The following is a 57,671-nucleotide window of genomic DNA, read 5'->3' as shown; positions in this document are numbered from 1 at the left end:
TAGATATCTTACCTGGTGATACCGTTATCATTGCGGCAACGCCAGTTCCTGGTAATGAGAAATTTGTAGGTCGTACCATTGATGAATTATTCAAACTTGGTGCTGACGTGATTTATAGTGGTTCCAATCCTGGAGTTCACGTTTCTGGTCATGGTAGTCAGGAAGAATTGAAATTAATGCTTAACCTGATGAAACCGAAATTTTTCATTCCGATTCATGGTGAATTCCGTATGCAACGTCGTCATGCATTGTTAGCTGAATCTGTAGGCATTGATTCCGATAATATCTTTATTACGGAGCTTGGAGAAATCGTTGAAATCGTGAATGGTTCAGCTCGTAAAGCTGGAAAAGTAACGGCAGGAAATGTATTGATTGATGGATTGGGTGTTGGAGACGTTGGTAATATCGTACTTCGTGATCGTAAACTACTTTCACAAGATGGTATACTAGTTGTCGTTGTTACACTAAGTAAACAGGATGGTAGTATTATGTCAGGACCTGACATTATCTCAAGAGGATTCGTTTATGTACGTGAATCTGAAGGACTTCTGGATGAAGCTAATCGTATTGTTTCTAGTACGCTTCAGAAGCTGATGAGTGAAAAGGTTAATGAATGGGCATCCCTGAAGACTGGTGTTAAAGATGCGCTAGGACGTTTCTTGTACGAACAAACTCGTCGCAGACCTATGATCCTTCCTATCATAATGGAAGTATAATTTTCAAATAAATAGACGACTAAATTAATTGTAAGCACACAGTCGCCCCTATTCCGCAGGCAATATTGGACGGTTCCCTGCGGAATAGGGGCATTTTATGCTTTTTTGAGAAGTTGTGAATTACCTTGAATTTAAAGTGTTAATACATAGTATAAATGTAGTGTCTTTTCTCCCATACTAGCTAGGCATGGTTACGACTCGTATGATGAAAGGAAGATGATAATAATATGGCGAAGCCATCCAATGATGAGAAGACTGGACAAATCCCGAAAGAACATTCTGAGACTGAACCACCTGATCAGCAACATGGTGCTACTACCGATGCCCAAGTGGTCAATACGATAGAGCATTTAGGACAAACAGCAGTACCCGATACTGAATCTAACATATTTTGCATGACGATTATTGGTCAAATTGAAGGACATGTCATACTACCTCCACAAAATAAAACAACTAAATATGAACACATCATCCCTCAACTTGTAGCGGCGGAACAAAGTAAGGAAGTGAAGGGTCTAGTTATTGTTCTTAATACGGTTGGTGGAGATGTAGAAGCTGGACTTGCTATTGCGGAGATGATCGCATCCCTTACGAAGCCAACGGTGACAGTCGTGATTGGTGGAGGACATAGTATTGGTGTACCCATTGCCGTTGCCTCGAGTTACTCTATTATCGCTGAAAGTGCAACGATGACAATACATCCAATCCGCCTTAATGGTCTAGTCATTGGTGTTCCACAGACGTTTGAATATATGGAGAAAATGCAGGAAAGAGTCGTTCAATTTGTAACTTCACATTCAAGAATTACTGCAGACAAATTTAAAGAACTCATGTTCAGAACAGGTGAATTGAATAGGGATATAGGAACAGCTGTTGGAGGAATAGATGCCGTTAAATATGGACTGATGGATGAAGTAGGAGGCATTGGGCTGGCTTTAGCTAAATTAAATGTACTCATTAGTGAGATGCAAGAAGTACAACAGCAAGGGAGGCTTCAATAATGACTTTATATACGATCATGCCCATGGATGTCATTTGGGAAGGTAGTTTCAAAGAGACTGAAGCAACCGTTGAGGTCATTGTTGAAAGTATTCTAATGCAGGTTATGCCAATGGATCAAGGTAATGCACAGATTGTGAGACTTTTGAATTGTTCTTTAAATGACTATTTGAATCCTTTGTATGCACCTGGACAAATGATTCGATATATTCCTTCTTTGTAAAAATGATCCTTTGGACTGATAAACAGAACATAGGTACCCACGGTTAATTATGGTATAATATTGTACCGGGGGTGACTTTTTTGGCCAAGAGACGAAAAAAGAAGAAGGCAATATTAAGTAGTATACTTAAATATGAAATTTATGGGATTATTCTCATTACACTATCTGTCATTGCATTATCTGGTGAAGCCACGGTCGGTTGGTCCCTATCCAAAATATTTGGACTCCTTTTAGGTAGCTTTTATTTTGTAGTTCCTCTTATAGGGGTTTATTATGGACTAATGGTCATGATTAATAGGAAGTGGCCGAACCGTTGGAACACGCGCAAAAGTGGGCTATTACTTGTTGTGCTCGCTTTAACTCTAATGAGTAGTATTTCCAGTATAGAAAGGAAATTAGCTCCTATATCGGATTTGAGTTCCAGTAGGATATTTGCTCAGGCACAATCTGACTTACACGGAGGATTGTTGACTTCAACAGATCAGATTGAACACTCCATGATGGATAAAGATATTGGTGGCGGATATGTCGGGGCTATACAGTATACTGCACTTTTTTGGTTGTTTGGAAATACGGGTGCTAAGTTATTAATGATCGTTATGTTCATTATTAGTTTTATGTTGGTCACGAACTTATCCTATATTGACTTGATGCGGATTGTCCGATCTAGGGTAGTGAAAGTCGTTTCATTCGTACATAAGCAATTCAGTATGCGTCAGACAGTAGGGAAGAAGACTTCTTCACCTGCAAGAGGGTTAGCGGAAAGAAACAGAAGGCTTCTTCCTGGTGACGAGGACGAGGACGATTTTGATGAAGTGGTCTTACCTAAAGTTAAGCGTAACCCACCTATATTCTTTCAATTGTTTGGTGGGAAAAGTGCCAAGTCTGAAAATTCTTATGCAGAAGAAGATGATGATTCTGATGACATCTCAGAAATCATTGAAATGGTCGAACCTGTTCAGCGCAAAGTGAAAAGGGGAAGAGTTGAAAAACCCTTACCAGCAGATGATTCATCCGCTCCAACGGATACATTTGTCGGAGAGGATGATCTTTCGCAGCACAAATCACCAGCAACGGTTCCGATTATACGTGATTTCTTCGAACATGTGAAGGCTGAAGGACTTGCTGATGAAGATGATTTGGAAGAGGCTTTTACAGGTCGGGAAGTTGCGGATCTTAAAGAATCAATTATGAAGAATCACGGTGAGATTTCTGGTGAACCGTCATTAGCTTTTGGACAAGCTTCAGAAGGAAATGTCATAGGGCAAGCCAATGCTGAGGGAATGAATGAGAATGGGGAAGAAGTTTCACTTGAGATTATTGCTCCAGTACCTCCTCCTAAACCTTATGTATTACCTCCCTTCCGTCTACTTGGCAAACCTAGTAATGCTGGGAAGGCCGGAGATCAGAATGATTACATGCAAACAGCCCGTAAACTTGAGGCTACGCTTGAGAGTTTCGGTGTACGCGCAAAAGTCATAGAAGTAGTACGTGGGCCTGCGGTTACTCGGTATGAGATCCAACCAGATATAGGGGTTAAGGTGAGCCGAATTGTCAACTTAACTGACGATATTGCATTGGCGCTTGCTGCTAAAGATATCCGGATGGAGGCTCCCATTCCTGGGAAATCTGCTATAGGAATTGAAGTTCCGAATAATGAAGTGTCTATCGTTACGATGCGTGAAGTGATGGAGACTGCATTATTCCAAGAGGCAGAGTCTAAGTTATCGGTTGCATTCGGTAGGGATATTTCAGGGCAAACCATTATTGGTAATCTTGCGAAGATGCCGCATCTTCTTGTAGCAGGTGCTACAGGTTCGGGTAAATCGGTCTGTATTAACGGAATTATAACGAGTATTCTTTATAAGGCGAAGCCTGATGAAGTGAAATTCCTAATGGTTGACCCTAAGATGGTCGAGCTGAACGTTTATAATGGCATCCCCCATCTTCTAGCGCCTGTTGTGACTGATCCCAAGCGGGCATCCTTGGCACTCAAAAAAATTGTGGTTGAGATGGAGAAACGCTATGAGTTGTTCTCTAAATCAGGTACTCGCAATATTGAGGGATACAATAAATTAATGCAAGAAAATTTACCAGCGGTACTACCTTACATTGTTGTCATCGTGGACGAGCTTGCAGATTTAATGATGGTTGCAGCTAATGATGTGGAGGAGGCGATCACTCGTCTCGCTCAAATGGCCCGTGCAGCAGGGATACACCTGATCATCGCGACCCAACGCCCTTCAGTAGATGTTATAACAGGGGTCATAAAGGCGAATATTCCTTCGAGAATTGCATTTGGAGTTTCTTCTAATGTGGATTCAAGAACAATACTTGATATGGCAGGTGCTGAGAAACTTCTAGGTCGTGGAGATATGTTATTCCTGCCGATGGGTTCATCAAAGCCGATTCGTGTACAAGGCGCGTATCTAACAGATCAGGAAGTAGAGAATATCGTGGATTATGTCCGTGATCAAGGTCAGGCTGTTTACGATGAATCTCTTGTTCCAGAGATTGAGGAGTCGTCTTCAGATCCAGAAGAGAAGCTTGATGAACTCTATGATCAAGCAGTACAAATTATACTTGAGGCGAAACAGGCTTCGGTATCACTCTTACAACGTAGAATGCGAGTAGGCTATACGCGTGCAGCACGTCTGATTGATTCCATGGAAGCACGAGGAATTATCGGACCCTACGAAGGAAGCAAGCCAAGGGAAGTGCTTTTATCGATGGAGCAATATCAACAGAATAGAATGAGTTCTTAAAGTGAAAAGAGTTTCCCATGGTCAGTAAGGGAAGCTCTTTTTTTCGTTCACATCTCCTATTTCTCAAGTAGATTCAAGTCCGTATGCAACATAAGGGGTTACCTAATTTAAGAACGTTTCTACTTACTTGTTGTGTAACATGCATAGGAAGCTAATGGTCAAGTCATAATACCTTTATGCATCTTGTAAAAACACAACAGAAAGGTAGAGCTAAACTGATGAACAAAACGAAAGGCTGGATCTCTATAGGATTGGTGCTTCTGTTGTCCATGTCTGTGTTCGGATTTATGAATGACACATCTCAAGCAGCTGTGGAGCCTATGAATGAGTTGTACGCTCCTTCGCAACCGGTATTTAGCACGAATGTATTTAAAGTTGGAACCTCAGGTACAGATGTATCTGAGTTGCAAGGACGACTGAAGTATTTGGGTTTTTATACAGGCAAGATTGACAGTACCTTTGGTTCTGGCACTTTGAAGTCTGTTAAATGGTTTCAATCTGAGTTCGGTATGAAGGTAGATGGCATAGTAGGAGCTAAGACCCAGTTGAAGCTTTACAATGCTACGAAAGATTGGAAGCCTTCGGCAGCGAACAATGCAGGAAATACTGCAACCGCCCCAAAAAAGGAAACGTCAGATAAGAAGACACCGATGGGATCTGCCAATTCGATGGGACTATCTGAGAATGATCTGAAGATCATGGCCAATGCTGTGTATGGTGAAGCGCGTGGTGAACCATTTGAAGGGCAGGTAGCAGTTGCAGCGGTTATTTTGAATCGAGTGAAGTCATCTGAATTCCCCAATTCACCTTCAGGCGTTATATTTCAGCCAAGAGCGTTCACAGCGGTAGCCGATGGTCAAATATATTTGGAACCTAACGAACAGGCGCGAAAGGCAGTACAGCAAGCTCTGAATGGATGGGATCCTTCAGGAGGATGCTTGTATTACTTTAATCCGAAGACAGCTACATCTCCGTGGATATGGACCCGTCCTCAAGTGAAAACGATTGGTGCACATATTTTCTGTATGTAACAAGAAAAGGGGCAATCGAAGGCTTGCCTTCGGTTGCTTCTTCACTTTGAGGTGGGTTAGAATGGATATTATTACGTTGTCAGAGTACTTTAACAATCTATGATATAAAGGAGATTGGGACCTTGAATAAGACAAGATTTGAACACGGTAGTGCAGGTCGACTGCGCATTCACGTATTACCTACCACGCGCTTCAAAACGTTCGCTATTTCTTTATATGTGGGAATCCCGCTTTCTGAGGAGACAGTGACTGCTACAGCGCTAACGCCATTTGTACTACGTCGGGGAACAGAGTCCTATCCTGAGACGACACAATTCCGTGAACGGTTGGAACAGTTGTATGGAGCAGGATTTGGGTTCGATGTATATAAAAGAGGCGATAACCAAATTGTTCAGTTTCGTATGGATACGATTAACGATACGTTTGTACAGAGTCAAGAGAGTCTTCTTGAATCATCCTTCGCATTTTTAGGCGAAGTCGTAACACGTCCTGTATTAGAAGATGGACATTTCAAGAACGCATATGTACAGGCTGAGAAAGAGAATGTACGTAAAAAAATGGAGTCGATTGTCAATGACAAGATTCGGTATGCTGCTGAGCGTTGCTTAGAAGAGATGTGCCGCAATGAGCCATATCGCTTACATCCGCTTGGACAACGGAAGGATCTAGATCATATTACTGCGGAGTCGCTTTATAAGTCATATCTGAATTGGCTGAACGAATCCAGTATGGATCTTTATGTTGTAGGAGACACCACACTTGCGGAAGTGAAGAAGTTGGTAGAAGAACACTTTGATTTAGATGCTACAAAACCTGTAGGTTATGTAAAGAATCAGTCTGCTCCTGCAGTGAGTGAAGTTCGAACCATCGTAGAGAAACTGGATGTCAATCAAGGGAAATTGAACTTAGGTCTTCGTACTACGATAACGTATGGAGATGAAGATTACGCAGCTGCACTGATGTATAACGGAATACTCGGTGGATATCCGCACTCTAAGTTGTTCTTGAATGTTCGAGAAAAGGAGAGCTTAGCTTATTATGCTTCTTCACGTTACGATGGTCATAAAGGACTCGGGACCATTCAATCAGGGATAGAGGTTCAAAATTATGATAAAGCTGTTGAGATTATTCGCAATCAGCTGGAGGAAATGCGAACCGGTGAAATCACAGAATTAGAGATGTCACAGACGAAGGCTATGATTCGCAACTTGTTGCGTGAAATGGATGACTCTGCATTTGAAATGATATCTTTTGACTTCAATGGCCAATTATCTGGAAAAGAGCGTACAGTAGATCAACTTGTTGAACAGATCGAGGCTATTTCAGTGGAGGATGTTCGTAAGGCAGCCGCTACATTTGAATTGGATACGATCTATTTCTTAAGAGGGCAGAAGGAGGAATAGCAGATGCAAAGTATACAATACGATAATTTACAAGAAACACTGTATTACGAAGTCATGGATAATGGCCTCCATGTGTATGTTCTTCCGAAACCGGGATTCAACAAGACATATGCGACTTTTGCTACGAAATATGGATCTGTTGATAACCATTTCCGTGTAGAGGGTCAGGATGAGGTAAAAGTACCTGATGGGATTGCTCATTTCTTGGAGCATAAAATGTTTGAGGAACCTCAGGGAGATATCTTTGCCACGTTTGCTTCCCAAGGAGCTTCGGCAAATGCATTTACGAGCTTTGATCAGACGGTGTATCTCTTCTCTGCTACAGAGAATATTGAAGATAATTTGGAGACGTTGATCAATTTTGTGCAAAATCCTTATTTCACAGATCAGAATGTAGATAAAGAAAAAGGAATTATCGGTCAGGAAATTGGAATGTATGAGGATAATGCAGACTGGCGTGTTTATTTCGGTCTAATTGAAGCCATGTACAAAGTTCATCCTGTTCATATTGATATTGCGGGTACAGTAGAGTCGATTAGCACTATTACGAAAGAGACATTGTATTCTTGCTATAATGCTTTTTACCACCCGAGTAATATGCTTTTATTTGTAGTGGGTGGGGTTAAGCCTGAGGAAGTATTTGAACTGGTAAGAAATAACCAAGCGAAGAAATCATATGAGCCGCAAGGCACAATTGAACGTTTCTTTGATCAAGAACAAGTAGAAGTGGCAGAGAAGAAACGTATAAAGAAACTAACGGTCTCAATGCCTAAGTGTTTATTTGGTTTTAAAGAGAAGCGAGTGGGATTTGTTGGTGATGCTCTATTGAAGCGGGATCTTACGACCAAAATTATGCTTGATTTACTGTTTGGTTCGAGTACGCCATTATATCAAAAGCTTTATGATGAAGATCTCATTTCGGACAGCTTTGGATATGAATATAACAGTTCTCCACAATATGCGTTTTCTATCATTGGTGGTGACACAAGAGATCCCGATGTGCTACTTCAAAGAATTCGGGAAGAAGTGGATGTTATGGTTAAGGTAGGCTTTAAGGAATCTAATTTCGAACGTTCTCGCAAAAAGAAAATGGGCGGATATTTACGGATGTTGAATTCTCCCGAGAATATCGCACATGAGTTTACTAAGTATCAATTTCGTGGTAGCGATTTCTTCTCCGTCTTACAAGTGTATGAGTCCATTACATTAAATGATGTAAATGATTGCTTGCAAGAGCACATTGACTGGAACCAGGTTGCGGTATCGGTCGTGGTTAATCCTTGAACAATGAGGTGGGGAGAGATTGGACTAAGCCAATTGGAGAAACGACGGTTCTGATTACAGGGGCCAGTAGGGGCATTGGAGCTGCTATTGCTGAGCGTTTTGCATTAGTGGGTATGAATGTCGTTATTCATTATGGAAAGTCCCATGAAGAGGCAAATGACGTGGCGCGTCGGTGTATGTCCCATGGTGCGACTGTTCTAACAGTAACGGCAGATTTGAAGGATCGAGAACAGATATGTCGTATGCGTGACAAACTTCAAAGTCATGGCTTGATGCCGGATATCCTGGTGAATAATGCAGGGATATCGCATTACGGGATGCTTTCAGATGTAACAGAGGACATATGGGATGATGTAATGTCTACTAATCTTAAAGGCATGTTTCTTTGTACGCAGGTCTTTATGCCGCATATGGTTTCCCAACGTTATGGACGGATTATTAACATATCATCCGTATGGGGGATTTCAGGTGCTTCCTGTGAAGTTCTTTACTCTACAAGCAAAGGGGGCGTTAATGCTTTCACGAAAGCCTTAGCGAAAGAACTTGCCCCTTCCGGAATCACAGTTAATGCTGTAGCTCCTGGTGCAGTGGATACATCGATGATGGATCACTTACATGATGAAGAGATTAAAATGCTTGAAGAAGAAATACCTGCCGGGAGATTGGCTCGGCCGGATGAAATATCTTCTCTTGTATATTTTCTCGCGCTCTCGGAATCGGGCTATATTAACGGACAAGTGATTAGTCCTAACGGTGGTTGGATCACTTAAGTAAATTATTCCAGTTCTAAACTGAATAATAAAGGTTAAACGAGGTCATATTACAACTGTTGATTTTAAATCTCATGCGTCACAGCTAAGGAGGATTTAATATGTCATCAACAGTGCTTAGAAATTTTGACACATGGAAAAAGTTCTTGGGTGAACGCGTAGTTCAAGCTGAGAAACTGGGGATGAGTGAAGATACCATCTCTAAATTAGCTTACGAAATCGGCGATTTCTTAGATGAAAAAGTCGATCCGCAGAATCCTTCCAACCGAGCACTTAAGGAATTGTGGGAAGTTGGAAACAAAGAAGAACGGCAGACTGTTGCACGATTAATGGTGAAATTAGCCAAAAAAAATGCATAATTCCATGAGAAAAGCTCCCATATGGGGGCTTTTCTACAATCATTACAGAGATGACCTTGCCTTTCATATTTATTTTATATATCATTAACATGACCCATGAATAGGTCGATATAAATATAGCCTCTTCCAAGTTTGGGATTGGGGTCTGTTTTGTCGAAAATATGGGAAACGTGTTAGGTGAGGTGTTAAAAATGGAGTCGAAACAGTCGAATCAGTGGTATATGGAATATAAGATACATAAAAACAGGCCAGGATTACTGGGAGACATTGCTTCTTTACTTGGGATGCTGGAAGTCAATATACTTACAATCAATGGAGTAGAGGGCGAAACTCGAGGCATGCTTCTTGAAACCGATGATGAAGAGAAGATCCAACTTATGGGAGCTATGCTGAAAAAGGTGGATAATATAACTGTTTCTGCATTACGACCTCCAAAACTTGTCGATAGATTGGCGGTACGTCATGGAAGGTATATAGACCGAGATTCAGACGATCATAAAACGTTCCGGTTCACCCGAGATGAACTGGGTTTACTTGTTGATTTTCTTGGTGAAATATTTAAAAGGGAAGGTAACCATGTCGTTGGGTTAAGAGGGATGCCACGTGTAGGTAAAACGGAGTCTATTATAGCCGGTAGTGTTTGTGCGATGAAACGGTGGACGTTTGTATCTTCAACATTGCTTCGTCAAACGATTCGAAGTCAGCTGTCTGAGGATGAAATGAATCCAAACCATGTTTTTATTATTGATGGGATTGTAAGTACAATAAGGTCCAGTGAGAAACACTATAATTTATTACAGGATATTATGAGTATGCCTAGTACCAAAGTGATTGAACATCCAGATATTTTTGTTCAAGAGTCTGAGTATTCCTTTGATGATTTTGATATCATTATTGAACTTAGAAACACGCCAGATGAAGAAATTGTATATGATTCATTTACGAATGCTTATACGGAAGATTTATGAACGAACTCTAATCCCATAAAATCATAAGAATTAGGAGGTGATGGTATGTCTGAACTAGGTCAGCAGTTAAGGGAAGCCAGACTCGAAAAGGGAATGAGCCTTGATGATGTACAGGAAATGACGAAAATTCGAAAGAGATATTTAGAGGCCATCGAGGCAGGTGACTATAAAGTTCTTCCAGGAAATTTCTATGTTCGAGCATTTATCAAGACTTATGCCGAGACGGTAGGTCTTAATCCTGATGAATTACTAGAAGGACACAAGGAAGTGTCATTATCTCAGCCTGAAGCGACAATGGAACCGGTTATTCAGAAACGTTCAAGTAATCGACCTCCAACGGAACGTAATGTGAAATGGTTGTCTACCGTGCTAATGTGGACTTTTCCTATCTTGATCATTGTTGTTATTTATTTATATGTTTCTTCCTTAGATGAGAAGCCAAGTGATAAAACCGTGGATTCTGGTCAAAAGATAACGGGAGACATACAGGATCCAAAGGATGAGCCGGTAAAAGAGCCTACGGGCAATGGTGGAGATGCAATTACCCCTCCGGATACCAATGGCCAGACGGGAACAGACCTACCGGTAGAACCTCCAGTAGAAGAACCTCCAGTAGAACAGCCAATTACTGTGACTGAAGCGGGGAAAAAAGGTAAAGATACTATTTTTAACGTCTCAGGATCAGATACGACGCAAATCCCAGTTGTGATCAAAGCAACAGGCGAGAGTTGGGTTGAGATTTATAGAGGAAGCAATTCTAAAGGTGAGAAACTTTACTTTGGTAAGACCAAAGACGGAGAGGTTTTAAATCTTGAAATGGACAATCAAGGAATGTATATTAAGTCAGGATATTCCCCAGCTACCGAAATTATGGTTGCAGGACAGATTGTAAAGGATGGAAAAAGCACATCGAGAATTCTACTTAAGCGTGAGACTACAAGTCAGGGGTCTGACACAACTACAGATGCAACTACAGACACAACTACAGACACAACTACAGATGCAACTACAGATGCAACTACAGAAATAACACCGTAGAAAGTCTAATGTAGGTTCAGGCGAATAAGGATCACTTTTATCGGAAATAATAAGGCTGAAATTGGTGTTTGAGTCTTTTTACTTCCAAGATGAGTGAGGCGTTGTATATGACAGTAAGCTGGATTGTGACAGGGTTGGGCATTATAGTTAGTCTTCTTGGCTATTATTTAACGCCGAGTTCATGGGGCTACGGTATATTAGGTTTTGGTGTCGCACATATTGTATTAGGGGTGTTGGACATGTTCCGACAACCATCTAGATCCCGATAACTTGGATGCTTCAAAAAAGGTATTCCTGTCTATGAGGTGTTTTCTCAAAAGGAGTACCTTTTTTGTTGGACATGGACTTCATTGCAAGAATCATATATTATGACAGATAGTCAGTAGAGAGGACGTGGAATAATGAGTTCAGAAAGTTCTTTTGATATCGTATCCAAATTTGATTTAAATGAAATGAATAATGTCATCACCCAAGCAGAAAAAGAGATTGAAACTAGATTTGACTTCAAAGGGAGTAAGAGTAGTCTAAAGTTAGATAAAGATGCTCTTGTCATTATTTCGGATGATGAATTCAAGCTGAATGCAGTTATTGATATTTTACAGTCAAAGATGGTCAAACGAGGATTAACACTTAAAAATGTAGAATACGGTAAAATTGAACCAGCTTCTCTGGGAACCGTAAGACAGAAATTGACCCTGAAACAAGGGATTGACCAAGATAATGCTAAAAAAATCAATGTACTGATACGTGATTCTAAACTAAAAGTGAAGAGTCAGATTCAAGGTGATCAAATTCGCGTGACTGGTAAAAGTAAAAATGATTTGCAAGCGATTATGCAGCTCTTACGCAAAGCGGAACTCTCTTTGGATCTTCAATTTACGAACGCCAAATAGTAGATGTTAATATGGCAGATTGTCAAGATAACATATGATAGCTCTTGACAATCCGTCATGTAAATAATTATTTGGATATGTTTATTGGTGGGCAAGAGTGCCTTTTTGACACTGTTTAACCCATATATTATACTTATAAAGATTATTAGGGAATAATGGGTTATATCATTGGGGGAGCATGGAGAATGACAGAGAGAGTCCAGATAATGATGTTAAGTTGCGAGAAACTTTTGGTGGATTCAAAGTTTATACACAGGGAGGTTATCCTGTGAATCTACCCAATCGTATTACGATAGCTAGGATATTTCTAATTCCTGTTATGATGGTGTTTTTGTTGGTTGATTTTAACTTTTATCCTAACCCTATCGTGTGGCATTCCTATCAATTACCCTACAACCAACTGATCGCTGTAATTATTTTTATTATTGCGGCTAGTACGGATGGAATTGATGGTTATCTTGCACGTAAGAATAATATGGTAACCAATCTAGGGAAGTTACTTGATCCCTTAGCGGACAAATTATTGGTAGCTGCCATTCTTATTTCTCTTGTAGAGATGGGGAAATGCGACAGCTGGATTGCAATTATTATTATTAGTCGTGAGTTCGCTGTCACAGGGCTTCGACAGATTGCTTTACTCGATGGTAAGGTAGTTGCTGCAAGCAGTTGGGGAAAAGCCAAAACCGTTATACAGATCGTTGCGATAATCGTTATGCTTATTAACAACTTCCCGTTTGTTTTCCTTAATATTCCATTTGATATTATAGCGACTTGGGCTGCGGGCTTAATCACGTTATACTCTGGGATCGATTATTTTGTTAAGAATAAGACATTGTTGAATTTGTCTAGAAATTAGCATTTGGATATAATACGTGATTTAAATGGGGCAGTAGGATATTTTCCTATTGTCTTTTCTTTCGAAACAGTGAGCACCTCAAGAGTAGGCATAACTATTTTCGGTACGTAAACATGTCGTCCTTCGCTAAGAGTCGAGTAAGCTTTACTTGCTTTAATATGAAGAGGAGGTTCTTAAGTATGAAGGCAGAGATCATTGCAGTAGGTACAGAATTACTATTGGGACAAATCGTGAATACAAATGCTCAATTCTTGTCAGTAGAATTAGCAACGCTTGGAATTGATGTTTATTTCCAAACCGTCGTTGGTGATAATATGACCAGGCTTCAGGAGTCCATCCAATTGGCAAGTCAGCGCGCGGATATCATTCTATTAACAGGTGGTATTGGGCCTACACAAGATGATTTAACTAAGGATGCTCTTGCAGCTTTTTTAAGAAGGGAATTACATATTGATCGTCTTGCCATGGATCATGTGGCACAATTCTTTACAAAGCGCGACGTGCATATGACGGAGAATAATCGGCGTCAAGCCTTGGTGATTGATGGGAGTACCCCTCTTCCCAACGCGACAGGTCTTGCAGTAGGTAACGCTCTTTCACATGAAGGGAAATACTATATTATTCTTCCTGGCCCTCCGAAAGAAATGGCTCCTATGTTCCATGAACAGGCTAAGCCATGGTTGCTGCAGCATGCACTTACAGATGAAATGCCAATTTATTCTTCGATGTTAAAGTTTGCTGGTATTGGAGAATCTTTACTTGAGGACCGACTGTTAGATTTAATTCAGAATCAAAGTGACCCAACTATTGCGCCTTACGCTAAAGAGGGCGAAGTCACGGTTCGGATATCAACAAAGGCTACTAGTGAACAAGAAGCGATGATTAAGCTCAATGCGTTAGAGAAACAGATTCAGTCATTACTTCCTGAACATATGTATGCTAGTGGAGATATACCTATAGAGAAGGCTATTGTTGATCTAATGACTGATCAGGGGAAAACTTTAAGTGCAGCGGAAAGTTGTACCGGAGGTCTATTGATGGAAAGAATTACATCAGTACCAGGTAGCGCGACGGTCTTCTTAGGCGGGATTGTATGCTATTCTAATCAGATGAAAGAAAAGTTACTAAACGTACCTCACGATTTACTTGAAGGAGAAGATGCTCCAGGAGCTGTAAGTGCGGAAGTTGCACAAGTGCTTGCAGAACAAGTAAGAATGATTACGGATACGGATTATGGATTGGCAATTACTGGTGTTGCGGGTCCAGCTTATTCCGAGCGCAAGCCAGTAGGACTTGTATATATTGCCATTGCCGAGCGGGACAAGAAAACGGAAGTGTACGAGCTGAATTTAATAGGTAACCGAGAGACCATCAGGGTTCGTACAGTTAAAAGTCTGCTGTACCGTTTATGGCGAATAATCGTAAACTGATAAGCTTTAAACACGATAGTTGAAGGATCAATATCAATCGTAGTATACTAATAATCATACGGAAGAACCGTAGCAAAATAGATATTTTGCTACGGTTCTTTTTCTATCCTATAGACCCGTAACAAAAGGGGAAGGGGAATAGATCGCTCAAAAAAACGAATGTATGTTCGAAAAAATGCTTGGCAAACGTTTAGAAACAAGGTATCATTATATTATAAATATTGAAGGATGTGAGTCTATTGTCAGATCGTCGTGCAGCGCTGGATGTAGCGCTTCGTCAAATAGAGAAACAATTTGGTAAAGGTTCCATTATGAAGTTAGGTGAGTCAACACACATGCAGGTGGAAGTTACTTCCAGTGGGTCTTTGGCATTGGATATTGCATTGGGTGTAGGTGGATTTCCAAGAGGTCGTATCATTGAAGTATATGGTCCTGAATCATCGGGTAAGACAACTGTAGCTCTACATGCAATCGCTGAAGCTCAGAAGGCTGGCGGAACAGCTGCTTTCATTGATGCTGAGCATGCATTGGATCCTAAATATGCTAGTAATTTGGGCGTTAATATTGATGAATTACTTCTGTCACAGCCTGATACTGGTGAACAAGCATTAGAGATCGCTGAAGCATTGGTTCGTAGTGGAGCAGTTGATATTATTGTTATTGACTCAGTTGCTGCTTTGGTACCTAAGGCAGAAATTGAAGGTGAGATGGGTGACTCCCACATGGGTCTACAAGCTCGTCTGATGTCTCAAGCTCTACGGAAGCTATCAGGTGTTATTAGTAAATCTAAGACCACTGCGATTTTCATCAACCAGCTTCGTGAGAAGATTGGGGTTATGTTTGGTAATCCTGAGACAACGCCAGGTGGACGGGCCTTGAAGTTCTATGCCACGATGCGTTTGGATGTACGTAGAGTAGAGAGTATTAAGAACGGGAACGACATTGTAGGTAATCGTACGAAGATTAAAGTTGTAAAGAACAAAGTAGCGCCACCTTTCAAACAGGCTGACGTTGATATAATGTATGGTCTAGGTATTTCCAAAGAAGGCGGCATTGTTGATATTGGTACAGATATGGATATTATTAACAAGAGCGGTGCTTGGTACTCTTATGAAGGTGAACGTTTAGGCCAGGGTAGAGAGAATACAAAGCAATACCTGAAGGATCATCCTGCAGTCTCAGAAACCATTGAGAATAAAATTCGGGAAGCTAGCAATTTAACGAATACCTTTACTCCTCCAAGCGATTCAGAGAAAGAAAAAGATGAGTTGGAAGAGCAAGAATTGTTGGAAATGGAATAGATCTTATAACTATTGTGAATTGAATTTTCATTATATGAAGGACGCCCATATACGAATCACAATGGGCGTCCTTTGTCTTGTACATATTCTCTTGGAATAAGGAAGGAAAGATGACTATGATAGAATTGAATGATGATCTTCAAGAACAGGAAAGTAGCGTTATTTCCCAATTGCCCGAGGATCAAGAGTTAATTATTACAGGCGTAGAACGTGAACCCAAACAAAAATATAGGTATCTAATATCTTTTGGACAACATGTTCTGTCGATTCATGAGGATATCATGATTAAATACAGAATGATTAAGGGGAATACTTTTTGGAAACAGGAGTTAGAAGAAATTGTACTATCTAATGAGAAACAACTGGGATATGTTCAGGCTCTTAAATACTTAGAGAGAAAGGCGCGTACCTCTAAGGAGATACAGATTAGACTGAAAGAGAAAGAGACCTCGCAGGAGGTCATTGAGGACGTGCTAGCGCGTCTGACTCGTGAAGGTCTAGTTAATGATGCGATATATGCTCAGCAGTGGGCAGAACAGCGAATCACGAGCCAACGTAAGGGTAAAGCTTGGGTCAGGCAAGAACTGAGACAAAAGGGTGTAGATAAATTACTGATTGCAGAAGCACTTGATGGGGTGAGTCCGGATCAGGAATACCAGAGTGCGCTTCTTATGGGTAGAAAGAAGTGGAATCAGACAAAAGGTGAGTTGTTAGATAAGAAAAGAAAGACAGGTTCTTACCTAATGCGACGTGGTTTCTCTGGTGAACAAGTTAGACGGGTACTGAACCAACTTATTCAAGAAGATGAACTACAGGATATAGATGATGACAATTTTGAGGATGAATAGTAAGAAAACATGAGATTAAGAGTGATTCCCTTGACAATATCTTTTCACAAATACTAAAATGAAATAGAATCTATATTCGTATGAAGAATCTTTTTCCTTCCAAAAGAGGTTCTTACTTATGAAAGATTTTGTCGAGCTATTCCCATGAATGAATTTATTGCCAGTGGTTGGCGGACAGTACACATCTGAATGTGTACAAATTATCTGTACTGATAACTGATTTGTAGTATGATGAGTAAGTAAGTAAGTAATGAATAACAACTGTAGAAGATTCCAAGGATTTCTTGGAGGAACAAACGAGGAGGTGAAGAGGATGTTGAATACCTTGATTTGGGTCTTGATCGTTCTCTTCGTAGCCGTGATCTTTGGGTTCGCCGGTTATTTTATTCGCAAATCTATTGCAGAAGCTAAGATTTCCAGTGCTGAAGAAGCTGCCGTTCAAATCGTGGAGAGCGCGAAGAAGGAAGCAGAAGCAGTGAAGAAAGAAACGGTACTAGAAGCTAAGGATGAAGTCCATAGAATTCGGTCCGAAGCTGAAAAAGACACTCGTGAACGCCGGAATGAAATTCAACGGCAAGAACGTAGATTGCTGCAAAAAGAAGAGTCGCTGGATAAAAAAATGGAAGCATTAGAACGTAAAGAAGAACAAGTGGCTAACAAAGAGAAACGAATTGAAGAAACCCAGCAACAAATTGATACGATTTATAAGAGCCAATTAACTGAGTTAGAACGAATTTCGAATTTGTCTACTGAGGATGCAAAAAGTATTATCTTAACCAATGTAGAACAAGAAGTTCGTCACGAAACTGCGCAAATGATTAAAGACATTGAGCAACAAGCGAAGGAAGAAGCAGATAAGAAATCACGTGAAATTATTACATTGGCTATTCAACGCTGTGCAGCCGATCACGTTGCTGAAACGACAGTATCTGTCGTGACACTTCCAAATGAGGAAATGAAAGGACGAATTATCGGACGAGAAGGTCGGAATATTCGTGCTCTTGAAACCCTTACAGGAATTGACCTTATTATCGATGATACGCCGGAAGCTGTTATTCTGTCAGGATTTGATCCGATTCGCCGAGAAATCGCTCGTACGGCCCTAGAGAAATTAGTAGCTGATGGTCGAATTCACCCAGCGCGTATTGAGGAAATGGTCGAGAAGTCCCGTAAAGAAGTAGACGAACGGATCCGTGAGTACGGTGAGCAAGCTACCTTCGAGGTAGGTGTACATGGATTACATCCTGATCTAATTAAAATTATGGGTCGCTTGAAATTCCGTACAAGCTATGGTCAGAACGTTCTGAAGCACTCTATGGAGGTCGCTTATCTAACAGGATTGATGGCAGGAGAGCTTGGGGAAGACATAGTACTGGCTAAACGTGCAGGACTATTGCATGACATCGGTAAAGCGCTGGATCATGAAGTGGAAGGATCACACGTTGAAATTGGCGTGGAACTAGCGAAGAAATACAAGGAACATCCAGTAGTTCTTAACAGTATTGCTTCTCACCATGGAGATGTCGAAGCAACTTCGGTCATTGCTATGTTGGTGGGCGCAGCAGATGCTTTGTCAGCTGCTAGACCCGGAGCACGTAGAGAGACATTGGAGACTTACATTAAGCGCCTCGAGAAGTTGGAAGCGATCGCTGAATCATTTGAAGGTGTGGAGAAATCCTTTGCCATCCAAGCAGGACGTGAAGTTCGCGTAATGGTACATCCAGAGAAGATTGATGATGTTGAATCGTTCCGTCTAGCACGTGACATTACGAAGATGATCGAGAATGAATTGGATTATCCAGGACATATTAAAGTAACTGTCATCCGAGAAACTCGTGCGGTTGAGTACGCTAAATAATGTTAAATATGAAAAGTGGCCACATTGGGGCCACTTTTCATATTGTTTATATTGAAGGAGGAGAACGGAAATTAACGTTTTATTTATTGGAGATATTGTTGGAGAAGTTGGAAGAAAAGCACTTAAAGCTATGTTGCCCGTTTTGAAATCTAAATATAACCCACACATCATAATTGCGAATGGTGAGAATTCAGCTGCTGGACGAGGAATTACAGAGTCCATTGCAAATGATTTCTATAATTGGGGTGTCCATGGGATTACCATGGGTAATCATACGTGGGATAATAAAGATATATTTGAATTTATAGATGATGAACCACGAATGATTCGTCCGGCTAACTTTCCACCGGGGACGCCTGGACTTGGACATACCGTTATTAAAGCGAATGGTAAAGAACTTGCGATCGTTAATTTACAAGGGCGTACTTTTCTCCCTCCAAGTGACTGTCCGTTTCGTAAAAGTGATGAAATTGTTGAAGAATTACGCAAGAAACATAAGTGCATCTTGGTTGATTTCCATGCCGAAGCGACTTCTGAGAAGATATGCATGGGTTGGCATTTAGATGGACGAGTATCTCTTGTTGTGGGAACCCACACGCATGTTCAGAGTAACGATGATCGAATCTTGCCGGGTGGTACGGCATATTTAACGGATGCGGGTATGGTTGGACCTAGAGACGGAGCTTTAGGTATGGAAAGAGAAGCGGTCATTCATAAGTTTGAGACCCAATTGCCGGTACGCTTCGTAGTAGATACAGGGAAATGGCACTTCCATGGTGTATTTGTACAAATTGATGAGGCAACAGGTAAGGCTACAAAAATAGAGAAGATTCGCTTGGAAGAAGATCAGTGGATTATGGAATAACAAAAAGAAGGTATTTTTTCTCCTCCTCGGAAATAACATCTAGTATGTGGATGTGAACCATCATCATTCCCAGGGGAGGATCAACCTATGGATGTATTAAAAGTTTCAGCTAAGTCCAATCCTAATTCGGTTGCTGGTGCGCTTGCTGGTGTTCTGCGTGAACGCGGCGTTGCTGAATTACAAGCGATTGGAGCCGGTGCTTTGAATCAAGCAGTAAAAGCAGTAGCTATTGCCCGGGGATTTGTTGCACCTAGCGGAGTCGATTTAATCTGTATTCCAGCATTTACGGACATTGTGATTGATGGGGAAGATCGTACGGCAATTAAATTAATTGTTGAGCCTAGATGATAAGCGTGACTCATATGTTGTGAACCTGTTTACTTTTACAAAAGGTTGAACTTACCCATAGGGTGAAGTTTTATCTTTGACCAAGGTAACAGGTTTTTTTGGAATATAAGGAAGGGTACGGTTGGATACGTTACTCTTATATTTCTGAAGTGACGGCGCCCCCGCCCTTAAGGGATGGTGCAGCCGTTTCTTCTTGCATAGCTATAACATGCTAAGGGAGTTGAAGCATACATGGCAGGTGTGGTGGATTTTCATTGTGATGTACTCTCTAAAATGACAGAAAATACGACGATGACTTTTTTAAATGATAATAGACTAGATGTTACATATGAACGATTACAACAAGGTGAGGTTATGCTTCAGTGTTTCGCTATTTATTTGTCAGAGAAGTGGGGGCGACCTCGATTTGAATATATATTGAACGGCATTGACGTCTTTCGTAATCGGGTCATCCCAGTGGGAAATGGTGTAGAATGGCTCCGTTGGAAGGAAGAAGTGAATCAGATTGGTAATGGGAAACCTTGGGGTATGCTGTCGATCGAAGGTGCGGATGGGCTGGAGGGTAATATGTTTAATGTGAAGACGGCGTATGAGTTAGGCGTACGATTTCTTGGATTAACGTGGAATTATGCGAATTGGGCTGCGGATGGTGTACTTGAACCAAGGAATGGAGGGTTTACAAGAAAAGGAAGACAACTTGTTGAATTGTGCAATGATATAGGGATGTTGTTAGATGTATCCCATTTGTCTCAAGGAGGGTTCTGGGAATTAGTATCAATGACCAAGAGGCCGTTTATTGCATCTCATTCGAATGCTTATGCTATATGTTCACATGCTCGAAATTTGAGTGATACACAAATTCAAGCAATTGTAGAAATAGATGGCAGAATTGGCCTAACTTTTGTACCAATGTTTGTTAAGGAAGGTGTGAGCGTAGTAACTCCTCGGGATCTAATACCTCACATTGAACATATGTGTGAGCTTGGAGCAGAGAAACACTTAATGTTCGGTTCTGATTTCGATGGGATTGATTCTTGGATTGAAGGGTTAGAGCATCCAGGGAAGTACCCAAAATTGGCTGAACTATTACTACAATATTATTCGGAGAAGCAAGTGAATTCTTGGTTGTTTGGTAATGCATTAACTTATTTGGAGACAAATCTACCAAGGAAGTTAGCAAATGACTAATTAAAGGATTGAATAAATTGAATTTATAAGTAAACAATATGGCAATCATGTAACAGAACTCAAATAATGTCGAAAGAGGTAGCCTAATATTGTGGGATGCCTTTTTATTTTGAACAAAAAGGTTGTATAATGGATGTTGATGTTGGCATATAGAGAATATTAGAGAAAACTAAGGAGTGGATTGTTATGAGTAAATCTGTACCTGTAGGCGTTTCGGCTAGACATATTCATCTTACACAAGAACACATTGAGGTTTTATTTGGACAAGGTTATCAGTTAACTGAATTTAAACCATTGTCACAACCAGGACAATTTGCGGCTAACGAGACGGTAGCTGTGATTGGTACAAAAGGCCAATTTGATAAAGTGAGAATTCTGGGACCTGCACGTCCAGCCTCACAATTAGAAATATCGCGTACAGATTCCTTTGCTATCGGTGTTAAGGCTCCTGTTCGTGAGTCAGGAAATATTGAAGGAACACCGGGCATTACGATTAAGGGTCCTGCTGGTGAAGTTACAATTGAGACAGGCGTAATCGTGGCTGCTCGTCATATTCACTTTCATACTTCTGATGCGTTAGCTTGGGGTATTGAAGACAAACAACTGTTGAAAGTTCGTCTTGGTGGAGAGCGTGGATTAGTTCTTGAACATGTTGTAGCTCGCGTATCTGATTCCTTTGCGTTGGACATGCATATCGATACCGATGAAGCTAATGCTTCAGGTGCCAAAACGGGAGATACTGCTGAAATTATTGACTAGTTAAATACTATTAATCTGAGCTCTAAATAGATGAGCAAATGGAAGTAGGAGATTTTTAATCTCCTGCTTTTTTTTATATGATGGAAGGTCCACCCTGACAATAAATGAATTCACAATAATGAAAATGAAGTCAGGAATGTATCTATAGGATATAATGGAAATACGTCTTTGGTTCAAGGATTTGGTTCAATGGATTAGGTGTGAACGTTGTGGTATAATTTTTAATTGATATGTTCAAAAGAATACAAATAAATGAATGTAAATATTAAAGATAAACGTAAGGGACGTGAAACTATTGACTAAGGATAATCCAAACTCAACGGACTTAAAATCCGGAAAGGGTTCGAAAGATTACTCCAAATATTTCGATTTCTCTGATGCTAAGGTTCTATCAGAAGATGAATTTGGAAAGAGAATTCGGATTAAGGGCCGTGAAATCAATATTATGTCGGAACCTAATCATAGACAAGAAAAACAACGGGGTAAAGAAGATGTTCAGGTGTTGTACGGGAATGTCGTCCCAGACGAACTGAGAACTATCGGAGAAGGCAAACACTATATCATCTATACGTTTGGTTGCCAAATGAATGAACACGATACAGAGACGATTAAAGGGCTATTAGAACAGATGGGGTACCGTAGTACGGAAGATCGTAAGGTAGCAGACATTATTCTACTGAACACATGTGCTATTCGAGAGAATGCCGAAGACAGGGTATTCGGTGAACTTGGACATCTTATGCATTTGAAGACGGAGAAACCAGATCTCTTGCTCGGCGTGTGCGGATGTATGGCTCAAGAAGAAAATGTGGTTAATCGTATTTTGCAAAAGCATGGTTTCGTCGATATGATCTTCGGTACACATAATATCCATAGGTTACCCTTCTTAGTAAAGGAAGCTCTCTTCAGTAAAGAGTTGGTTGTTGATGTGTGGTCCAAAGAGGGCGACATCATTGAGAATCTTCCCAAGAAGCGCGAAGGTATGAAAGCATGGGTAAATATTATGTATGGTTGTGATAAGTTCTGTACATATTGCATTGTTCCATTCACCCGTGGAAAAGAACGTAGTCGTCGTCCAGAAGATGTTATTGCAGAAGTTCGGGATCTTGCACGTCAAGGATTCAAAGAAGTTACATTGCTTGGACAGAATGTGAACGCTTATGGTAAGGATTTCACGGATATTACCTACAGCTTCGGCGATTTAATGGATGATATGCGTCTTATTGATATTCCGCGTGTGCGGTTTACAACTTCACATCCAAGGGATTTCGATGACCAGTTGATAGGTGTACTTGCTAAGGGTGGTAATCTGGTAGAGCATGTTCATTTGCCTGTCCAATCAGGAAGCACGGAAGTTCTTAAGAAAATGAGTCGTAAATATTCACGTGATCGATATCTTGAATTGGCTCATAAGATTAAAGCAGCAATCCCGAATGTAGGTTTAACGACCGATATTATTGTTGGTTTCCCTGGAGAAACGGATGAACAGTTTGAAGATACGATGACTCTCGTAAATGAAATAGGCTACGATTCAGCGTTTACCTTTATCTACTCCCCGCGTGGGGGAACACCTGCAGCAATCATGGAAGATAATGTTCCTATGGAAGTGAAGAAGGAACGTTTACAGCGTCTAAATAAAGCGATTGAAGATAACAGTCGAAAGAATAATGAGAAGATGCAAGGTAAGATTGTGGAAGTGCTCGTTGAAGGAGAAAGTAAGAACAACGAGATGGTTCTAGCTGGCAGAACGCGTAGTAATAAACTCGTACATTTTGTAGGAAGTAAAGATTTAGTAGGTAGCTTAGTAAATGTTGAAATTAGTGAAGTCAAGACATGGTATATTAAAGGTGAGATTGTAGCAGAATCTGTAGCAGTAAATTCATAAGATGAGGGGTGATCACTGTGACACAAGGTCAAGGGCAATTGAATAAGTATGAGATGATGTCATATGATTCGCGTGAGTTGGTTATTCAAGAGGACGTTATGGCCAAAGCGAAAGAATTAGCGGACTTGATATCAAGTAGTGAGGAAGTACAACAATTTCAACAAGCGGAAGAAAAGATACGCAACCATGAGCGTGTACAAGATCTAATCACTGTTATTAAAAAGAAGCAAAAAGAGGTTGTCGCTTTCGAATCATTTAGAAATAAAGATATGGTTGCGAAGATTGAAGCAGAGATTGAAGTCTTGCAAGATGAGATTGATGGTATACCCGTGGTAGTCGAATTTCAACAGAGCCAAAGTGATATTAACTATCTGTTACAACTTGTAATTTCTGTTATCCGAGATACGGTATCTGAAAAGGTAAATGTAGAAGTGGGAACAGATTCACCACCATCCAGTTGCGGTTAATAATATAGATGAGGTTGCGGATCATTATCCGCGCCTTTTTGCTGGGATAAAGTGAAAGCTAAGGTTTTTGGCATAATGATGTATCAATTCAATATTATTTCTCTAAAGTGAAACGGATACCCTCCAATACAGGATGGGAATGCCGTTTCTTCTCGTGTTCTTTGGAGTTTAAAATACTCTGGAGGATAATAGTATAAGAAACTTGAAAAAATAAGATGATAGACACACATAGGGGGAGCATACAATGGAGGGTTTGGACAGCATGATCTCAAAAGGTAAGGATACTTTTTGGGGATTTCTAGGGTGTGAATTTATTTCGGGTAATGGACAAGAGGTAAAGATTGCATTAGAAGCTAAGGCACAACACACTAATTCTCTAGGAATTATTCATGGCGGGGTTCTAACTTCACTGATGGATCAGGCCATGGGCATGGTCGCTACTGCAGCTAAAAACGTAGATGCATGTGTTACGACAAATATGAATGTACACTTTGTATCCCCAATGAAGCAGGGACGGCTTGTGGTGACTGCGATAGTTATTCATGAAGCGGGTCGGAGCTTAACGACTGAAGCCCGTATTCATGACAGTGCTGGAACATTAGGTTGTATATCCACAGCTAGCTTCCGAGTAGTAAATAGCAAATAATAACGGAAGACTATGGTCATACACTTGACAAATATTTTTAATGGATCATAATGAAAATATCAAATAGAATGTTATGTGGTGATGATAAAATGAATGAAGAAGAGAAAGAACAAGAAAATTATAATGCTAAAAAATATCGTACGCCTGATGGTGTGCCTGCCGACATTGTCATGTTAACCCTGACGAAACGGGAACGTAAGACGGTGACGAAGACATTACCTATTCGTGAACTTAAGGTTATGCTGATCCGTCGGAAGTCTTGGCCATATGCAGGGATGTGGGCTTTGCCGGGAGGATTTTGCCAAGAGAGTGAATCCATATATGGTGCTGCCAAGAGAGAATTGAAAGAAGAAACGGGCGTAGACGGAGGGCATCTTGAGTACTTAGGTGTCTACAGTACGCCGGGCAGAGACCCTCGTGGATGGATTATCAGTAATGCATTCTTTGCGTTAGTGGAAGAATCGACGTTAGAGCAACGACAAGCCGCGGATGATGCAGAAGAAGTGGGTATGTTTGGAATTCACGAGGCACTAGATCAATTAGAGTTAGCATTCGATCATCGTGAGATTATCCGAGATGCTTATGTTAGAATCCAACAGAAGATGTTGCAGACGACAATCGCCAAACAGTTTCTTCCGAAACATTTTACACTTAGTGAGTTGTATCAAGTCATTCAGACGGTTGTGCCAGAGTTCAAGGAACCTAACTTCATCCGTAAGATCACTTCTACTCGTAGTAGACAAGGAATTCTTGAAGAAGTGAGAGATGAAATGGGTAAAAAACTTAGCTCGAATCAATATTCACAACGTTCCGCTCAATTATATATGTTTACGGACGAAATACCATTATTATCGATTTATACTTAATTTAGACTTAACTTGGTTTAATGATCTAATAATTGAGGAGTGAGCATGATGAAAGCACTAATCGTCATTGATTTTACCAATGATTTCGTGAATGGTAGTCTACCCGTGGGACAGCCTGCACTGGACATTCAAGAGACGGTTGCGACCATCACTCAGACGTATGTGGATCAAGGTGATTTTGTCGTTATGGCAGTCGATCTTCATGAGGCAAATGATCCATATCATCCAGAGACGAACCTGTTTCCTCCACATAATATCCGTGGTACGCAAGGAAGGGAATTATATGGTGATTTAGCGGATGTTTTTCACAGGAATCAGAATTCAATTTATTGGATGGATAAGACGAGATATAGTGCTTTCTGTGGGACGAATCTGGACATTATGCTCAAGGAACGCGGGATTACAGAAGTCCATTTAATAGGCGTGTGTACAGATATTTGTGTACTTCATACAGCTATAGATGCATACAACAAGGGATATCGTATCACAGTGTTTGAAGACGCTGTGGCTAGCTTTAATCCCGGAGGACATGAATGGGCGTTGCAACATTTTATAGGGAGTCTAGGTGCTCAGGTAATAAGCTCACATTGACGCTACTCGTTGTCACCTAATACAACAAAGAACCGCATAAAAAGAGGGGGGAGAACGTCATGCAAACAGAAGATCTTGCGCTACACACAGATAAATATCAGATTAATATGATGTATGCACACTGGCACCTTGGTACACATGAACGTAAGGCCGTATTTGAGGCCTATTTCCGAAAGCTTCCTTTCGGAAATGGTTATGCAGTATTTGCAGGACTAGAGCGAATCGTTCATTACATTTCGAATCTTCGGTTTACAGAAGAGGATATCCAATATCTTTCAGAGCAAGAAGAAAATTATGATCCTGGTTTTCTAGAAGAATTACGTCAGTTCAAATTCCAGGGAACGATTCATGCCATGAAAGAAGGGGCATTAGTATTTCCAAGTGAGCCATTGATCCGAGTAGAGGCTAGGATGATGGAAGCACAATTAGTGGAGACGGCAATCCTAAATTTCATGAATTTCCAGACACTTATTGCGACCAAAGCTTCACGAATTAAACAGATCGCGGGTCAAGATATGTTACTAGAATTTGGTACACGTCGTGCACAAGAGGCAGATGCAGCAGTATGGGGAGCACGTGCAGCTTATATATCGGGATTCCATGCTACATCTAATATGCTTGCTGGCAAGAAATTTGGTATTCCAACGAAAGGTACACATGCACATTCTTGGGTACAGAGTTTTAAAAGCGAACAAGAATCGTTTGATGCCTACGCGAAGGTCCTTCCGGATCAAGTGTCATTATTAGTAGATACATTTGATACACTCGAAAGCGGTATGCCTCATGCCATTCAGACTGCAAAATATCTAACATCTATCGGGAAACAATTGTCTGCGATTCGCTTGGATAGTGGTGACTTGGCTTATCTTTCTATTGAGGCTCGTAGAATGTTGGATGAAGCAGGTTTACCTAACGTTAAGATTGTCGCATCTAACGATCTGGATGAGAATACCATCCTCAATCTAAAGACGCAGGGGGCCAGAATTGATACATGGGGAGTTGGAACGCAGCTTATCACTGCGGCAGATCAACCGTCTCTAGGCGGTGTATACAAACTCGTAGAGCGGGATGTGGATGGTGAGATGAAACCAACCATCAAAATTTCCGGTAATCCCGAGAAAGTATCCACGCCAGGGAAGAAAGATGTGTATCGAATTATTGATCAGACTAACGGAAAAGCAGTGGCAGATTATATTTGTTTCCCTGATGAGGAACAACCTCGTGCAGGTGGGCCAATTAAATTATTCAATCCGCAACATTCCTATTTACAAAAGACGATTCGTAACTACGAAGCCATTGCTATGTTAGAACCGATCTTCGTGGATGGCGTTCAAGTATATGAACTACCCACACTAGATGGTATTCGTGACTATCATAAGGAACAGCTAAGTCTCTTCAGACCGCAGTATCTTCGGAAGCTGAATCCGGAGATATATCAGACGAATATTAGTGAGAAAGTATGGGATTTAAAGAAATCCATGATGGCTGAATACATGCAAGAAGAAGATATATAAGATAAAAGCTAAGCACGTCAAAGATCCAATAGGATCAGTGACGTGCTTTTTTTGTGTATTTACTACAACACATAATATCTTCATCTACCCAGAATTATTTCTCGGGAAAGCGCAGGAGTTGGCAAATTGGGTGAGAGTTCGACATTTAACACTCGAATGCCTAGAATGATGCTTTATCAAGGAACACGTATGATTAATATCATATCTAAAATTTGTAACATTTCGTTAAATAAAAGCATCTACACTACAGAAAATATCCATAAAGGGGTTATGTCGGTGGTACATCTTCCAAAAGTGAATGAACTGGGTTTCTTTGAAATTCGATTAGAGTCAATTGGAGGTCTAGGGGCAAATCTTGCTGGTAAAATGCTAGCTGAAGCGGGTGTTGAAGGAGCAGGACTAAATGGCGTGAGTTTCTCATCGTATGGTTCAGAGAAGAAGGGTTCCCCTGTTAAAGCACACATTCGTTTTTGTGAGTTAAATACGCCCATTCGTGATACATCTCCAGTAGAACGTCCGCATGTTGTTAGTATTTTTCATGAAGCTCTGGCCAAGACAGTAAACGTAGTTAGTGGGATTTATGCAGACAGTATAGTCCTGATTAATTCTCGGAAATCACCTGAACAATTAAAGGGTGTTATGCATATGCTCGGTGGTACAATTGCAGTTATTGATGCTACGGGGATTGCTTTGGATGAGAAGAATCGTGTCAATATGGCTATGATAGGGGCGATGTTCCGATTGTGTCCTTTTCTGGACCCAGACACCATGAAAGATGTTATTCGCAAATCACTTGGAACGAAATACCCGCGAAGTGTTGCTTCGGCACTAAATACGTTCGAGCGTGGTTACAACGAAGTTACGATACAGGAGTTCTCATTGGTCGAAGGAATGTCGATGCCACAATTCATACGTGCAGATACACCCGTTCTAGGATATGAGACACAAGCGATGGGAGGGATCATTACCAATCCTGGTAATAGCTTCTTAAAGGATCTAAGTATTTCAAGGTCAGGTATGATGCCTCATTTTGAAGTTGAGAAATGCATTCATTGTGCTCAATGTGACACGGTCTGTCCGGATTTTTGTTTTGTATGGGTAGAACAGCTAGATAAAAAAGGAAGACCGCAAATGTTCCTGAAGGGGATTGACTTCCAGTATTGCAAAGGTTGTCTGAAGTGCATAGAGGCATGTCCGACAGATGCACTTGCTAAAGTACTAGAAGTTGAGGGTGTAGCAGATACACAGTCCGTTAAGCAAGTCTTTGATTATGTATAGATCAATGGGGAAAGGTGGCTTACGTTAGTGGCTGTTAATGATGAAAAAGAACTTGTAGAGCAGTTAACTGTATATGAATCAGGCAATGAAATGGCTGCTTATGCAGCACACCAGATTAATTATCATGTCATGGGTTATTTTCCAATCTCCCCCTCAACGGAGGTAGCTCAATATTTAGACCTCATGAAAGCGAGTGGACAACATGATATAAAGTTGATTCCATCAGACGGGGAACATAGTTCGGCAGGAATATGTTATGGAGCATCTACTGCGGGTGGTCGTGTATTTAATGCAACTAGTGCCAACGGATATATGTTTATGCTAGAACAAATGCCGGTGCAGTCTGGGACTCGGTTCCCGATGGTATTGAATCTTGTCTGTCGTTCGGTATCAGGACCTCTCAATATTCATGGAGATCACTCTGACTTGTATTTCGCATTGAACACAGGATGGCCCATCTTGATGTGTCGTGATCCCCAATCTGTTTATGATATGAATCTGATTGCACTGAAGCTTGCTGAGCATCCAGAAGTTCGACTTCCTGTGATGGTGGCTTCAGATGGATACTTCACATCGCATCAGAAACGTCGTGTTCAAGCTTTCGCCCATCGCGAGGATGTTCTTAAGTTCGTAGGTGAAAATCCTCCAGAAGGCTTTCCTAATACGTTAGATAGAGAGAATCCAATAACAGTTGGTCCTTACATGAATGAACCGGATTATATTAATAACAAATACCAGCAGTCACAAGCAATGTATCAAGCGGGAGATGTGTTTGAAGCTATTTCGAACGAATATAAACAACTAACAGGTCGACATTATGAAATGCTAGATATGTACTGTATGGAGGATGCTGAGGTGGCTGTATTCCTCATGAACTCAGCGTCTGAGATCATCAAAGATGTGGTAGATCAGCTTCGCAGTCAAGGGATTAAGGCCGGTTCAATCGCTCCTAATATGATCCGCCCATTCCCACAGCAACAAATAGCTGAGGCACTTCAACATGTCAAAGCTATAACGGTTGGGGATCGAGCCGATTCTTATGGCGCTTATGGTGGAAATATGGTTAATGAGATTAAAGCTGCTCTCTTTACATATGGGAATACTACGACTCAAGTCATTAGTCGGATTTATGGACTCGGGGGAAAGGAATTCTACGCTGAAGATGGTCATCATTTATTCAAATTAGCGATTGAAGCGGTATCGAAGGGGAAGGTTGAAGTTCCTTTTGACTATTATGGTCATACCGTGGGTGATGCAGATAAGGCTCCTAAGCGAATACTTAAGCCCATGAAGTTTGAAGATCTAAAGACAGGTCTAATCACAATTAAGAAAGATGAAGTGACAGGTAAGTTAAATGTACGCATTCCGCCTCTACGTTCATTAACGAAGAAGCCAAAGAGATTATCCCCTGGACATGGCGCTTGTCCTGGTTGCGGGATATTCTCAGGACTCGAGACATTCTTCAAAGGAATTGAAGGAGATATTATTGCACTGTATCATACAGGTTGTGCAATGGTCGTGACGACGGGCTTCCCATATTCCTCGCATAAAGCAACGTACATCCATAATCTATTCCAGAATGGGGCTGCGACATTATCAGGTGTAGTAGAAATGTTCTGGGAGCGCAAACGTCGAGGAGAGCTGGAACATTTGGTTTTGCAAGATGACTTCACATTCGTGATGGTAACGGGTGATGGAGGAATGGATATTGGGATGGGTCCTGCCATTGGGGCAGCTCTTCGAAATCATAAGATGATCATTATTGAATATGATAATGAGGGATATATGAATACGGGGGCGCAACAGTCCTATTCAACACCTATTGGAAATCGCACTTCTACTTCGAATATAGGGAAAGAACAACAAGGAAAGACGACGCATCATAAAGATACCGCTCAGATTATGGCAGCAACGAATATTCCTTATGTGTTTACTGGGTCGGAAGCATTTCCACAAGATTTGGTGAAGAAAGCAGCTAAAGCTCAGTATTATGCTCAGGAAGGATTAGTATATGGGAAGATCCTTATTGCATGTCCTTTAAATTGGCTATCTAATGATCATGAGGGAACTCAAATTGTGAATGAAGCGGTAGAATCTTGTTTCTTTCCACTTTATGAGGTAGAAAATGGTTGTACGAATATCACATACAATCCTGAAGATAAGAACAAGAAGGTTGAACTACGTGAATGGTTGAAATGGATGGGCAAAACACGTCATTTACTTAAACCAGAGAACGAAGAGGCCTACGAGAACTTCCAAGGTGAGGTAAATCGGCGCTGGAATGTATTAAAGGCCAAACATGAGAATCCATATTTGTAAGCTAATTTAAACATGAAGAAGGTTCTTTCCTTGATGAAGGTGGAAGGGGTCTTTTTTTTCTAATCAGGGATAGGTGTATACTAAGTAAGAAGTAATAGGATAAGTATTTAAGCTTGTTAAGAAGGGGATTGGTGATCTTATATGGACAATTTCGAAGCATTTATGATACGTAAAGACGAACAGGGATTTCGCAGTGGTGTAGAGACTTTAAACATAGAGCAGTTACCTGAGGCAGACGTTGTCGTCAAGGTTCATTATTCCGGTGTGAACTATAAGGATGGATTAGCGAATTCACCTGAGGGAAGAATCGTAAGCTCATATCCCTTTGTACCGGGAATCGATATGGCAGGATCGGTTGTAGAATCGAGTGATCCCCGTTTTAAAGCAGGAGATGCTGTATTGTGTACGGGATATGGACTTGGCGTATCACATTTCGGAGGATATAGTGGCTACGTAAGGTTGAATGGCGATTGGTTAGTGTCTATTCCTTATGGACTTAATTTCAAAGAAGCGATGGGCATAGGGACAGCTGGGTTTACGGCAGGATTATCCGTGGATAGCCTCATTCATAATGGACTCTCTCCAGACCAGGGACCTGTGTTAGTAACTGGGGCAACCGGCGGTGTGGGTAGTATCGCAATCGATATATTGGCTACGCTAGGATATGAAGTCATTGCAAGTACGGGGAAAAGTGAATTTCAGAAAGATTGGTTATACCAACTGGGAGCAAGCTCTGTTGTTAGCCGTGAAGATATAATAGCTCCTGCTAAAGGCATTCTAGCCAAAGAGAGATGGGCAGCTATTATTGACCCTGTGGGAGGCTCTAATCTTAACGGATTATTAAAGAGTATTCAGTACGGTGGGAGTGTAGCGCTATCTGGACTAACGGGTGGTGGCGAATTTGAGAGCACGGTATATCCATTTATTCTTCGGGGGGTGCAATTGCTAGGAATTGATTCTGTATATTGCCCGATGGAACGAAGACAGGCAGTGTGGAGCAAATTAAGTGCAGAGTGGAAGCCTGTTAAGATGTTAGAGCAAGGGATAACAGAGATTTCATTACATGAATTACCTAACGTGTTAGAGAATATATTACAAGGTGGAGCCGTTGGACGTACGGTAGTGAAGTTTGATTAGGCATGGATCATGATCCATCGATTAGTAAGAGCAATAGAAAAGTATAATATATATAGCTGAGTGCGAACAAGAAATAGTTATGCACTCAGTTTTTTATTTTTTCTGATTAAGTGGAACATTATTGGTGTAATAAACGTTTAAAAGGGTAAGAGATGGAGGGGAGACTTCATGAAAAAGGTAATATCTACGGTAGTCATACTCAGCATGCTAAGCGTTGGCTCTATAGCAAATGCTGCTAAGCCAATATCCATATTCGTAGAAGATAAAGAGATTCAAAGTGCTGTTGCGCCAATCCTTGAACAAGGACGCGTTCTTGTGCCTATTCGTGTTGTTGCAGAATCTTTAGGCGCTAAGGTAACATGGGATCAGAAAATGAACACCGTAACCATACGTAAATGGTCCGAAAGCGTCATTTTGACATTGGGTAAAAAGACGGTGTCACGCGATGGTAAACCGAATGAATCAGGAGTTATGGATTTAGATGTTTCTGTGCAAAAAGAAAATAATCGAATTTATGTTCCTTTACGGTTTCTGTCTCAGCAGTACGGATACATAGTAGATTGGAATGGTAAGTCGATCACCATTAAATCGCCTCTAAGCTCGAAGGAGCGTATGACGCTCTATGAAGGTTCATTGAAGGAAGCTCGTACGCTAGTTAAGAAAATGACACACTCTTCAAATGTTCATTATCAGAATAAGCCCTTGGAAGTCTCTTACGATACAGAAGATTATACGCAAACATTTATATTTCCTGAGGGAGAGGCACTTCGCTATTATGTTCTTCAAGGGGATACAGTATCACAATATGAGTTCATAGATGATTTTCCCATCGTGATATGGCAAGCGCATCTTCAAAAAGGAGAGCAGTTACGGAATTTCTTAGATAATAAATTTATGGATCAGAAGGGAACCCAAACTCAAATCAATAACAAGTTTCTCTACTATGCAACTGGAGGGATGGGAGACAGCTATTTGGAAAATAGCGGTCAAATCGATATTAAGAAAGTCGTTACCCCAATAGGTTACAAGTATAGTGTAGGTGGAGATGTTGCTACGAGCGATGGGAAGATTTCGCTTGTATTACCAGATGAGGTTCGAAAAGAAGTGAATAGAGATTATAGAGATTAATAAGAAGGAAAAGAAAAAGGCCGATAGCTCTGTTCTGCAGAGTCAATATCGGCTTTTTTTGTGAAAAGAGACCTGCTGAGAATAAGTGAATATAGCTGCTCGGTTCTTCTAATCTCACGGGGAGCTTATGACTTTTTATGTATTTCTCTGATAACATGCCGTAACTCCGGTATGATAATGCGTTCCAGAGCCAATTTGACTGCCCCTTTGGATCCTGGCATTGAGAACACAGCCGTAGTCCCTACAGTCCCTGCGGTAGCTCTACTCAGAATAGCAGCGGATCCAATATCTTCAGTGAAACTCAAAAAGCGGAAAATCTCTCCAAATCCAAGTAATTCGCGGTCCAATATAGAGGATACGGCTTCATAAGTGGTATCTCGAGGGGAAATGCCAGTTCCGCCGCTCAGAAGGACAGCTTGAATGTCCTTATTCATAGAGGCTTTGTAAATTAATTCTCGTACATCGTCGTAATCATCTTTGACAATAACATATTGTATGATGGAGTAACCTGACTCTTGTAGAAGTGAGATCATTAATTGACCACTTGTGTCCGTTTCTTTGTTACGTGTATCCGATACAGTAATGATCATACAGGACACTGTAGCAGGTCCTTCACTGCGGTGCTGTTCTACCGAATTCATTCGTTATTTCGCTCCTTAGATGCTCTTATATTCGCCTTTATATAAGCATAAGTCTTCTTATATTTACGTGCAACAGTGAGACTATGAACCATCTGCCACGGTTATAAGCGTAGGTGTCATTCCACACGATGTTAAAAGGATGAGTACGAGTATCGATCTGTTCAAGATGAGCCTCTTGCATGAGGTGAATAACATATATAGAATGAACTAAAGCAAAAACTTGTTATTATTTCATGAATTATAGCAAACTTAAGCGAAGCTATACAGGAGGAGAATCACAATGAATATGAATGAAATAACAGATCGTGTTACACCAATATATATATTGTCAGGATTTCTGGGAAGCGGAAAAACGACCCTGTTACAACGCATGGTGACTTATTGGCAGGAACAGGGACTCCGCCCAGCTGTTATTCTAAATGAGATTGGTGATGTGAACTTGGAAGGTGCGCTTATTGAGGAGACAGTCCCTATGACTGAAATGCTTAACGGATGCATTTGCTGTACGAGTCGTGGTGATCTTAGTCTAGAGATTTCTAATCTAATCAAGAAAGAGTCACCTGATGTGATTATCATTGAAGCGACCGGCATTGCCAATCCTATGGAAATATTGGATGGAGTTACGGAAGCAGCACTATATATGAAGATTGATTTAAAGAGTGTTATTACGGTCGTAGATGCTTGTCATCTATTAGAATTATATGAGAATCAAAAAGGGAAAACCTATCGTCTTATGCAAGAGCAGATTCGTTGTGCATCTTATCTTATTCTAAATAAGACGGACCGTATTACTGAAATAGATCAAGAGAATCTCCATAAGATCATATCGCAGTGGAACGAATTCGCCCCTATTATCCCGGCTGTACGATGTGATATCGATTGGGTTCCTTTATTTGGGAATGACATTCGTCCGGGGCAGTGGAAGAATATGAGTATAAGTGAGCCTCAAGCGGATGGTCATGTGCATCATGATAATTGTAATCATGATCAAGAGCAAGATGATGCCCATACACATGATGTCAGTCATAGTGAACATAACCATACGCATAGCTCTCATGATCATGTGATGGTGTATACACATTATTTCCAAGGACCCATTGATAGTCAATCCTTTGAGAATCTGATTGCTAAATTACCTCGTGAAGTGTATCGTGCCAAAGGAATTATGACATTTAGCGATACTTCTGCAAGATTCTTATTCCAATATGCATTCAGAGAATCAGACTTCTTGAAAATCAATCCTCAGGGGGATGTACCAGATGTGGTCGTATTTATAGGCGAACATTTCTCTCAAGCGGAGTTGAAGAATGCCCTGATAGAATTAGAGAATCAAGGTTGATATATGTGTAACATTCTTTAAAAAGTTGTTGAATGTGTTTCAGGCTATTGCGTCGTTATGGCAGACGCATGTATACTATTGTAAATTGAACGTCTGTGAACGGGAGAGTAATGAGAGCAACCTAATTTTCAGCGAACCGGAATTGGTGAAAGCCGGTATGTAGGTCCCTCATGAAGCGCACCCGGGAGATGACTATTTCAACGTGTAGATCATTGGATTGATCACATCAGTAGAATAGTCCGGCTGATCTACGTTAGAGATCTTCAAGCGGAACAACTCAAAGGAGGATTACAACCTCACGTACGAGTGTTCAACTAGAGTGGTACCACGGGAACTATAGCTCTCGTCTCTTATTATTAGAGACGAGGGCTTTTTTGATATTTAAAATTAAAAAATAGTGTAGCGGAGGATGGTTAATCATGTTAAAGGAATGGGCATTAGAGGCAATACAGCCACACGTAAACTTATCAGCAGAAGAAATAGAAGGTTTGTTTGAATTGCCACCCTCATCTACGATGGGTGATATGGCTTTTCCCTGTTATATGTTAGCTAAGGAGTACAGAAAATCTCCACAGGCAATTGCAGAAACAATAGTGAACCTTATAGATATGAAAGGGGTTAAGGCACAAGCTGCTGGACCCTATGTGAATTTGTTTTTTGATCGGGACTATTATGCACTCAAGATATTAGATGAATTGCAGCTGTCAAAGTTCGGTCAGTCGAACATAGGGCAGGGGAAAAAAGTCATTATCGATATGTCCTCTCCTAATATTGCTAAGCCTTTCGGTATAGGTCACTTGAGATCTACTATGATTGGTGCTGCCTTGTACAAAATGTATCAGACTGCCGGTTATGAACCGATAAGTGTCAATCATCTAGGTGATTGGGGAACGCAATTCGGGAAGCAAATCACGGCGTATAAGCGGTGGGGCGATGATGAGGCATTAAAGGAGAATCCAATTCAGGAATCATTACGGTTATATGTTCGTTTTCATGAAGAAGCAGAGAACGATGCGTCCTTAGATCCTGAAGCGAGAAATTGGTTCCGCTTGTTAGAAGCCGGTGATGAGGAAGCTCTACGACTCTGGAGATATTTCGTAGAAGTCAGCATGCAGGAATTTAATAGAATGTACGAGAGACTGGATGTGTCCTTCGACTATGTGCTCGGGGAAAGCTTCTACAACGATAAGATGAGTCAGGTTGTCCAGGAATTAGATGACAAAGGTTTATTGGAGGAAAGCGAAGGTGCAAAGGTTGTTCGATTGGAAGAGCTAGGGATGCCTCCATGCTTAATCATGAAATCGGATGGCACGACGATTTATCCAACTAGAGATCTTGCGACAGCATTTTATCGGCATGACGTCTTGAAGGCTGAACAGATTTTATATGTTGTCGGTGGAGAGCAGAAGCTACATTTTCAACAAGTATTTGCAGTACTAGATAAAATGGGAGCAGCGTGGGTGAAAGACTGCACTCATGTTCATTTTGGATTGATGAAATTTGAAGGCAAGAAAATGTCTACTCGTCGTGGTAAAATCGTGTATCTTGAAGAGGTACTGGATGAAGCCGTTGCTAGGGCATTACAGGTTATTGAAGATAAGAATCCAGAGCTAGAAGATAAATACCAGGTGGCTAAGGATGTTGGAATTGGTGCAATCATTTTTGGTGATCTGAAGAATAATCGGGTGAATGAAGTGGATTTTTCTTTGGAAGATGCACTGAATTTCGACGGAGAGACGGGACCATATCTACAATATACGTATACGCGAACACAAAGCATTCTAGCTAATAGTCTGCTATTAGATGAAGAAAGCAAGACGAATCTTACGGATATTCAAGAAGGGATATACGCTGAGGCTTTAGGGGATTCTGGATGGAACCTCCTTAAACTTCTAACCCGATTTAATGAGCAGCTGACAAGAGGCATTCAGAATAATGAACCTTCTGTGCTAGCCAGATTCGTATTAGATGTGGCACAGGCCTTCAATCATTTCTATGGCCACGAAAGAATACTAAGTGAGGAAGAGCATTTAAGAACAGCAAGAGTAACATTAACCCGACTGACTGGAGAAGCATTGCAAAGAACGATGAATATTCTTGGCCTTCGTACTCCAAATCGCATGTAATAGAGTAACAAATACTTATTTATTGTGTATGAATTTGAAACATATATTGATTGATTCCGCTTATTCCTTTAACATAAGGAGTAACAAAGCAAAGTATATCATCTTGCACATGTTGTATGTGTTGATAGTGAATGGAGCGGAAAGCATGGGAAAACAAAAACTGCTCGATAGTGATCATTCTAAGGATGTATTCGCATATTTTGGACTTGCTGTATACTATTCGCAAGCTTTGGAGCAACAACTGGCTAACTTATTGATGCTCATGAAGCTATCACAAGGAAAGATTCCATCAGAAGAAGACTTCACCGAACTTTATCAACGTAAGTTAAGTAGTTCACTAGGCCAATTAGTACAGGAAATTCAGCATTATTTTCCGTTCTCGGAAGAGGAAACGATTCAATTGAAAGAAGTATGGAAGCAGCGTAATTATATTGTCCATGATTATTTCAAGGAGCGAATTCAAGATACCTTTAGTCCAGCAGGTCGATCTCGTATGATTCGAGAACTGACGAGTTTTAAAGATCAGGCGCAGGCATTGGAACGGAAGCTTCAAGGGTATTCTCGAGAATTATATCGAACATTAGGTTTGGAAAAGGACTTTACTCCAACTCGTTCTGATAAATCATAGAGAAGAAAAAAACCTATATGGGTTTTCCTAAAAGTATAATTATTTATGATGAGACAACTAATTTTATGAAAATGAGACTGATTCTCAAAAAAGCAGGTCAAGGGGAGTATCCCTGACCTGCTTTTTTTTGAGAATTTCTGTTCCCATCAAACATTTTTATTAAATGAATCGATCCGCTCAAGACCTACAACACACCACTTGGTAATGGCTGGCTGTGATTGACTGTAGCGACTTGGTCTCGTTCAGATACTGAAGGAGATGCTAAGGTGTTCCCTTGCTGCAATTGATACAACTGGAAGTATCGTCCACCAATATTCATGAGTTCGTCATGACTGCCTCGTTCGACGATCTCACCACGATGCAACACCAATATCTGATCTGCACTTCGGATCGTAGAGAGTCGATGAGCAATAATGAATGTTGTACGTCCTTTCTTTAGAACCTCGAGCGCCGATTGAATGAGACTTTCCGTCTCAGTATCTATGTTTGCAGTCGCTTCATCAAGAATGAGGATAGCTGGATCAAAAGCTAGTGCTCTTGCAAAGGAGATCAGTTGGCGTTGACCAGCTGACAACGTACTCCCTTTCTCAACAACAGGTTCGTCAAAACCTTGAGGTAAATGGGCAAGGATACGCTCAGCACCTACATCGCACAAGGCTTTCTCAATCTGTGCCCGCGTGATGTGTTCATTCCCAAGATTGACATTGGAAGCCACTGTTCCTGTGAAGAGGTAAGGGTCCTGTAAGACAATCCCCATATGATGGCGTAACCATTGTTTAGGGATATCTGTCACTTCTTGGCCATCGATCGTGATCGAGCCTTTCTGTGGATCATAAAAGCGGAACAACAAGTTGATGATAGAACTCTTGCCTGAACCGGTGTGTCCAACCAATGCAACGGTCTGACCTTGTTTAGCTTCAAAGGAGATATTTTTGAGGACGTAGTCTTTTTTATATGCAAAAGATACATCTTTAAATGCCACATTTCCTTTGTAGCGGGGCATATGACCATCAGTTACGTCTTCACCGGGTTCATCTATGAGTTCGAATACCCTTCCAGCAGATACCATAGAGGAATCAAGTGCAGCAAGTTGATTCACCATACCGGTAATAGGCTGGAAGAGTCGACCGAGAACATCGACGAATGCATAAAGTACTCCAAGTGATACAGCATTAGAACCCGTTATTGAGCCATATCCGAAATATGCCAAAAGAACAGCGAATGAGAAATTACGTAATACATTAACTAGATTATGAGATGTCCAAGAATTAAGATTTAGCATCTTATTTTGGTATTTCATGTAATCTTGATTTAATGCCTCGAACTCATCATTCGTTTGTTGCTGGCGTCGAAATACACGTATAATAGACATCCCTTGAATCGATTCATTAATGATCGCGTTAATCTCACTCAGACGTGACCGAATGATTGTATTAAACTTAGTAGCGAATTTCCGATATAGAATTATCCAGATGATTAATATAGGTATGATGAACAGGCATACAAGCCCAAGACGTACATCAAGTAGGAATAGTGCGACATAAATTGCTGAAATATAGACGATACCTGTACTGAAGTTGGAAAGAACAGCAACGAATAAATCTTTTACTGCTTCTGTATCATTCGTAATCCGTGAGACCACTTTGCCTGCAGGTAAGTTATCAAAGAAGTTAACAGGCAGACGTTGTATATGAGCGTAAACGTCTGTACGTAATTTCTGAATTACTTTATTAGCACCTGATTGTAGCCAGTAGGTTTTACCGAATTCAGTGAATATCGTGACGAGTAGTAAGAGGAGATATACGCCTACCAGCTTCATAATACCTGGAATTTCAGGTTTGTAGAAATCGAAGATCTGATCAACGCTCAACGGTTTAACTGGATATACGTTCTGAACCGATCCCTTGGTGATCGTCATTTGACCATCGACAACGACTCTTTTTCCAGTTGCTTCTTCAACTGCTTGATTAATGAAGTAGAAGTTCTTCCCTTTTTGAAGAATACGAACTTCTTGACCCTTAATCTCATTCTGAGCGAATCGATCGCCACGTTTGAAATATTTATCTTCATAGGCTACAGCACCTACTGATGTAAGTGAATCTGTCTCAAAGAAAGGCTTCTCAATGCCTAGCATATGGTCATCAATCATTGTCTTAGCTATAAAAGGGCCTCCGAGTTCGGCAGCGACACCTAAGCATAATGTAATGATTGCGGCAATGAATGTGATTTTAGCTGTTAGTGCGTATTGGAATAAGCGTTTTCCTACGTTCAATTAAGACACCTCCTCTGTAGTTAGTTTATTCTCCACTTGTTGACGTTCATACTGTTCTAAATACCAACCCCCAAGAGCGACGAGCTCTTCATGTGTGCCTTCCTCAATGATGCTTCCGTCCTCAAGCACAACAATCCAATCGGCATGTTCCACTGCGGATAAGCGGTGGGTAGATATAAGTGTTGTTTTACCTGCACGTTTGAGTCGTATATTTTCAATAATCTTTGCTTCGGTTCTTGCATCAACCGCAGATAAAGCATCATCAAGAATGAGAATTTCTGGATTTCCAATGAATGCTCTTGCTAAGGCAACGCGTTGTTTCTGACCACCCGAAAGTGCGACACCTTTTTCCCCAACAAGAGTATCTAGTCCATCAGATAGCGTTATAAGGTCTTTATCGAATGCGGCAGTAGCAATGGCATCCATGATGACTTCATCACTTGCACCTCTTAAGCCATACTGAATATTCTGACGTACGGTCTTGGAGAACAATATCTGCTCCTGCGGAACGTATCCAATCCAACTGTGAAGTTGGTCTTTAGCGATTTCGTCGATGGATACATTCGAGATGAGAAGTTCTCCACTCCCCGTTGGATACTCATGTAGGAGTTGCTTAAGCAAGGTAGATTTACCACTGCCGGTACGACCAACGACGCCAAGTGTTTGCCCCTTTTGAAGGGTTAATTGAATATTCTTTAGATTATCAACAGTGGATGTTGGATAACGGAATGTAACGTTGCGTAGTTCAATACGCTCGGGATCCTGTACGACCGTAGGGTGAGCAACATCTACAATATCCGGAACTACGTTTAGTACTTCATCTACACGATCAAGTGAGGCACTACCGCGTTGCATAATATTAATAAGCTCTCCAATGGCAAACATAGGCCAAATCATCATCCCTAGGTACATATTGAAAGATACGAGATCCCCTAGGGTGATTTCATTCTTGAACACGAGGTAAATACCAAAGGTAAGTCCAATGACATAACTTAGTCCTACACAAAGTCGAATGGTAGGTTCGAAATAGGCATCAACTTTAGCTACGTTCATATTTTTGCGATACACATCATCGGTTATTGTCTTGAAACGTTGTTGATCGGATCTTTCTTGAACATAAGCGCGAATAACCCTTATACCTGCAACAGACTCAAGAACTTGGTCATTCATATCGCCAAAAGCATCTTGTGCTAATGTATAACGTTCGTGAATGATCTTTCCATAAATTTTCATCGCAATCGCAATAAAAGGGAGGGGAATAATGGCGGCTAACGTTAACTTCCAGCTGATAATAAAACCCATAGCAAGGAGTATGCTGAGCAAGTAAATCGTTGAATCGGTCATAACTAATATCCCAAATCCAGCTGTTGCAGCGACGGACCGAAGATCATTGGTCGCTCTAGCCATTAAATCACCCGTACGATTCCGCTCAAAGAAAGGAGGTGTCATGCTAAGTAAATGGTTCATATACCGCGAGCGAAGAATTCGCTCGATCAAGTTGGCGCCTCCAAATAATTTGTGCATCCATATGTAAGTGATGATGTAAATAACTACAAGAATAACGATGATTGAAACGATATAACGCATGAGTATAGGTCCTGTGATCGTGCCAGTAACAATATCATCGATCGCATTCCCTAATAATCGTGGAGGTAATAGCTCACCCAAGCCAACTAAGATCAGCATGATCATACCAACGATGTAACGCTTTTTTTCTTGACGGAAAAACCATCCTAACTTTTTTAAAACAGAAAACAAAACAATCACTTCCTCTCAAGTTGAAACTGCTGATGGATTCATTATCCAAAGCTGAACATCAAAAAAGACACACCATCCATGAACGGACGATATGTCTTGAAAATGCTAACTTATCATGCGTACGGTCGTTTTGAAGCAACCGCAGCTAAACATTGGATATTCAATTCAAAGATCTAAGAAACACATAACACATGAGTTAGAATGAATTCACCAGCAGGGTTACTCCAGTATTCAGTTGTAGTTGTTGAGGTTGAAGATGCTGTTGTGGATGCATAGATCCTCTGAACGTGATGTTGAACACTTTACTCACCCTTTCTTTAGCAAATTTTGTGAATCTCGTATGGCAAAATGTTATCACCATGTGTATAAAGTTGTCAAACTTTTTTTGAAATATAAGAAAGTATATGTTTCACTTGATACTCTATTCCTTATATTTCCGCTGAAACGGACCGTTTTTGAATTGGACGGTATAACCGTGTTTACTTGGAAGAGCTTGTTTATTCCTATTGCAAATGAAACGGAAGACATAAGGCTCTGTATGTATTTTTCGCTCAGGTTCAGGTATGATATAAAGACACTTAAAAGGAATATAGATATGTAAAGGAGGTGAGATTCATGAATATTCGAATGAGTTCGGACGCAGCTCGTTGGTATATTAGAGAACTACATTTAAACACAGGTGATTCTGTACGTTTTTTCCCGCGTTACAGCTCCGGTGGAGGTCTACATCCAGGATTCTCACTCGGTATTTCTGTTGAAAAACCAAGCGAGGGCATCTTATCTCAAGAGGTCGAAGGTATTCATTTCTATTTAGAGGAACGGGATTTGTGGTATCTTAAGGGATATAATTTAATCGTTGACTATGTAGCATCGCATGATGATATTGATTACGTTTATGAAGAGATTAAATAAATGAAAAACACTGATACCAGTATCTAGAGGTTCCCAAGAGGGAGCCTCTTTGATTTGAAATCACAAAAAAAAATTAACTGGCCGATGAAGGAGAGTTAGATTATATCATTTGTGGTGAGATGGCTATTAGCGAGAGCACATTTCTACGTAGCCAGTTCTTAACGGACAGGATTATTGAAACAGTTGTAAGTAGAAGTTAATTTTGTCATCATCCCTAAGGTTAAGCAAAGGAGCATGATTATGAGTTGCTCGTGTTGTCCAGTCATTAATAAGTTCTCTGAATCTAAGTGAAAAATTTAGATAAGGGGTTATGCAAATGTTTTTACAGAAACAAATTAACCAATCAGTTAAAGAGAATTGTGAGCAAGACTCTAGGTAGTTGTCTCACTTCTCCAAGCAAACAAGAAAAGCGTCGGTAAATACCTATTTCCCAACAGGTATTTACCGACGCTTATTGCTAATGGCATTGAGTGAAATGCGCTTTCCCCATGGCTACTTCAATGGAGATTTACTTCATATCGCCGGGTGTTCATTCGGAGTTGCGTTTGCGCTGTCCTTGGCATTGAGTTCGGAAATAAGCTTATCGCCCTCTACGTCAAGATTTGGAAGAATTCGGTCTAGCCACTTTGGCAGCCACCAAGCCTTATCACCGAAGATTGCCATAACGGCTGGAACTAGCGCCATGCGAACCACGAACCCATCGATAAGTATTCCGATCGCGAGTGCGAAACCGATTTGTTTGATCATGATGTCGTGCGTGAATATGAAGCCTGCGAATACCGAGACCATGATGATGGCAGCAGCCACTACGACTCGGCTGGCTTGATCATATCCGTGAATAACGCTCTTGGTACCCCGATATCCATGAACGTACGACTCACGCATCGATGAGACTAGGAAAACCTGGTAGTCCATCGCCAATCCATAAAGAATCCCTGTGACCATGATAGGCATGAAGCTCATGATCGGACCACCTGTATCAAATCCGAACAAGTCGTTAAACCATCCCCACTGGAAGACTGCTGTGCTCAACCCGAACGTCGCAAGGACGCTGAGCAGGAAGCCGACAGTGGCCTTGATCGGAACGAGAATCGACCGGAAAACCAAAAGCAAAATAATCAGTGAGAGGATGACGATGATGCCAATGTAAAGAGGAAAAACCTCCGCTAACTTGGCAGACATATCGATGTTTATCGCTGTGAACCCCGTAACACCAAGTGTAACGTTGTGGGTCTGAGCAATTGCCGAATCGGCTGATCGCAAATCTTGTACCAGATTCTTGGTTTCTGCATCTGTCGGTCCTGTAGTCGGTATAATGCTCAGGATAGCTATATTACCTTCCTTGTTCACGCCAAGAGGCGATACTATCGACACATTCTTAATCTTTTGAATATCCAGCATGAGACTATTAAGCGCCTGCGGCGTGATCACCTCTGAGGGATTATCCGGTTCAGCAACGATGAGAAGCGGACCGTTAAATCCCTCACCGAAACCATTAGAGATAGCGTCATAACTCTGTCTTGCGGACGTATCCAAGTTGGCGGTAGCGCCGGATGGCATACCCATCTCCATCTTGGTAACTGGGATTGCGGCTGCGCCAAGAATGACGACAATGCCGACAATGACAGGCCAACGGAATTTTACGATTCCTTTTACCCAACCGTCTGCAATACCATGTTGCTTGTCAGATACCTTGGAACGACCCTTCTCACGTGCTTTGCGGGAACAGATTCGCTCACCCACCAGACCAAGCAGTGCCGGCAGCAGCGTAAGAGCTATTAGAACGTTTAGGAATACGGTCATCGAGGCAACAAGTGCCATCATGCTCAGGAAGGAAATTCCGATCACGAGCAGTCCACACAGTGCAATGATGACCGTTAATCCAGCGAAGAACACGGCACTTCCCGCTGTACCAACAGCCCGACTAGCAGCCTCACGTGCTGTCAGTCCTTGGTCGAAAATAAGGCGGCGCTGGCGATTCACAATAAAGAGTGCATAATCGATACCCACTGCCAGACCAACCATTAAGGCTAAGACAGGTGTGAATGAAGTCATAGTGACGAAGCTGGAAATGGCGAAAGCACCTCCGACGCCGATACCCACTCCGAAGAGTGCGATGACAATCGGCAAACCAGCTGCAACGATAGACCCGAGCGTCATGACAAGGACAATTGCAGCGATAATCAATCCGAAAATTTCGTTAGTTCCAATTGGAATGCCCGGTGTTTTCAGGGAGTCGCTTGGCAATGCCGTAATACCGGTGCCATCCTCCACTTCCATGACTGCCTCAATAACTGAATCCGTGACACCTGCAGGCAATGAAGTTTGTTGTACCGTGAATTGGAATTGGAACAGGGCAACGCTCCCATTCGCCGAAATCAACATGCCAGGAACTGGCATCCCATCAACGATAAGTGGACCGTACGGGGGTATTTCAGCTGGGACAGCAGTTGCTGTCCCAGAACTGGCCGCTCCTTGATCGCCGGTTTGCGCCATCTGGTCGCCTTGGCCTTGAGAGGCTCCATTCGCAGCAGCAGCGGTAGCCAATTCAGCAGGATTGATCACGTAGTCAAGGCTGTAAACCTTGTTGAGTGCCTCGCTGATCACGGTCACACGTTCCGGTGTGTCTAGACGCTCCCCTTCCGGGGCCGTGAATACCACGCTTCCTTGACCTCCGGATGCTTCTGGTAGCTCTTTCTCAAGTTTGTCTAGCACTTTCTGCGACTCTGTACCTTCAATCTTCATCTCAGAGCTTATGTTCAGACCATTAATCCCCAACATCGCGATGACGATTCCAAGAACTATGACCCAACCCGAAATAAAATACCATGGTTTATCGTAAGCGCTCTTTCCAAGTTTGTATAAAAATTTAGACATAATCGTTATGATCCTCCTCGGGATGTATATAATAAGCGATAATGAAACTAGAAGCCGTTTCTCAAATAACCGAACGTCGTCTCCAAATATTGATCAAATGTAGTAATCCCAGGATTTTCGGCGATAGAATCCCCTGGAAGTAGCACATTGAGGCTTCCGTCGACAATTGGCAGCATTGCGCCATAAACCGCGCCTGCAAGAAGATGAGTGTACCCCTCGGAATAACGGCCCTTGTATAAATCATTTAATGCTTCCTGTGCTGACGATTGCAATCGGTGAAAAATGCTTAGGATATACGGTTCTAGCGTTGGATGTCGCTTGGAAAGCGACACGAGTTCACGCATTTTCCATAGCAGATTAGCTGTAAGCTGCATCTTCATCCATTGTTGCAGAGCATCAAGCGGGCTAGAAGTTTCAGGCAAGTTAAAATCTTCCGCTTGGTCGTAACCTTGAAATGTTAAAGCCGCCATTGCTACAGCCTCCTCTTTGCAGGAGTAATGGTTTGCGAACGTTCTTCTGGAGTAACGCGCGCGCTGTACCACATCGTCGATGACAAAGCCGTCCAAACCTCGTTCAAGCGCCAGTTCGAAGGCAGCTTCAGCCAAATCGCGAGCAGTCTCCTCTCTCTTGATATCACGCAAGCTTTGTTTATTCATCATTTTTATTTTCACCTCAAATCGTCATGTGGTTAATCATTTGTTCTTGGGTGTATATTAGCATTTAATTGCCCATTGTGCAATTTTACTCTTTGGGTAATTAAATGCATGATGTTAAGGTGACCGTGGCTTGTGTAAACTAAACCATTACACAACTAACGGAGAACGATAGTTCTAGAATTTGACTCGTTTTGTTTATAAGGATTGAATCAAATTTAAGAGGACCACATAGGCATATTGCCAATGTAGTCCTCTGTTTTCTTTCTATTATTGCAGTATCTGAATAATGCTTTCTACGTTCTCTTTATCCTCTTAGGGCACCATACTGGACCTTCTCTACCAAATGAAGAGGGTGTATCAAAAACGCGCTTCTATAGATGGAGACAGAGAGGTAAATAGATTGGAAGATAAAAGTTGAGTTGACAATATAATCATTTTAGAAGCATGGGAGCGTGAAGAACGTCGTCCTGCAGTTCCTCAAATATTTGCAGATAGGGAATATCTAATCCGATATCAGCAATTTGCGATAGCTAAGTTTGACGAGAGTGATAAATTGATGCGGATTGCAGTTATTATAGAAGTAAGTATATAATGACGATAGGTTAGCAAAGAAGTATAGTTGAATCTATCGAGATTTATGAGGAGATTCAAGCGTAAGAATTTCTTATTATTAAGCTAATATACAAAAACTCCTTTTCTGTAAGGAAAGGAGTTTTTGATTGTGTATATATTTTATTTATGGACGAGGGGAAAAAACATTATCTTCTAAAGCAAATTGAAAATCTTCAATATCAAAGACTTGAACAGGAAGACCGCCTTCGATAATTCGTTGAATGAACTCGTACTGATCGGTGAGAAGCGGGATTTGTAGTCGTTGTGCAATTAAGAGGAGTTCTGTTTCTATCGGATCGAAATCCTCACCGTACGCCTCAGTGTCTACGGCATTGATAACCGTAATAATGATTGAATCGCAAAGAGGTATCGAGGTGCTTTTAGTCCACGGGATTTGTAAGGCATGCTCTATTTTTTTGCGATTAAGGGGCTCTTCAAGGTAACTTGTTAATTGTTTCATTTGTTGCTTGACGTGTTGATCATGATCTAAATTACTCATGATGATGTCACTTGTGCTCTGAAGCTCGTATAGTTCAAGAATGCTCGTATAGGGAACAATATATTCAACGGATTGGGATGGTTGTAGTAGCTCACCATAGAGAGTGACCATGGCAGCTTCTATAATAAATTGTCTGGGCATGGTATTCCTCCTGATTCGATATGTTGATATAAAACCATTATAGCAGGGGAAAGTCAACCTTTTTGAACACTTTTTAATAAATATCGGATTTAATGGACTTGAAAAATACATAATAGAAGGGTTAGGACATTAGAAAATCAGAGTTGTCCTATCGAAGGGAGAATTACATTCATTGAAACATTGGATAGCTTACTTTAAGTTTATCAAGCCATATATGAAATTAATAATTATTACACTAATCATAGGGATGATTAAATTCACCATTCCTTTGACGCTGCCGATGATTATGAAATACGTAGTGGATGATTTATTGATTGCGTCAACGCTTACGGTGCAAGAGAAAATATCGCAATTGATGCTTATTCTTGGGGGAGCTCTAATCTTGTTTGTAGTTGTTAGAGGACCTGTTGAATATTTCCGTCAATATTTCGCTCAATTGATAACAAATCGAATTTTATTTGATCTTAGAAATAAACTTTATGCACATTTACAAAAATTATCACTTCGATATTATCAGAATACAAAGGTTGGTGAGGCCATATCACGGTTCATCAATGACGTGGAGCAGACCAAAAATATTGTTGAAGTAGGTATGATGAACATTTGGTTGGATATGTTTACGCTAGTATTCGTATTAGCCATTATATTCTCAATGAATCCTATGTTAGCATTCGTCGCTATTGCAATGCTGCCTTTGTATGCCATTGCAGTCAAGATACTATATAAAAGGTTGAAGCAGCTAACAAAAGATCGATCTCAAGCATTAGCGGGTATCCAATCATATTTACACGAACGAATTCAAGGGATATCTGTGATACGTAGTTTTACATTGGAGAAGTACGACCAGAATAAATTTGAAGGAACAAATGGTAATTTCCTCAATAAGGCGTTAGCACAGACCCGATGGAATGCGATCACATTTGCGATCATTAATACGATAACGGATATTTCACCGATTCTGGTCATAGGATTTGGTGGTTATCAGGTGATTCAGGGTAATCTGACAATAGGTACATTTGTAGCATTCTTCGCATACTTAGACCGTCTGTATGCGCCACTAAGACGCTTAATCAGTTCATCTACGATACTCACCCAAGCGTCTGCATCGTTAGATCGTGTGATGGAATTGATGGACGAACCATATGATATTGTTGATGCTCCAAATGCCAAGACGCTGGAAGGACAGGCTAAGAAGATTACATTTAATCATGTATGGTTCAAGTATAATGAGAAGAATGATTGGATTCTGAAAGATATCAATTTAGATATAAGAGCAGGGGAGACGGTTGCCTTCGTCGGTATGAGTGGGGGTGGGAAATCATCATTGATCAGTCTTATTCCCAGGTTCTATGACGTTCAAGAAGGCGGAATATTGCTGAATGATATTGATATTCGTGAATTAACTCAGGAGAGCCTACGTAGCAAGATTGGGATGGTTCTGCAAGATAACTTCTTGTTCAGTGGATCTGTGAGAGAGAATATTCTACTAGGTAATCCTCATGCGAACGAAGATGCTATTATTTCAGCTGCTATTGCAGCGAATGCTCACGAATTCATTACGAATTTGCCCAAAGGGTATGATACGGAAGTCGGAGAACGCGGTGTTAAGTTATCAGGTGGTCAGAAGCAACGCTTAGCGATTGCACGTGTTTTCCTAAAGAATCCTGATATTCTTGTACTGGATGAAGCAACCTCAGCGCTAGATTTAGAATCTGAATATTTGATACAACAGTCATTGCAATCTCTTTCAGCAAACCGCACGACGCTCATTGTGGCACATCGCTTATCGACCATTACGCATGCAGATAGCATAGTTGTTCTAGAGAACGGAAGTATTACTGAACGTGGAACTCATTACGAATTGATGGAACTGGATGGAAGTTATGCTCGATTATACAATGTTCAGCATTTGGAAAGTTAAACTGAGATAATATATAAGGGAGTGTCCCAAAAGTCATTTTACATGACTTTTGGGACACTCCCTATATTTAATGCCTAAAATAAATCCTTTTACGATTTACCAATGAGTAAAGATAAAATCCCGGCAGCAATAAGTGGACCGACAGGAACACCACGAAATAGTGCAACTCCGAGTACGGTTCCAACGAGCAGACCTGCCACAATGGTAGGGTTACTCCCCATAAGAGTAGCACCACGACCTCCAAGATAAGCAACTAACATACCGATGCCGACAGCAAGCAATGAATGCCAATGTAGGAACGATCCTGTAATCGTAGACAGGCTGATACTACCACTTGCGAGCGGTGACATGACACCAATTGTGAGGATAATGATGCCAATGGTTAATCCATATTTCTCTAACCACGGAAAAACAGCTGTTAAATGTGTGACCCGCAATAGAAGAAGTACGATCATAGCGACAGTCACTGGGGTATTGCTACTTACAATTCCTAATCCAACCATCCCTAACAGAATAAGTGATGTGATATCCATGAATCGAACAACTCCTTCATTCTAATGCTGAACAGAGTCTATATGTTCGGCAATCAGACGTCCATGTATGCGACCGGTCTCTATAAATACTTCATTGGCATTACTGCCTGAAGCGATAACGCCTGCTACATAAAGTCCAGGTACAGAGCTTTCCATAGTATCAGGGTTAAAGACGGGTTTCTCCATATTGCCGCCTAGTTGTACGCCAGAGGATGCTAGCAATGCTCGATCCGGATGGAATCCGGTGAGTGCAAGAACAAAATCATTATCAACGATCGATTCCTGCCCTTCATTCGTTGTAACGATGCACGCATCTTCTCTAATCTCCGTCACTCTGGAATCTAAATGAAGGATGACACTCCCTTTGTTGACCATATTTTCAAACACAGGTCGAACCCAAGGCTTGATATTATTTGATACGGTTTTACCACGGTAGACAATGGTAACTTCAGCTCCAACACGGACAAGTTCCATAGCTGCATCAATCGCTGAGTTACTACCTCCAATGATGGTAACCTTTGTACCCGTATAAGGATGTGCTTCACGGAAATAGTGAGTCACTTTGGGTAAGTCTTCTCCTGGAATACCGATGTAGTTAGGATGATCGAAATATCCTGTTGCAATCACGACATGTTTCGCCTCACGATGGAGTTCATGCCCACGACGGTCTTTCGTATGAACGGTAAACAAACCGTTCTCATGGCGTTCAATAGAGACAGCTTCTTCATATGACGTAATGTTCAAGTTGTAATGTGATGCTACTTTACGATAATAGGAAAGGGCTTCATGGCGAAATGGTTTATCATTTGGTGAGGAAAAAGGAACATCTCCAATTTCTAGTAGCTCCGCTGTACTGAAGAACTGCATATAGGTTGGATATAGATATATGGAACGAACAATGTGATGTTTCTCGATAATATGTGTCGTGAGTCCACGTCGGTTACATTCTATAGCTGCTGAAAGTCCACAAGGACCAGCTCCAATGATGATGACATCTTGCATGATGAACCTCCTTAGATGATCTGTAATCAGTGTAATTCAAACATAATAATACTACCTTAAATATGAGTTGATTGCCAGAAATGTAGGGAAGATATAGCTTACTAACGTGATCTGGTATAATAGTGGGGTTATACATAATGATAAACATAAAGATAGACTTTGGGGATTGGAGAGATTACATTTGCATATCAGAGCAATTATTTTTGATTTGGATAATACACTAATGGACCGTGATACAACGTTTCGTAAATATTCAGAACAGTTTGTAAATGATCATTTAGGGCATTTAGATCAGGTGACACAAGCTGAAATTGTATCCGATTTAAAAGTTAGAGATGCGGACGGCTATCGGGATAAACAAGCGTTCTTTGAAGAGATGGTTGAATGTCTTCCTTGGAAGAAACAAGTTCTGACTGCATGTGAGATTGAATCGTATTACAACACACATTATATGACTCACGCATGCAAAATGGCGTATGTAGATGAGGTTCTAGCCTATTGTCAGAGTCAAGGTTATCTTATGGCGATCATGACAAACGGTAAGCATCATGTTCAGTATGGGAAAATGGGGCTGCTCCAACTGAGTCAACAGTTTCATACGGTGATTGTATCTGAAGATGTAGGTATGAAAAAACCGGATCAACGGATATACCAAATGGCGATAGACAAACTAGAAGTTGCAGCAGAGAATACGATCTTTATTGGAGATCACCCAAGGAACGATATTTGGGGAGCAAATCAGGTGGGTATCCGTGGAATATGGCTACGTCGTTACCATGGATGGGATGACTCACTGGGTATGAAGCCATGGAAAACGATCGATCAATTGAATGAATTATTTGAAATTATATAAGCATGGAATTAGAGTCTTGACAAAAGTAATGGTGAGTGTTTATTATTGCAATATATAACAGTGAAAGGAGATGATGACAATGGCCTATACATATAATGAATACCTCAACAAACAAAATATGGCTTATTGGACGGTCTCTTTTACAACGGGTGATATTAGAATTTGTAGAATATGATTATACATATGTAATCATATTTCAGTATCATAATCTAACCGTGGGGACCGTAAATGGTATCCGCGGTTTTTTTTGTGTAAGTTGAAGAGTGTAGAAAGGTTATCCCATATGATGGGTAAACTTTTTCATTCAAATTACCGCCGGAGGAACATTTCGGTGGTTTTTTGTATTGTCGTGAGAGTTAGTGCAGTTGGTCAGCATACTTAAATTCATATCATTGGAGGAAATAGATAAATGGATTTGAAAATATTAGGTTGGAATGATCTTTGGGAACAACAATGGACACGGTTAGATAGAAAGGATACTGTTCCAGCGCGTGTTATTGGTGATTTTGGACATAAATACCTTGTAACGACTGCGTTTAGCGCTGATATTTGGGCAGAAATGACTGGAAAGCTACAGCATGAACTACACAATCGTAGTTTTTTTCCAGCTATTGGTGATTGGGTCGCTGTCCAAAGACTTGAAGGGGAAGAAAGAGTGATCATCCATGGGATTCTTGATAGGAAGACATGTATTTCACGTCAAGGTGCTGGATCAGTGACTCATGAACAGATTATTGCAGCGAATGTGGATACGTTATTTATAGTATGTGCTTTAAATAATGATTTTAACGTTAGAAGGATAGAAAGATACCTGATCATGGCATGGAATAGCGGCGTAAACCCGGTGATTTTGTTAAGTAAGGCGGATCTATGCTTGGATGTGAATGAACGATTAAGGCTTATACAAGAGGCGTCTATAGATGTTCCATTACATGTTATAAGTGCGCACAATAATTAAGAATTTAAAGAGCTTTCTAAATATATTACGATGGGGTCTACGGTAGCGTTAACGGGGTCGTCTGGATGTGGTAAATCAACAATTATTAATTGGTTATCTGGCGAGGTTATGCAACGTACACAAGAAGTGAGAGAGGGGGACAATCGAGGAAGACACACAACCACACATAGAGAACTTTTTCTCCTTCCACAAGGTGCAGTCATGATTGATACTCCGGGTATGAGGGAACTTAAGCTATGGGAAGACGAAGGAGGGGTAGCTCTTACATTTGCAGATATTGAAGAAAAAAGTACAACGTGTAGATTCACAGACTGTATGCATGAAAGAGTAGCAGGTTGTGCTGTTCTGAAAGCTATTGCAGATGGTGAAATCGGAGAGAAGCGACTGCTTAATTACCGAAAAACACGTCGTGAACTTAACTATCAGGCTCAAAAAGAAGCTAAAGCTCAAAGTAAATTGAATAGTAGAATCTCTAACAAACACGGCACCCGTCAAAAAAGCTCTGAGTGGTTAAGGCTTGCAGACGAGTGAATCTGTTGTAATATAAACAAGACCCTTGGCTGTTAAGGTTATACACCATAAACAGCCAAGGGTCTTGTCATATGTTAATGATTGAATAATATTAGAAGTTTAGAGCTGCTTCAGTAGCTTTCTTCATGCCTGCTTCAACAATGCTAGCAGCTTGGTCAGGAGATTGGTTATGTCCTTCAACGATAAGCGTAGTCACTTCTTGTACACCGAATAGACGCATGTTGTACGATACGAAGTTAACAGCCATTTCAGATGCAGCCATAGGACCTTCAGAATAAACGCCACCACGTGCGTTAAGAATAGCAACCTTCTTGTCAGTCACAAGTCCTACAGGACCTGTTGCTGTATATTTGAAAGTTTTACCAGCTTGGTTTAAATAATCGATATACGTGTGAAGTACTGCAGGAACAGTCATGTTCCACAATGGGAATGCAAATACAACTTTGTCAGCTGCTAGGAACTGGTTCAAGTATTTAGTTACGTTATCTGCAGCTTCTTTTTCTTCTGGAGTTGATTCCATACCTTGTGCTTCTTTATATAATCCCATAATGATTGTATTGTCGTAGTACGGTAGGTTCTCTGCAAATAGATCAAGTTCTACGATTTCATCATTTGGATGGGAATTTTTGTAACTGTCCAAGAAAGTATGATAGAGTTGAACACTTACGGATTGTTCTAGGGGACGATTGTTTGCTTTTACAAATAAAACTTGTGCCATGATGTATAAATCTCCTTTTCGCTAACCAATTATTATTTACTATGAATAGTATAGTATCATACGAATTGGTTTGTTGTCAAAAGGTTTAAAAATGGATTAGATTCTGATTAGTTGTTTTGTGTGATGTTGATATTCCCTGAATTTGTGCGAACTTTAATTAAATCCTTGGTTAATCTTAACGATTCAGGCGAATGAATATTACCCGAATCGGCATTTACATCGTAGAAACCTTTGAAATTAGGATCTGCAGTTAGCGTTACATTACCTGACTTAGCTGAAATGTCTAAGGAAGATGCACCTTTTTGTATTATTTTAATATTACCTGAGTTAGCTTTGAACGTACCTTCACCAGCATAATTGGTAATGTTCATATTTCCTGATTTAACGGTAGCCTGGATATTGCTTTGAATATTAGTACCTGTAATGTTCCCTGAATTAGCTTCGATTCTTAGTTGTTTGGCGAAGAGGGACTCGAGATTTAAATTCCCAGATTTCGAAGTGATTTCAATATTGTTGGCACTCAGATTAGTTACTGACCCATTACTTGATGAGAAATGAAGTCCTACATCTTGAAGTTGATTTAGATCAGGTAATGAGATGGTCAGCACTGCTTTTTGAGATTTGAATGAAATAATTAAGAATTGGATACTATCGTCCATCATGTTAATTTCGAATTCTCCGTTCTGAGGCTTGATTTCGTTCAGTTGGGAGATCACTTTATCTTCAAAAAGGCCTGTTAGTTCAATACTTTGTGTACCGTCTGTACTTTGAATAAATTCAATATCCGTATTGTATTCACTATTTACAATGAGATGATTTAAGGCACCGTTATCTATTGTCCACTTCTTGTTATATTCCGTAAGCTTATCTCCAAAGTTAAATTGATTAGAAGACATTCCTACGATTCCTACAATGACTAGAATTAACCCTACAGTCGCCAACGTGAAGACTTTTTTTTTCATTTAGAAATCCCCTCTCTACTTATGTTCATATTCCATTTCAAGTAAGATTTACTCATATTTAATAACCCTTTAAAAGTAAACATGACAGCTATAAATAACCATAGACCTAACCCTATTCCCACTATAGAAGCAAATAACTTCGCCACGGAAAAGGTATGATTAATGATGTATTCAGGAATAAGCAGAAGGGGGCTAAGTAGAGCTCCCAATGTTCCAGCACATAGACCTATCCATCCGGACCATAGTCCAATCAATAAAGGTACGATAACAATATTAAGGAAAAATAGACCTATATAGATAAATATGTTGCGAGGTGCAGATACTGTTTTTTTTGTGTTGACGTAGGGGTCTTGTATCGTAAATCGATCGCCAAGTATTTCTTTAACTAATTCAAAAGGATCTCCTAGGTCATGCGCAATTTGTTCTTCAGTCTTTCCGTTCTCCATACCATAGGTGAAGTGGGATTCGTAATCAGTGAGTAATTCGTTTCGCTCCACTGCTGAAAGGGAAGTAAGATGGTTTTGCAATATGGATATATATTGTTTCTTATTCATTCTCGTGTCCTTCCTCAATCAAATTGGATACATTGGTAACAAAGTCCTTCCATTCAAACACGATGCTCGTTAAGTAGGATTTTCCATGTGGTGTAATTCGGTAATATTTGCGAGGGGGACCCTCAGTGGATTCTTGTAAATAAGTTGTACAGTAGTTATCGTTCACTAATCTGCGTAGCAGAGGATAAAGTGCACCCTCAGCAACTTCAATGTGCTTAGAGATAGACTGTGCAAGCTCGTAGCCATATTGATCTTTACGTTGGATTAGTACAAGTACGCATAGTTCTAATACTCCTTTTTTAAATTGTACACTTACATCCATGAAAGGTAACCTCTATTCTGTATAATGATGAGTAGTAGTATTGTGTAAGCAGTACTGATTATTAATTACTAATGACTGAGTACAGTATAATATACGGTACTGATTAATTCAACTTACTGAACCGAATAAAGGAAGATGTTGATTAGGTGTCGTCAAACTCGGTTAATGAGAAGTACGTGGTTACTGAAGTGTTGTAATCATAGTCGATAGTAACATGAGGAGTGTTAAGGCATGTCTATTGATCGATTTATTCTTAAGAAACTGGATACTTGCCCGGGGACCCAAACTCAGACACATTTATTGCAACTTTTCAAAATCAGAATTCACAAAGCTCAGATGACGCAAGAGTCATATTTCAATATGAAATAACAATGGGATTGGGGCTAGGGATACATGGAAGAAAATCAAATAAAACGAACACAATAGAAAGGACACCTCCTGATTAAACGGAATGTGTCCTTTTTATTGTGTTTATTTGTTTGTCCGATCCATAGCAATAAAGTCTAATAAAGGGATAAAGCTAATGAATCGTCCTCGCTCTTGCTGTGTAGAATAGCTTCTGAACCTACAATTTCGATGCTTATAAGAGAGTCCAGGCATTTTTTTAAAGCTCTTTTGCCATTTTGAATTTTAAGTTCAAGTGTATGACTAAGTAGTCTTAACGTTTTTTGGACAGGCTGTTTGTTCTCTGTGCTAAAATACACCGGTACTAATTTGTTTTGAAAGTTGATTAACATGGTCATTGAAATCACCCTATTCCTTTCATAAACCTAATTCTAGTGATTTTTTCTTAAAATCACCTTAAAAACAGATTATAAATAGCTAAATAATTTCAAGAATACTAGAGTAAGTCTAAGTTGTGAACGAAATCCAAGGATGAAATTAGATGAAGGAATTAACGGTCTTTATAATCTCTTTACGTAGTATTGGATAGCTATGATTGTTGTATTATGTAATAGATATTATGAATACAATGAGTCAAATTGACTGGCATTTCGATGGATGTTACATTTAAATGTAGGAAGTTCACGACATTGAAATGACGAAGTAACTTGAGTGGTGTGGAATATCAACTTGAATAAGCCAATATTGTAATAAAGTTTTTTATATGCTGTGCTAATAC

General features: G+C 40.7%; 51 protein-coding genes, 1 pseudogene and 1 other annotated feature (1 of these 53 cut by a window edge). Of the genes and pseudogenes, 39 read left to right on the top strand and 13 right to left on the bottom strand.

What is annotated here, in order from left to right; all coding sequences use genetic code 11:
• The 32 genes from PBAT_RS14025 to PBAT_RS13875 all read left to right on the top strand — a co-directional run.
• Positions 1–716, top strand: the 3' portion of a protein-coding gene (locus PBAT_RS14025; RefSeq protein WP_068650583.1) for a ribonuclease J. Its footprint begins 964 nt before the window's first position; only the last 716 of its 1,680 coding nucleotides appear in the window; the start codon falls outside the window, past its left edge; the stop codon is at positions 714–716.
• Positions 717–943: 227 nt separating this feature from the next.
• The gene (locus PBAT_RS14020) at positions 944–1,717 is read left to right on the top strand and encodes a ClpP family protease (RefSeq protein ID WP_068650582.1); all 774 of its coding nucleotides are present in this window, start codon (positions 944–946) and stop codon (positions 1,715–1,717) included.
• Positions 1,717–1,938: a YlzJ-like family protein gene (locus PBAT_RS14015; RefSeq protein WP_068650581.1), complete on the top strand. Its 222-nt coding sequence runs from the start codon at positions 1,717–1,719 to the stop codon at positions 1,936–1,938. The genes PBAT_RS14020 and PBAT_RS14015 overlap by 1 nt, the downstream gene beginning before the upstream one ends.
• Positions 1,939–2,018: 80 nt before the next feature.
• Positions 2,019–4,703 carry an FtsK/SpoIIIE family DNA translocase gene (locus tag PBAT_RS14010; RefSeq protein ID WP_068650580.1) on the top strand — a complete coding sequence of 895 codons (2,685 nt, stop codon included), beginning with the start codon at positions 2,019–2,021 and terminating at the stop codon, positions 4,701–4,703.
• Between the two features lie 218 nt (positions 4,704–4,921).
• Positions 4,922–5,734, top strand: coding sequence for a spore cortex-lytic enzyme (sleB, locus tag PBAT_RS14005; protein ID WP_068650725.1), 813 nt, complete (start codon positions 4,922–4,924; stop codon positions 5,732–5,734).
• A gap of 122 nt (positions 5,735–5,856) precedes the next feature.
• The gene (gene yfmF, locus PBAT_RS14000; RefSeq protein ID WP_068650579.1) at positions 5,857–7,137 is read left to right on the top strand and encodes an EF-P 5-aminopentanol modification-associated protein YfmF; all 1,281 of its coding nucleotides are present in this window, start codon (positions 5,857–5,859) and stop codon (positions 7,135–7,137) included.
• 3 nt (positions 7,138–7,140) lie between these two features.
• Positions 7,141–8,421 (top strand): EF-P 5-aminopentanol modification-associated protein YfmH, encoded by a 1,281-nt coding sequence (yfmH, locus tag PBAT_RS13995; RefSeq protein WP_068650578.1) that lies wholly within the window; start codon positions 7,141–7,143, stop codon positions 8,419–8,421.
• Positions 8,418–9,191, top strand: coding sequence for an elongation factor P 5-aminopentanone reductase (ymfI, locus tag PBAT_RS13990; RefSeq protein ID WP_149466316.1), 774 nt, complete (start codon positions 8,418–8,420; stop codon positions 9,189–9,191). Before yfmH ends, ymfI begins: the two co-directional genes overlap by 4 nt.
• Before the next feature lie 101 nt (positions 9,192–9,292).
• On the top strand, positions 9,293–9,550 hold the full coding sequence (locus PBAT_RS13985; protein WP_068650577.1) for a DUF3243 domain-containing protein: 258 nt from the start codon (positions 9,293–9,295) through the stop codon (positions 9,548–9,550).
• A 191-nt stretch (positions 9,551–9,741) separates the two neighbouring features.
• Positions 9,742–10,518, top strand: coding sequence for a DUF3388 domain-containing protein (locus PBAT_RS13980; protein WP_068650576.1), 777 nt, complete (start codon positions 9,742–9,744; stop codon positions 10,516–10,518).
• A 45-nt stretch (positions 10,519–10,563) separates the two neighbouring features.
• Positions 10,564–11,556, top strand: a complete 993-nt coding sequence (locus PBAT_RS13975; protein ID WP_068650575.1) for a helix-turn-helix domain-containing protein — start codon at positions 10,564–10,566, stop codon at positions 11,554–11,556.
• A gap of 107 nt (positions 11,557–11,663) precedes the next feature.
• Positions 11,664–11,825: a hypothetical protein gene (locus PBAT_RS25620; RefSeq protein ID WP_169810121.1), complete on the top strand. Its 162-nt coding sequence runs from the start codon at positions 11,664–11,666 to the stop codon at positions 11,823–11,825.
• Positions 11,826–11,957: 132 nt separating this feature from the next.
• On the top strand, positions 11,958–12,449 hold the full coding sequence (locus PBAT_RS13970) for a YajQ family cyclic di-GMP-binding protein (RefSeq protein ID WP_068580276.1): 492 nt from the start codon (positions 11,958–11,960) through the stop codon (positions 12,447–12,449).
• Between the two features lie 268 nt (positions 12,450–12,717).
• A complete protein-coding gene (gene pgsA / locus PBAT_RS13965; protein ID WP_068650723.1) occupies positions 12,718–13,305 on the top strand; it encodes a CDP-diacylglycerol--glycerol-3-phosphate 3-phosphatidyltransferase in 588 nt (195 codons plus the stop codon).
• A 179-nt stretch (positions 13,306–13,484) separates the two neighbouring features.
• The gene (locus PBAT_RS13960; protein ID WP_068650574.1) at positions 13,485–14,735 is read left to right on the top strand and encodes a competence/damage-inducible protein A; all 1,251 of its coding nucleotides are present in this window, start codon (positions 13,485–13,487) and stop codon (positions 14,733–14,735) included.
• 239 nt (positions 14,736–14,974) lie between these two features.
• Entirely contained in the window at positions 14,975–16,036 is a 1,062-nt protein-coding gene (gene recA / locus PBAT_RS13955; protein ID WP_068650573.1) for a recombinase RecA, read from the top strand.
• A gap of 110 nt (positions 16,037–16,146) precedes the next feature.
• Complete coding sequence (locus PBAT_RS13950; RefSeq protein WP_420848775.1) at positions 16,147–16,884, top strand: regulatory protein RecX; 738 nt, start codon at positions 16,147–16,149, stop codon at positions 16,882–16,884.
• A 313-nt stretch (positions 16,885–17,197) separates the two neighbouring features.
• Positions 17,198–18,742 carry a ribonuclease Y gene (gene rny, locus PBAT_RS13945; RefSeq protein WP_139331637.1) on the top strand — a complete coding sequence of 515 codons (1,545 nt, stop codon included), beginning with the start codon at positions 17,198–17,200 and terminating at the stop codon, positions 18,740–18,742.
• A 70-nt stretch (positions 18,743–18,812) separates the two neighbouring features.
• Positions 18,813–19,607, top strand: coding sequence for a TIGR00282 family metallophosphoesterase (locus PBAT_RS13940; RefSeq protein WP_068650572.1), 795 nt, complete (start codon positions 18,813–18,815; stop codon positions 19,605–19,607).
• 87 nt (positions 19,608–19,694) lie between these two features.
• Positions 19,695–19,955, top strand: coding sequence for a stage V sporulation protein S (locus tag PBAT_RS13935; protein WP_068534754.1), 261 nt, complete (start codon positions 19,695–19,697; stop codon positions 19,953–19,955).
• Between the two features lie 231 nt (positions 19,956–20,186).
• Entirely contained in the window at positions 20,187–21,143 is a 957-nt protein-coding gene (locus PBAT_RS13930) for a dipeptidase (protein WP_068650571.1), read from the top strand.
• 186 nt (positions 21,144–21,329) lie between these two features.
• Positions 21,330–21,902, top strand: a complete 573-nt coding sequence (pduL, locus tag PBAT_RS13925) for a phosphate propanoyltransferase (RefSeq protein ID WP_068650570.1) — start codon at positions 21,330–21,332, stop codon at positions 21,900–21,902.
• Between the two features lie 295 nt (positions 21,903–22,197).
• Positions 22,198–23,787 (top strand): tRNA (N6-isopentenyl adenosine(37)-C2)-methylthiotransferase MiaB, encoded by a 1,590-nt coding sequence (gene miaB / locus PBAT_RS13920; protein WP_068650569.1) that lies wholly within the window; start codon positions 22,198–22,200, stop codon positions 23,785–23,787.
• A gap of 53 nt (positions 23,788–23,840) precedes the next feature.
• Positions 23,841–24,254: a YlbF/YmcA family competence regulator gene (locus PBAT_RS13915; protein WP_068650721.1), complete on the top strand. Its 414-nt coding sequence runs from the start codon at positions 23,841–23,843 to the stop codon at positions 24,252–24,254.
• A 244-nt stretch (positions 24,255–24,498) separates the two neighbouring features.
• On the top strand, positions 24,499–24,900 hold the full coding sequence (locus tag PBAT_RS13910) for a PaaI family thioesterase (RefSeq protein ID WP_068650568.1): 402 nt from the start codon (positions 24,499–24,501) through the stop codon (positions 24,898–24,900).
• Positions 24,901–24,989: 89 nt separating this feature from the next.
• The gene (locus PBAT_RS13905) at positions 24,990–25,766 is read left to right on the top strand and encodes an NUDIX domain-containing protein (protein ID WP_068650566.1); all 777 of its coding nucleotides are present in this window, start codon (positions 24,990–24,992) and stop codon (positions 25,764–25,766) included.
• A gap of 48 nt (positions 25,767–25,814) precedes the next feature.
• The gene (locus PBAT_RS13900; RefSeq protein WP_068650564.1) at positions 25,815–26,357 is read left to right on the top strand and encodes a cysteine hydrolase family protein; all 543 of its coding nucleotides are present in this window, start codon (positions 25,815–25,817) and stop codon (positions 26,355–26,357) included.
• A 59-nt stretch (positions 26,358–26,416) separates the two neighbouring features.
• The gene (locus PBAT_RS13895) at positions 26,417–27,871 is read left to right on the top strand and encodes a nicotinate phosphoribosyltransferase (protein WP_068650562.1); all 1,455 of its coding nucleotides are present in this window, start codon (positions 26,417–26,419) and stop codon (positions 27,869–27,871) included.
• A gap of 276 nt (positions 27,872–28,147) precedes the next feature.
• Positions 28,148–29,149: a 2-oxoacid:acceptor oxidoreductase family protein gene (locus tag PBAT_RS13890; RefSeq protein ID WP_188016945.1), complete on the top strand. Its 1,002-nt coding sequence runs from the start codon at positions 28,148–28,150 to the stop codon at positions 29,147–29,149.
• A gap of 27 nt (positions 29,150–29,176) precedes the next feature.
• Positions 29,177–31,468, top strand: a complete 2,292-nt coding sequence (locus PBAT_RS13885) for a thiamine pyrophosphate-dependent enzyme (protein WP_068650561.1) — start codon at positions 29,177–29,179, stop codon at positions 31,466–31,468.
• A gap of 141 nt (positions 31,469–31,609) precedes the next feature.
• Positions 31,610–32,605 (top strand): acrylyl-CoA reductase family protein, encoded by a 996-nt coding sequence (locus PBAT_RS13880; protein ID WP_068650559.1) that lies wholly within the window; start codon positions 31,610–31,612, stop codon positions 32,603–32,605.
• Positions 32,606–32,773: 168 nt separating this feature from the next.
• A complete protein-coding gene (locus PBAT_RS13875; RefSeq protein WP_068650557.1) occupies positions 32,774–33,733 on the top strand; it encodes a copper amine oxidase N-terminal domain-containing protein in 960 nt (319 codons plus the stop codon).
• Positions 33,734–33,858: 125 nt separating this feature from the next.
• Here the strand turns inward: PBAT_RS13875 and PBAT_RS13870 are convergent, their stop codons facing one another.
• Entirely contained in the window at positions 33,859–34,374 is a 516-nt protein-coding gene (locus PBAT_RS13870; protein ID WP_068650555.1) for a MogA/MoaB family molybdenum cofactor biosynthesis protein, read from the bottom strand.
• A gap of 280 nt (positions 34,375–34,654) precedes the next feature.
• On the opposite strand from PBAT_RS13870, the gene PBAT_RS13865 reads away from it, so the two are divergent.
• From PBAT_RS13865 to PBAT_RS13855, 3 genes are all read left to right on the top strand, one after another.
• Complete coding sequence (locus tag PBAT_RS13865; RefSeq protein WP_068650553.1) at positions 34,655–35,713, top strand: CobW family GTP-binding protein; 1,059 nt, start codon at positions 34,655–34,657, stop codon at positions 35,711–35,713.
• A gap of 86 nt (positions 35,714–35,799) precedes the next feature.
• Positions 35,800–36,067 (top strand) — a binding site (T-box leader).
• A 65-nt stretch (positions 36,068–36,132) separates the two neighbouring features.
• Entirely contained in the window at positions 36,133–37,839 is a 1,707-nt protein-coding gene (gene argS / locus PBAT_RS13860) for an arginine--tRNA ligase (RefSeq protein WP_068650551.1), read from the top strand.
• 145 nt (positions 37,840–37,984) lie between these two features.
• Positions 37,985–38,467 carry a hypothetical protein gene (locus PBAT_RS13855; RefSeq protein WP_068650719.1) on the top strand — a complete coding sequence of 161 codons (483 nt, stop codon included), beginning with the start codon at positions 37,985–37,987 and terminating at the stop codon, positions 38,465–38,467.
• 184 nt (positions 38,468–38,651) lie between these two features.
• On the opposite strand, the gene PBAT_RS13850 is transcribed toward PBAT_RS13855, so the two are convergent.
• Together PBAT_RS13850 and PBAT_RS13845 are read right to left on the bottom strand one after the other, a co-directional pair.
• Positions 38,652–40,739, bottom strand: a complete 2,088-nt coding sequence (locus PBAT_RS13850; protein ID WP_068650549.1) for an ABC transporter ATP-binding protein — start codon at positions 40,737–40,739, stop codon at positions 38,652–38,654.
• The gene (locus tag PBAT_RS13845; protein ID WP_068650547.1) at positions 40,740–42,497 is read right to left on the bottom strand and encodes an ABC transporter ATP-binding protein; all 1,758 of its coding nucleotides are present in this window, start codon (positions 42,495–42,497) and stop codon (positions 40,740–40,742) included. It abuts the gene before it with no gap.
• Positions 42,498–43,112: 615 nt separating this feature from the next.
• Between PBAT_RS13845 and PBAT_RS13835 the strand changes: the two genes are divergently transcribed.
• The gene (locus tag PBAT_RS13835) at positions 43,113–43,409 is read left to right on the top strand and encodes a HesB/YadR/YfhF family protein (protein WP_068650543.1); all 297 of its coding nucleotides are present in this window, start codon (positions 43,113–43,115) and stop codon (positions 43,407–43,409) included.
• A 513-nt stretch (positions 43,410–43,922) separates the two neighbouring features.
• Here PBAT_RS13835 and PBAT_RS13830 read toward each other — a convergent pair.
• From PBAT_RS13830 to PBAT_RS13820, 3 genes are all read right to left on the bottom strand, one after another.
• Positions 43,923–46,286 carry an MMPL family transporter gene (locus PBAT_RS13830; protein WP_068650541.1) on the bottom strand — a complete coding sequence of 788 codons (2,364 nt, stop codon included), beginning with the start codon at positions 46,284–46,286 and terminating at the stop codon, positions 43,923–43,925.
• A gap of 47 nt (positions 46,287–46,333) precedes the next feature.
• A complete protein-coding gene (locus tag PBAT_RS13825) occupies positions 46,334–46,756 on the bottom strand; it encodes a hypothetical protein (protein ID WP_248912432.1) in 423 nt (140 codons plus the stop codon).
• Positions 46,757–47,678: 922 nt separating this feature from the next.
• Positions 47,679–48,194, bottom strand: a complete 516-nt coding sequence (locus tag PBAT_RS13820; RefSeq protein WP_068650539.1) for an ADP-heptose synthase — start codon at positions 48,192–48,194, stop codon at positions 47,679–47,681.
• Positions 48,195–48,408: 214 nt separating this feature from the next.
• On the opposite strand from PBAT_RS13820, the gene PBAT_RS13815 reads away from it, so the two are divergent.
• The gene (locus tag PBAT_RS13815; RefSeq protein ID WP_188017024.1) at positions 48,409–50,115 is read left to right on the top strand and encodes an ABC transporter ATP-binding protein; all 1,707 of its coding nucleotides are present in this window, start codon (positions 48,409–48,411) and stop codon (positions 50,113–50,115) included.
• Positions 50,116–50,204: 89 nt separating this feature from the next.
• Here PBAT_RS13815 and PBAT_RS13810 read toward each other — a convergent pair whose 3' ends face one another.
• On the bottom strand, positions 50,205–50,648 hold the full coding sequence (locus PBAT_RS13810; RefSeq protein WP_068650535.1) for a DUF441 domain-containing protein: 444 nt from the start codon (positions 50,646–50,648) through the stop codon (positions 50,205–50,207).
• A gap of 21 nt (positions 50,649–50,669) precedes the next feature.
• Entirely contained in the window at positions 50,670–51,650 is a 981-nt protein-coding gene (locus PBAT_RS13805) for a YpdA family putative bacillithiol disulfide reductase (protein WP_068650533.1), read from the bottom strand.
• Positions 51,651–51,831: 181 nt separating this feature from the next.
• Between PBAT_RS13805 and PBAT_RS13800 the strand changes: the two genes are divergently transcribed.
• Both PBAT_RS13800 and rsgA read left to right on the top strand, forming a co-directional pair.
• A complete protein-coding gene (locus PBAT_RS13800; protein ID WP_068650531.1) occupies positions 51,832–52,503 on the top strand; it encodes an HAD family hydrolase in 672 nt (223 codons plus the stop codon).
• A 409-nt stretch (positions 52,504–52,912) separates the two neighbouring features.
• A pseudogene (gene rsgA, locus PBAT_RS25965) lies at positions 52,913–53,992 on the top strand (ribosome small subunit-dependent GTPase A).
• A 91-nt stretch (positions 53,993–54,083) separates the two neighbouring features.
• Here the strand turns inward: rsgA and PBAT_RS13790 are convergent.
• From PBAT_RS13790 to PBAT_RS25960, 5 genes are all read right to left on the bottom strand, one after another.
• Positions 54,084–54,710 (bottom strand): FMN-dependent NADH-azoreductase, encoded by a 627-nt coding sequence (locus PBAT_RS13790; RefSeq protein WP_068650529.1) that lies wholly within the window; start codon positions 54,708–54,710, stop codon positions 54,084–54,086.
• 107 nt (positions 54,711–54,817) lie between these two features.
• Positions 54,818–55,672 (bottom strand): DUF4097 family beta strand repeat-containing protein, encoded by an 855-nt coding sequence (locus tag PBAT_RS13785; RefSeq protein WP_068650527.1) that lies wholly within the window; start codon positions 55,670–55,672, stop codon positions 54,818–54,820.
• Entirely contained in the window at positions 55,669–56,226 is a 558-nt protein-coding gene (locus PBAT_RS13780; RefSeq protein ID WP_068650525.1) for a DUF1700 domain-containing protein, read from the bottom strand. The genes PBAT_RS13785 and PBAT_RS13780 overlap by 4 nt, the downstream gene beginning before the upstream one ends.
• Positions 56,219–56,548 (bottom strand): PadR family transcriptional regulator, encoded by a 330-nt coding sequence (locus PBAT_RS13775; protein ID WP_068650523.1) that lies wholly within the window; start codon positions 56,546–56,548, stop codon positions 56,219–56,221. The genes PBAT_RS13780 and PBAT_RS13775 overlap by 8 nt, the downstream gene beginning before the upstream one ends.
• 503 nt (positions 56,549–57,051) lie before the next feature.
• A complete protein-coding gene (locus PBAT_RS25960) occupies positions 57,052–57,291 on the bottom strand; it encodes a hypothetical protein (protein ID WP_068534875.1) in 240 nt (79 codons plus the stop codon).
• Positions 57,292–57,671 lie beyond the last annotated feature (380 nt).

The sequence above is a fragment of the Paenibacillus antarcticus genome, from assembly GCF_001637225.1.
GTDB lineage: Bacteria > Bacillota > Bacilli > Paenibacillales > Paenibacillaceae > Paenibacillus_AQ > Paenibacillus_AQ antarcticus.
Note: the sequence above shows the minus strand (reverse complement) of the source record. Positions and strands in the feature narration are given on the sequence as shown.

Excerpts from the sequence above, each read along its gene's own strand:
- PBAT_RS14020 (WP_068650582.1), top strand. The coding sequence starts at position 944 with ATGGCGAAGCCATCCAATGATGAGAAGACTGGACAAATCCCGAAAGAA.
- PBAT_RS14015 (WP_068650581.1), top strand. The coding sequence starts at position 1,717 with ATGACTTTATATACGATCATGCCCATGGATGTCATTTGGGAAGGTAGT.
- sleB (WP_068650725.1), top strand. The coding sequence starts at position 4,922 with ATGAACAAAACGAAAGGCTGGATCTCTATAGGATTGGTGCTTCTGTTG.
- yfmH (WP_068650578.1), top strand. The coding sequence starts at position 7,141 with ATGCAAAGTATACAATACGATAATTTACAAGAAACACTGTATTACGAA.
- PBAT_RS13985 (WP_068650577.1), top strand. The coding sequence starts at position 9,293 with ATGTCATCAACAGTGCTTAGAAATTTTGACACATGGAAAAAGTTCTTG.
- PBAT_RS13980 (WP_068650576.1), top strand. The coding sequence starts at position 9,742 with ATGGAGTCGAAACAGTCGAATCAGTGGTATATGGAATATAAGATACAT.
- PBAT_RS13975 (WP_068650575.1), top strand. The coding sequence starts at position 10,564 with ATGTCTGAACTAGGTCAGCAGTTAAGGGAAGCCAGACTCGAAAAGGGA.
- PBAT_RS25620 (WP_169810121.1), top strand. The coding sequence starts at position 11,664 with ATGACAGTAAGCTGGATTGTGACAGGGTTGGGCATTATAGTTAGTCTT.
- PBAT_RS13970 (WP_068580276.1), top strand. The coding sequence starts at position 11,958 with ATGAGTTCAGAAAGTTCTTTTGATATCGTATCCAAATTTGATTTAAAT.
- PBAT_RS13960 (WP_068650574.1), top strand. The coding sequence starts at position 13,485 with ATGAAGGCAGAGATCATTGCAGTAGGTACAGAATTACTATTGGGACAA.
- PBAT_RS13950 (WP_420848775.1), top strand. The coding sequence starts at position 16,147 with ATGACTATGATAGAATTGAATGATGATCTTCAAGAACAGGAAAGTAGC.
- rny (WP_139331637.1), top strand. The coding sequence starts at position 17,198 with ATGTTGAATACCTTGATTTGGGTCTTGATCGTTCTCTTCGTAGCCGTG.
- PBAT_RS13935 (WP_068534754.1), top strand. The coding sequence starts at position 19,695 with ATGGATGTATTAAAAGTTTCAGCTAAGTCCAATCCTAATTCGGTTGCT.
- PBAT_RS13930 (WP_068650571.1), top strand. The coding sequence starts at position 20,187 with ATGGCAGGTGTGGTGGATTTTCATTGTGATGTACTCTCTAAAATGACA.
- pduL (WP_068650570.1), top strand. The coding sequence starts at position 21,330 with ATGAGTAAATCTGTACCTGTAGGCGTTTCGGCTAGACATATTCATCTT.
- PBAT_RS13915 (WP_068650721.1), top strand. The coding sequence starts at position 23,841 with ATGATGTCATATGATTCGCGTGAGTTGGTTATTCAAGAGGACGTTATG.
- PBAT_RS13910 (WP_068650568.1), top strand. The coding sequence starts at position 24,499 with ATGGAGGGTTTGGACAGCATGATCTCAAAAGGTAAGGATACTTTTTGG.
- PBAT_RS13905 (WP_068650566.1), top strand. The coding sequence starts at position 24,990 with ATGAATGAAGAAGAGAAAGAACAAGAAAATTATAATGCTAAAAAATAT.
- PBAT_RS13900 (WP_068650564.1), top strand. The coding sequence starts at position 25,815 with ATGAAAGCACTAATCGTCATTGATTTTACCAATGATTTCGTGAATGGT.
- PBAT_RS13895 (WP_068650562.1), top strand. The coding sequence starts at position 26,417 with ATGCAAACAGAAGATCTTGCGCTACACACAGATAAATATCAGATTAAT.
- PBAT_RS13880 (WP_068650559.1), top strand. The coding sequence starts at position 31,610 with ATGGACAATTTCGAAGCATTTATGATACGTAAAGACGAACAGGGATTT.
- PBAT_RS13875 (WP_068650557.1), top strand. The coding sequence starts at position 32,774 with ATGAAAAAGGTAATATCTACGGTAGTCATACTCAGCATGCTAAGCGTT.
- PBAT_RS13870 (WP_068650555.1), bottom strand. The coding sequence starts at position 34,374 with ATGAATTCGGTAGAACAGCACCGCAGTGAAGGACCTGCTACAGTGTCC.
- PBAT_RS13865 (WP_068650553.1), top strand. The coding sequence starts at position 34,655 with ATGAATATGAATGAAATAACAGATCGTGTTACACCAATATATATATTG.
- argS (WP_068650551.1), top strand. The coding sequence starts at position 36,133 with ATGTTAAAGGAATGGGCATTAGAGGCAATACAGCCACACGTAAACTTA.
- PBAT_RS13855 (WP_068650719.1), top strand. The coding sequence starts at position 37,985 with ATGGGAAAACAAAAACTGCTCGATAGTGATCATTCTAAGGATGTATTC.
- PBAT_RS13835 (WP_068650543.1), top strand. The coding sequence starts at position 43,113 with ATGAATATTCGAATGAGTTCGGACGCAGCTCGTTGGTATATTAGAGAA.
- PBAT_RS13830 (WP_068650541.1), bottom strand. The coding sequence starts at position 46,286 with ATGTCTAAATTTTTATACAAACTTGGAAAGAGCGCTTACGATAAACCA.
- PBAT_RS13825 (WP_248912432.1), bottom strand. The coding sequence starts at position 46,756 with ATGGCGGCTTTAACATTTCAAGGTTACGACCAAGCGGAAGATTTTAAC.
- PBAT_RS13820 (WP_068650539.1), bottom strand. The coding sequence starts at position 48,194 with ATGCCCAGACAATTTATTATAGAAGCTGCCATGGTCACTCTCTATGGT.
- PBAT_RS13815 (WP_188017024.1), top strand. The coding sequence starts at position 48,409 with ATGAAATTAATAATTATTACACTAATCATAGGGATGATTAAATTCACC.
- PBAT_RS13810 (WP_068650535.1), bottom strand. The coding sequence starts at position 50,648 with ATGGATATCACATCACTTATTCTGTTAGGGATGGTTGGATTAGGAATT.
- PBAT_RS13805 (WP_068650533.1), bottom strand. The coding sequence starts at position 51,650 with ATGCAAGATGTCATCATCATTGGAGCTGGTCCTTGTGGACTTTCAGCA.
- PBAT_RS13790 (WP_068650529.1), bottom strand. The coding sequence starts at position 54,710 with ATGGCACAAGTTTTATTTGTAAAAGCAAACAATCGTCCCCTAGAACAA.
- PBAT_RS13785 (WP_068650527.1), bottom strand. The coding sequence starts at position 55,672 with ATGAAAAAAAAAGTCTTCACGTTGGCGACTGTAGGGTTAATTCTAGTC.
- PBAT_RS13780 (WP_068650525.1), bottom strand. The coding sequence starts at position 56,226 with ATGAATAAGAAACAATATATATCCATATTGCAAAACCATCTTACTTCC.
- PBAT_RS13775 (WP_068650523.1), bottom strand. The coding sequence starts at position 56,548 with ATGGATGTAAGTGTACAATTTAAAAAAGGAGTATTAGAACTATGCGTA.
- PBAT_RS25960 (WP_068534875.1), bottom strand. The coding sequence starts at position 57,291 with ATGACCATGTTAATCAACTTTCAAAACAAATTAGTACCGGTGTATTTT.